37 protein-coding genes (1 of these 37 running past the window's edge) are annotated in these 42,854 nt (G+C 66.5%); 11 read left to right on the plus strand and 26 right to left on the minus strand.

All coding sequences use genetic code 11. The features are described 5' to 3' along the window. Positions 1–304 carry the 5' end (the start) of a toxic anion resistance protein gene (locus tag AQZ52_RS01805; protein ID WP_067906242.1) on the minus strand. 902 nt of this gene lie to the left of the window's left edge, so 304 of the gene's 1,206 nt are visible here — the first part of the coding sequence; its start codon is at positions 302–304; the stop codon falls past the left edge of the window. A gap of 184 nt (positions 305–488) precedes the next feature. Here AQZ52_RS01805 and AQZ52_RS01810 point away from each other — a divergent pair, with 184 nt between their 5' ends. Further along, positions 489–1,220: an SDR family NAD(P)-dependent oxidoreductase gene (locus AQZ52_RS01810; protein ID WP_205626403.1), complete on the plus strand. Its 732-nt coding sequence runs from the start codon at positions 489–491 to the stop codon at positions 1,218–1,220. A 37-nt stretch (positions 1,221–1,257) separates the two neighbouring features. Here AQZ52_RS01810 and recQ read toward each other — a convergent pair whose 3' ends face one another. The 8 genes from recQ to AQZ52_RS01850 all read right to left on the minus strand — a co-directional run bounded on the left by recQ (position 1,258) and on the right by AQZ52_RS01850 (position 12,238). Next, positions 1,258–3,045 (minus strand): DNA helicase RecQ, encoded by a 1,788-nt coding sequence (gene recQ, locus AQZ52_RS01815; protein ID WP_067906243.1) that lies wholly within the window; start codon positions 3,043–3,045, stop codon positions 1,258–1,260. 74 nt (positions 3,046–3,119) lie between these two features. Then, entirely contained in the window at positions 3,120–3,875 is a 756-nt protein-coding gene (locus tag AQZ52_RS01820; RefSeq protein WP_156424745.1) for a hypothetical protein, read from the minus strand. Positions 3,876–3,943: 68 nt separating this feature from the next. After that, a complete protein-coding gene (locus AQZ52_RS01825) occupies positions 3,944–5,152 on the minus strand; it encodes a serine hydrolase domain-containing protein (RefSeq protein WP_067906245.1) in 1,209 nt (402 codons plus the stop codon). Continuing rightward, positions 5,149–6,333, minus strand: coding sequence for a cation:proton antiporter (locus AQZ52_RS01830; protein ID WP_067909201.1), 1,185 nt, complete (start codon positions 6,331–6,333; stop codon positions 5,149–5,151). Before AQZ52_RS01830 ends, AQZ52_RS01825 begins: the two co-directional genes overlap by 4 nt. A gap of 185 nt (positions 6,334–6,518) precedes the next feature. Continuing rightward, positions 6,519–9,149, minus strand: a complete 2,631-nt coding sequence (gene metH / locus AQZ52_RS01835; protein ID WP_067906246.1) for a methionine synthase — start codon at positions 9,147–9,149, stop codon at positions 6,519–6,521. A gap of 112 nt (positions 9,150–9,261) precedes the next feature. Continuing rightward, positions 9,262–10,320, minus strand: a complete 1,059-nt coding sequence (locus tag AQZ52_RS01840) for a homocysteine S-methyltransferase family protein (protein WP_067906247.1) — start codon at positions 10,318–10,320, stop codon at positions 9,262–9,264. After that, positions 10,317–11,258, minus strand: a complete 942-nt coding sequence (gene metF, locus AQZ52_RS01845) for a methylenetetrahydrofolate reductase [NAD(P)H] (RefSeq protein WP_067906248.1) — start codon at positions 11,256–11,258, stop codon at positions 10,317–10,319. The genes AQZ52_RS01840 and metF overlap by 4 nt, the downstream gene beginning before the upstream one ends. Beyond that, the gene (locus AQZ52_RS01850) at positions 11,255–12,238 is read right to left on the minus strand and encodes an ArsR/SmtB family transcription factor (protein ID WP_420806438.1); all 984 of its coding nucleotides are present in this window, start codon (positions 12,236–12,238) and stop codon (positions 11,255–11,257) included. Before AQZ52_RS01850 ends, metF begins: the two co-directional genes overlap by 4 nt. A gap of 207 nt (positions 12,239–12,445) precedes the next feature. On the opposite strand from AQZ52_RS01850, the gene AQZ52_RS01855 reads away from it, so the two are divergent. Both AQZ52_RS01855 and AQZ52_RS01860 read left to right on the plus strand, forming a co-directional pair. Continuing rightward, positions 12,446–12,757, plus strand: coding sequence for a hypothetical protein (locus AQZ52_RS01855; RefSeq protein WP_156424746.1), 312 nt, complete (start codon positions 12,446–12,448; stop codon positions 12,755–12,757). Further along, a complete protein-coding gene (locus AQZ52_RS01860) occupies positions 12,757–13,014 on the plus strand; it encodes a hypothetical protein (protein WP_067906249.1) in 258 nt (85 codons plus the stop codon). Before AQZ52_RS01855 ends, AQZ52_RS01860 begins: the two co-directional genes overlap by 1 nt. Here AQZ52_RS01860 and arfB read toward each other — a convergent pair. From arfB to pabB, 4 genes are read right to left on the minus strand one after another with little or no spacing between them, the layout of a single operon-like run. Next, positions 13,011–13,424 carry an alternative ribosome rescue aminoacyl-tRNA hydrolase ArfB gene (gene arfB / locus AQZ52_RS01865; RefSeq protein WP_067906250.1) on the minus strand — a complete coding sequence of 138 codons (414 nt, stop codon included), beginning with the start codon at positions 13,422–13,424 and terminating at the stop codon, positions 13,011–13,013. The two genes, AQZ52_RS01860 and arfB, sit on opposite strands and share 4 nt — an antisense overlap. Beyond that, positions 13,406–14,083, minus strand: a complete 678-nt coding sequence (locus tag AQZ52_RS01870; RefSeq protein ID WP_067906251.1) for an RluA family pseudouridine synthase — start codon at positions 14,081–14,083, stop codon at positions 13,406–13,408. The genes arfB and AQZ52_RS01870 overlap by 19 nt, the downstream gene beginning before the upstream one ends. Positions 14,084–14,093: 10 nt before the next feature. Beyond that, the gene (locus AQZ52_RS01875) at positions 14,094–15,269 is read right to left on the minus strand and encodes a pyridoxal phosphate-dependent aminotransferase (protein WP_067906252.1); all 1,176 of its coding nucleotides are present in this window, start codon (positions 15,267–15,269) and stop codon (positions 14,094–14,096) included. Next, positions 15,266–17,101 (minus strand): aminodeoxychorismate synthase component I, encoded by a 1,836-nt coding sequence (gene pabB / locus AQZ52_RS01880; protein ID WP_067906253.1) that lies wholly within the window; start codon positions 17,099–17,101, stop codon positions 15,266–15,268. The genes AQZ52_RS01875 and pabB overlap by 4 nt, the downstream gene beginning before the upstream one ends. Before the next feature lie 124 nt (positions 17,102–17,225). On the opposite strand from pabB, the gene AQZ52_RS01885 reads away from it, so the two are divergent. Together AQZ52_RS01885 and AQZ52_RS01890 are read left to right on the plus strand one after the other, a co-directional pair. Next, positions 17,226–18,800, plus strand: a complete 1,575-nt coding sequence (locus AQZ52_RS01885) for a helicase HerA-like domain-containing protein (RefSeq protein WP_067906254.1) — start codon at positions 17,226–17,228, stop codon at positions 18,798–18,800. 153 nt (positions 18,801–18,953) lie between these two features. Next, on the plus strand, positions 18,954–21,644 hold the full coding sequence (locus AQZ52_RS01890) for a M1 family metallopeptidase (RefSeq protein ID WP_067906255.1): 2,691 nt from the start codon (positions 18,954–18,956) through the stop codon (positions 21,642–21,644). Here AQZ52_RS01890 and AQZ52_RS01895 read toward each other — a convergent pair. The 6 genes from AQZ52_RS01895 to AQZ52_RS01920 form a co-directional block, all read right to left on the minus strand. After that, on the minus strand, positions 21,637–23,064 hold the full coding sequence (locus AQZ52_RS01895; RefSeq protein ID WP_067906256.1) for an ATP-binding protein: 1,428 nt from the start codon (positions 23,062–23,064) through the stop codon (positions 21,637–21,639). The genes AQZ52_RS01890 and AQZ52_RS01895 overlap by 8 nt on opposite strands. After that, entirely contained in the window at positions 23,057–23,824 is a 768-nt protein-coding gene (locus AQZ52_RS01900) for a response regulator (protein ID WP_067906257.1), read from the minus strand. The genes AQZ52_RS01895 and AQZ52_RS01900 overlap by 8 nt, the downstream gene beginning before the upstream one ends. 1 nt (position 23,825) lies before the next feature. Further along, entirely contained in the window at positions 23,826–24,482 is a 657-nt protein-coding gene (locus tag AQZ52_RS01905) for an EF-hand domain-containing protein (RefSeq protein WP_067906258.1), read from the minus strand. 118 nt (positions 24,483–24,600) lie between these two features. Next, positions 24,601–24,996: a cupin domain-containing protein gene (locus AQZ52_RS01910; RefSeq protein WP_067906259.1), complete on the minus strand. Its 396-nt coding sequence runs from the start codon at positions 24,994–24,996 to the stop codon at positions 24,601–24,603. 6 nt (positions 24,997–25,002) lie between these two features. Continuing rightward, positions 25,003–25,377, minus strand: a complete 375-nt coding sequence (locus AQZ52_RS01915) for a VOC family protein (RefSeq protein WP_067906260.1) — start codon at positions 25,375–25,377, stop codon at positions 25,003–25,005. Between the two features lie 56 nt (positions 25,378–25,433). Continuing rightward, positions 25,434–27,233 carry an aminopeptidase P family protein gene (locus AQZ52_RS01920; protein WP_067909209.1) on the minus strand — a complete coding sequence of 600 codons (1,800 nt, stop codon included), beginning with the start codon at positions 27,231–27,233 and terminating at the stop codon, positions 25,434–25,436. 70 nt (positions 27,234–27,303) lie between these two features. On the opposite strand from AQZ52_RS01920, the gene AQZ52_RS01925 reads away from it, so the two are divergent. Both AQZ52_RS01925 and AQZ52_RS01930 read left to right on the plus strand, forming a co-directional pair. Continuing rightward, positions 27,304–29,379 carry a S9 family peptidase gene (locus AQZ52_RS01925; protein WP_420806439.1) on the plus strand — a complete coding sequence of 692 codons (2,076 nt, stop codon included), beginning with the start codon at positions 27,304–27,306 and terminating at the stop codon, positions 29,377–29,379. Positions 29,380–29,381: 2 nt separating this feature from the next. Next, positions 29,382–29,768 (plus strand): acyl-CoA thioesterase, encoded by a 387-nt coding sequence (locus AQZ52_RS01930; protein ID WP_067906262.1) that lies wholly within the window; start codon positions 29,382–29,384, stop codon positions 29,766–29,768. Here AQZ52_RS01930 and AQZ52_RS01935 read toward each other — a convergent pair. Both AQZ52_RS01935 and ald read right to left on the minus strand, forming a co-directional pair. Then, on the minus strand, positions 29,765–31,474 hold the full coding sequence (locus tag AQZ52_RS01935; RefSeq protein ID WP_067906263.1) for a sensor domain-containing diguanylate cyclase: 1,710 nt from the start codon (positions 31,472–31,474) through the stop codon (positions 29,765–29,767). The genes AQZ52_RS01930 and AQZ52_RS01935 overlap by 4 nt on opposite strands. A gap of 40 nt (positions 31,475–31,514) precedes the next feature. Beyond that, positions 31,515–32,630 (minus strand): alanine dehydrogenase, encoded by a 1,116-nt coding sequence (gene ald, locus AQZ52_RS01940; protein ID WP_067906264.1) that lies wholly within the window; start codon positions 32,628–32,630, stop codon positions 31,515–31,517. A 134-nt stretch (positions 32,631–32,764) separates the two neighbouring features. Between ald and AQZ52_RS01945 the strand changes: the two genes are divergently transcribed. Next, on the plus strand, positions 32,765–33,235 hold the full coding sequence (locus AQZ52_RS01945; RefSeq protein WP_067906265.1) for an Lrp/AsnC family transcriptional regulator: 471 nt from the start codon (positions 32,765–32,767) through the stop codon (positions 33,233–33,235). Here the strand turns inward: AQZ52_RS01945 and AQZ52_RS01950 are convergent. From AQZ52_RS01950 to AQZ52_RS01960, 3 genes are all read right to left on the minus strand, one after another. Next, positions 33,189–33,626: a hypothetical protein gene (locus tag AQZ52_RS01950; protein ID WP_156424747.1), complete on the minus strand. Its 438-nt coding sequence runs from the start codon at positions 33,624–33,626 to the stop codon at positions 33,189–33,191. The two genes, AQZ52_RS01945 and AQZ52_RS01950, sit on opposite strands and share 47 nt — an antisense overlap. 148 nt (positions 33,627–33,774) lie before the next feature. Further along, on the minus strand, positions 33,775–36,183 hold the full coding sequence (locus AQZ52_RS01955) for an FtsK/SpoIIIE family DNA translocase (RefSeq protein ID WP_067906267.1): 2,409 nt from the start codon (positions 36,181–36,183) through the stop codon (positions 33,775–33,777). A gap of 110 nt (positions 36,184–36,293) precedes the next feature. Continuing rightward, positions 36,294–36,839: a thiamine phosphate synthase gene (locus AQZ52_RS01960; RefSeq protein WP_205626404.1), complete on the minus strand. Its 546-nt coding sequence runs from the start codon at positions 36,837–36,839 to the stop codon at positions 36,294–36,296. Here AQZ52_RS01960 and AQZ52_RS01965 point away from each other — a divergent pair. Both AQZ52_RS01965 and AQZ52_RS01970 read left to right on the plus strand, forming a co-directional pair. After that, the gene (locus AQZ52_RS01965; protein ID WP_067906268.1) at positions 36,838–37,515 is read left to right on the plus strand and encodes a YggS family pyridoxal phosphate-dependent enzyme; all 678 of its coding nucleotides are present in this window, start codon (positions 36,838–36,840) and stop codon (positions 37,513–37,515) included. The two genes, AQZ52_RS01960 and AQZ52_RS01965, sit on opposite strands and share 2 nt — an antisense overlap. 1 nt (position 37,516) lies before the next feature. Beyond that, positions 37,517–38,806: a hypothetical protein gene (locus tag AQZ52_RS01970; protein ID WP_240481407.1), complete on the plus strand. Its 1,290-nt coding sequence runs from the start codon at positions 37,517–37,519 to the stop codon at positions 38,804–38,806. A gap of 25 nt (positions 38,807–38,831) precedes the next feature. Here AQZ52_RS01970 and pyk read toward each other — a convergent pair whose 3' ends face one another. Beyond that, positions 38,832–40,292: a pyruvate kinase gene (pyk, locus tag AQZ52_RS01975; RefSeq protein WP_067906269.1), complete on the minus strand. Its 1,461-nt coding sequence runs from the start codon at positions 40,290–40,292 to the stop codon at positions 38,832–38,834. Positions 40,293–40,355: 63 nt separating this feature from the next. On the opposite strand from pyk, the gene AQZ52_RS01980 reads away from it, so the two are divergent. Then, positions 40,356–40,685 carry a DUF1244 domain-containing protein gene (locus tag AQZ52_RS01980; RefSeq protein WP_067906270.1) on the plus strand — a complete coding sequence of 110 codons (330 nt, stop codon included), beginning with the start codon at positions 40,356–40,358 and terminating at the stop codon, positions 40,683–40,685. Positions 40,686–40,763: 78 nt separating this feature from the next. On the opposite strand, the gene AQZ52_RS01985 is transcribed toward AQZ52_RS01980, so the two are convergent. Next, positions 40,764–42,689, minus strand: coding sequence for a putative Ig domain-containing protein (locus tag AQZ52_RS01985; protein WP_067906271.1), 1,926 nt, complete (start codon positions 42,687–42,689; stop codon positions 40,764–40,766). Between the last annotated feature and the right edge of the window lie 165 nt (positions 42,690–42,854).

Below are 42,854 nucleotides of genomic sequence, written 5' to 3' on the forward strand. Positions count from 1 at the left end.
CACCGCTGTCCTTGTCCATCGCGCGGACCGGTCGATCAAGGAAGCGGTTCGACATGCCGGCGGCGGCGACGATTTCCTTGCGGCCCATGTTGGCGAGCTGATCGACGCGCTTGCCGAACTCCGGGCTTGCCGCATCCTGCGCGACGAGATCGGCAACGAAGGCATCCGCGCGGGCTTCAAGCCTGGACTTGGTGTCATCCGTGACGGGCACCAGGCCGGCGGCCTGGGTTGGCGCGACCACGGGCACCGGATCGGGCGGGGTCAGGGTGATCGGAGTTGCGGTATCGGTCGGGTTACTGGCCATGGCTGTGCGTCTCATTCCCCCTGCGGGCGCCTGATATCGCAATGTGGCGTGCCGAGAGCCGGTTCGCAAGCTGTATTGGTGAGATAATACAGCATGGATCCGCCCCTTGCCTGAAGGGCCTGCCTTGATGGCCTGCCTTTAGGGTCTGCTCGACACCGGCGGCACGAAAGGCCAAGCCGTAGCCATGAGTTCGACTTTCCCCGCCCTGCGCTGCGCCGTATTCGGTGCATCCGGCGGCGTGGGCGGCGCGCTCGCCGCAGCGCTGGCGGCCCGCGACGACGTGGCCGAAGTCCACGCCGGATCGCGGCGCGGCGATGGACCGAGCGGCGGAAAGCTGCGGCCTTTCACATTCGACTTGCAGGACGAGGCCACAATGGCTTGCGCCTGTGCCGCCATTGGCGGGCCGCTCGACATCGTGCTGATCGCTACTGGCCGCCTCACCCGTGCGGACGGGACGGGGCCGGAAAAATCCTGGCGCGCGCTCAGCGCGGATGGGATGGCGGAGCTGTTTGCCATCAACACGATCGGCCCTGCCCTGATCGCCAGGCACACACTGCCGCTGCTGCGGCGCGACGGACGGGCGGTTTTTGCCGCACTTTCCGCGCGGGTCGGCTCCATTTCCGACAACCGGCTTGGCGGCTGGCACGCCTACCGTGCGAGCAAGGCCGCCCTCAACATGCTGGTCAGGAACCTTGCGCTGGAGCTGGCCCGCACGCACCCGCAGGCCATCGCGGTGACGCTCCATCCGGGAACGGTGGACACGGCGCTTTCCGCCCCGTTCCAGCGCGGAGTGGCAGCGGAGAAGCTGTTCACGCCGGCGTTTTCGGCAGCGGCACTGCTGGGGGTGCTGGACACGCTGAGCCCGGCGGACAGCGGCGGGCTGTTTGCGTGGGACGGGGCGAAGATTCCGTTCTGACGCCCTCCACCCGTCATCGCGAGCCAGGTGAAGCAGCTCAGAACGCCCGGACAACCTCGAGGAACCGATCTCCGTAGGCCTCGAGCTTGCGCGCGCCAACGCCGCCGATGGCACCGAGTTCCTGCAACGAACCTGGTCTGCTCGCGGCCATGTCTCGCAGAACGGAATCATGGAAGATGACGTAGGGCGGCACCCCGGCCTCCTGCGCGAGTTCGCGGCGCAGCGCGCGCAGGGCCTCGAACAAGGGATCGCCGATGGGGTTGGGCTCACCTTCCGCGGCGCGGCGGCGGCGGGAGGTGCGTTCGGCCTTGGGTGCGACGACGAGATCGAGGCGGCCCTCTCCCTTGAGCAGGGCGCGGGCATCACCGCCAAGCATGAAGCCGCCGTGTTCGTTGGTGACAAGCGTGCCGCGGGCCTGCAGCGCGCGCGCGACAGGGCGCAGCAGTGCGGCTTCCTCTCCCGGGACGATGCCGAAGACGGAAAGCTGATCGTGGCCGCGATCGGTGACGCGTTCGTCGGCCGCGCCGGTGAGGACCTTTTCGAGATAGCCAAGGCCGAACATCTGGCCGGTGCGGTAGACCGCGGAGAGCAGCTTGCGGGCGAGTTGGGTCGCATCCGTCACGCCCGGGGCGTGAAGGCAATTGTCGCAATTGCCGCAGGTCTCGGGCGGATGCTCCCCGAAGTGGCGGAGGAGGACAGCGCGGCGGCAAGTCGGCGTTTCGACGAGATTCGCCAAGGCATCGAGGCGGGCGCGTTCGCTGGGCTGGCGGTGCTCCTCCACTTCGCCGATACGCATCCGCGCGCGCGCGAAATCGTCCGCACCCCAGAGCATAAGCGCGACCGCGTCATCACCGTCGCGGCCGGCGCGGCCGGTTTCTTGATAGTAGCCCTCGATCGACTTGGGCAGGCCGGCGTGGGCCACGAAGCGCACGTCGGGCTTGTCGATCCCCATGCCGAAGGCAACGGTGGCGACCATGACCATGTCTTCCGAGGCGACAAAGGCAGCCTGGTTGGCAGTGCGCAGTTCGGCGGGGAGGCCGGCGTGGTAGGCCAGGACGCGGCGACCCGTTTCCGCCAGCTGAGCCGCCAGCTTCTCGACCCCGTTGCGGGTGGGCGCATAGACGATGCCGGGGCCGGGCTGCTCACCCAGCAGAGCCCTGAGCTGGCGCAGCGCATTGTCGCGCGGGGTGATGCGGTAGCGGATGTTGGGCCGATCGAACCCGGCGATGACGAGGCCGTCTTCACGAATGCCGAGCTGGGCCAGGATATCGGCGCGGGTATGCCGGTCTGCCGTGGCGGTAAGCGCGAGGCGCGGCACCTCGGGAAAGGCATCGAGCAGCGGGCGCAGTAGGCGGTAGTCCGGGCGGAAATCGTGGCCCCATTCGGAGACGCAGTGCGCTTCGTCGATGGCGAAGAGCGCGGGCGGCGAACGGGTGAGCAGCTCGCGGAAATGGGGCTGGCTGGCACGTTCGGGGGCGACGTAGAGCAGATCAAGCTGGCCGCTGCGGAAGCGCTCGATGGTAAGCTCGCGGTCCATGTCGACGCTGGTGAGCGCAGCGGCGGCGAGACCATTGGCGTTCGCCGCGCGCAGCTGATCGTGCATGAGCGCGATGAGCGGGGAAATGACCACGCAGGTGCCCGGGAGCATCGCGGCCGGGAGCTGGTAGGTGAGCGATTTGCCGGCGCCTGTCGGCATGACCGCAAGGGTCGACCGGCCCGCTAGGACGCGGCTGACGACCTGTTCCTGCACACCGCGGAAGCTCGCAAAACCGAACACCCGGGACAGGGTTGCGCGGGCGTCCTCGAGGGTTTCGGGGATTGGCATGATCACGCCCCCGCCATGGCAGATCGCGCCGCCTTAGGAAAAGCCCTATTGCCTCCGCGCCGGTTTATCCCCGGTCAATTGAACACATCCATGACCCGGTCGCCCTTGAGATCGATGAGTTCGCCGTAGATCGCGACGAGCAGCGCCTGGATGGTGAGCAGGGTCAGGATTGTCGCGGCCACAATGCCGACGAGAAGCGCGATGGCCCCGTAGAAGCCGGCATTGCTCAAGGCATCGGCCCACAGGAAGGCCAGGGCCGCAAACCCGAGGTACATCGCGACAATCGCCAACAGCAGGGCAAGGAAGATCTTGAAGCGAAAGCCCTTGGTCAGCGTGCGGCTGCGGGCGAACGCGCCGAAGACACCGGCTTCCTCGGCCACCAGCGCGGGCACCGATACGCTCCACGCGGCCAGCAGCATGCAACCGGGCACGATAAGCAGGATGAAGCCCAGATAGACCCCTATGAACCACAGTATGGTGAGGCCGAGCACCGGCAAGGTCATCTGCGCGGCAGCGGTGACGCTGTCGCCGACGGTGACATCCTCACCGCGATCGGCCTTGAGCAGGGCACCGGTGACACCGGCCATGCCGGCAGCCATCGTGAGCAGGTAAAGCGCAAGGAACCCGAAGACCACGCCAGAGATCAGCGATATGCTGCCGGCGATGTTGTGGCTGAAGGTGGCCGAAACGCCGAGCGTGGCAATGAGCGCAAAGCTGGCAGCATAATTCACCATCTGGACAAGCAGCAGGAAGATCCCGGCGCTGCGCCAGGTCCGCGCCACAAGACCAGCCGTCCGCGCAAACGTACTTCCGATTTCAAATGATCTCACCGGCTGACCCCATGTCCCGCTTATGCCGCGAGACTAGGGGCATGGCCGGGCCCTGCCAAGGCCTGCTCCTAAGGACGGTGCGCCCGCGCGATGACCGCCTCTTCCGCCGCGGTGAAGGCGCTTCTGCCCTTGGCCGCGTCATCGGGGACGGCGGTGGTGAAGAAGGCGATGCCACGCCCCGTTCCGGGATCGAACCACAGACCCGAGCGCAGACCATAGGCCTCGCCGGGGTGGCCGAGGCGGGAAATGCCATCGCCGAAGGGATCATCGTGGCAGCCCTCGCCTTGGGTGGCGGTGTGCTGGAGGGCAAGCGCGTATGTGCAGAAAAAGCCGTCGGGCTCACCATTCTCGCCGACGCCGTTGCGCCCGCCAAAGCGCCATTCGGGGGTAACCAGCGCGGCGAAGCTGGCGGGCGACAGGAAGCCCTCGCCCCCGCGCGCCAGCATCTGGCCGATGCGGGCAAGGTCCATCATGGAAATGCGCAGGCCGCCTTGCGGGGAGAACAGCGCGCCATTCCAGCCAGGGATATAGGCGGCGAGATCGCATGGGCGGCCGGGCAGGACGACGACCGGGCATTCCGGCAGTCTGCCGTCCAGATCGTCACGGGCGATGCTGCCGTCGGCGCGGTAGAGCACGACGACATGGTCAGCCGCATCCGCATCGCAGCCGGACCAGTTGTAGCAGGCCTTGAGCCCAAGCGGCTGCAGCACGAGGCGCTGCATCAGGCGGTCGAAGCGCTCGCCCGTGGCGGCTTCCATCACCGAGGCGACGACGGGGAAATTGAGATTGGTGTAGTGGAACCAGTCCTCAGTCCTTTGGCCACCGGGTCCATGCGCCGGATCCCACGCGCGGGGGTCGGCAAGGCGCTGGCGCAAGGTTTCGCCAAGCGGGATGATGTAGTCCGCCCCGTCGGTCAGGCCGGTGCGGTGGGAGAGGAGCAGGCGCAGCGTGATCGGCCGCTCCGGAAACTGCGGGTGGCGCAGCGGCCAGCCGAGATAATCCGACACGTCGCGATCAAGATCGAGCGTGCCGGCATCGACCAGCCGCATCACGCCGAGCGCGGTGACGAGCTTGGAGATCGAGGCGATGCGCACCGGATCGCTTGCTGCAACGGGGCGGCCGGACCTCAGATCTGCCGTCCCTTCTACAAGGACGGGGTGGATATCCTTCCGGTCGAAGGTGACCGCGACGGTGACGGGAAATATGACCGGCGTCTGCGCGTGAGCCTCTGCAGCCGGCAGCAGCAGTGCGGCGAGAAGGCGGAGTACCGGCCTCACCCCAGGCCCAGCCTTGCAAGGCGCGGGCGGACATTTGGCACGGTGAGCATCGTGCTCGCGACCGCCATCAGCAGCATCGCGGTGAAGGTTTCGGCGGTGATGATCTGCTTGTCGAGCAGGACGTTGACGAAGATGATCATGATCAGCGCCTTGGTCTGGAGCATCCAGCCGATCACGGCGGCCTCTCCCTTCGGCCAGCCGAGCAAGCGGCCTGCGAGATGGACACCGGCCATCTTGCCGGCCACCGCCGCGACGAGGAACAGCGCCGCCGCGCCGAACACCGCTGCACCGCCGACGCCCCAGTTGGTGCGCAGGCCGGTCGAAAGGAAGAACACCGGCATGACCGCAAGCAGAAGGAAGCTGCGGAAGCCGTCCAGCCGCTCGCGGCTGTACCACTTCGCATCGAGCACCGCGCCGGCAAGGAAGGCACCGACCATGAAGTGGAGGCCCGACCAATCCGCCGCGAAACCGCAGGCGGAGAGCCAGATCAGGCTGACGTACCAGCGATCATTCTCTTCGATCCGCGATACCAGTCGCCGCACCGCCCAGGCCGCGACGGCGAAGATGGCGAGGAACAGTCCCTGCCGCCCAACCCGCTCCCAATCGAGCAGGATGAGCGCGAGGACACCCCAGATCAGCACGTCGTCAAGGCTGGCGTAGCGCAGCAGACGCTGGCCAAACGGCGTGCGGAAGATTTCGAGTTTCTCCATCAACAGCACAAGGATAGGGAGCGCAGTGACGGCGCAGGCCATGCCGATGCCGAGTACCGCCTGGCCATAATTACCCTTGGCCCCGATCCAGCCCGGCTGCTGCAGCAAAAGCGCCGCCGCACCCGCGCCCAGAAGCAGCGGAAAGAGCAGCGCGCAGCCCGCCGTGATGGCCGTTTCGCTCCAGTTATCGAGCGCATCGCCGAGATCGAGTTCGAGCCCGGCGGTGAAGACGAACATCATCACCGCCCACCACGCGACGCCGTTGAGCGCACCGATCACCTGCGGGTTGAACACGAACGCATAGTAGCCCGGAAAGGCCGCGCCGAGCACGCCAGGGCCAAGGATGATGCCGCCGACGATCTGCACCACGACAAGCGGCGCATAATGGTCGGTCCGCAGCAGTCGCCAGAAGGCATAGGGCACGGCGAGAATGATCGTCAGCGCGATCAGGAAGATTTCGGAGGTGCTCATCGTGGGCATAGGAGCAGGATTAGTGCCTTCGGCGGGGAAGGGCCACTGCCCATGTTCTCGCACTCCACAGCATCGTCATTGCGAGCGCTGCGAAGCAATCCAGAGAGCGGGCCGGCATGACGCTCTGGATTGCTTCGCTACGCTCGCAATGACGAAAGGGGGTAGGGTGCGAATAGCCCCTTCGCTCAATCCAGATTGGGGCGCAGCCAGCGTTCCGTGGTCGCGAGATCGAAGCCGCGGCGGACGGCGTAGTCCTCCACCTGATCGCGGCCGATGCGGGCAACGCCGAAGTATTCGCTTTCGGGGTGCGCGAAATAGAAGCCCGAAACGGCAGCGGTGGGGAGCATGGCCTGCGATTCGGTCAGCGTGATGCCCGTGTTTTCGGTGGCATTCAGGAGATCGAACAGGATTGGCTTCAGGGTGTGGTCCGGACAGGCGGGATAGCCGGGCGCGGGGCGGATGCCGCGGTATTGCTCCCTGATCAGCGCCTCGTTGGTGAGCTGCTCGCCAGGGGCATAGGCCCAGAGCGTGGTGCGCACGTGCTGGTGCAGACGTTCGGCAAAGGCTTCGGCGAAGCGGTCGGCGAGCGCCTTCAGGAGGATGTCGTTGTAGTCGTCATGCGCGGCCTGGAAGCGCGCGAGGTGCGGCTCGATCCCATGGATGCCGACCGCGAAGCCGCCGAGCCAATCGCCTTGCGGATCGATGAAATCGGCCAGGCACATGTTCGCGCGGTCGCGGCTCTTGCGGATCTGCTGGCGCAGGAAGGGGAGGCGCACGTGGCGCTCTTCCTCGGCGAGATAGAGGACGACATCGTCTTCCTCGCGGTGGCAGGGCCAGAAGCCCGCGACGCCCTTTGCGGTGAACCACTTTTCGGCGATCACCTGATCAAGCATCTTGCGCGCGTCGGCATAAAGCGAGCGGGCACTTTCGCCGACGATCTCGTCATCGAGGATGGCGGGGTAGTTGCCCGCAAGCTCCCAGGCGCGGAAGAACGGCGTCCAGTCGATGCATTCTGCAAGGTCCGCGAGATCCCATTCGGGGAAGACGTGGAGGCCAGGCTGTTCGGGCGGCGGGGCCTTTTCCGAAAGATCGGGCGCATAGGCATTGGCGCGGGCATCGGCGAGGCTGAGGAGGACCGAGGCCTCCTTGCCGGCGCGCAGATCGCGCACGTGCTGGTATTCGCCTGCCGTCGCCTCGACAAAGCCGTCACGCTGGGTGTCTGAAAGAAGCTGGCTGGCGACACCGACCGCGCGGCTGGCATCGAGCACGTGGACGACGGGTCCATCATAGGCCGGGTCGATGCGCAGCGCAGTGTGCACCTTGCTGGTGGTCGCGCCGCCGATGAGCAGCGGAATGGTGAAACCTGCGCGCTGCATTTCCTCCGCCACGGTCACCATCTCGTCGAGCGAGGGGGTGATGAGGCCGGAAAGGCCGATCATGTCGACATCCTCGGCCTTGGCGACTTCGAGGATCTTCGACCACGGCACCATGACGCCGAGGTCGATCACTTCATAGCCGTTGCACTGGAGCACGACGCCGACGATGTTCTTGCCGATATCGTGGACGTCGCCCTTGACTGTGGCCATGATGATCCGGCCCTTGGGACGCGCGCCTTCCTCCTTCTCCGCCTCGATATAGGGGATGAGGTGGGCGACGGCCTTCTTCATGACGCGCGCGGATTTCACGACTTGCGGCAGGAACATCTTGCCCGAGCCGAACAGGTCGCCGACGGTGTTCATGCCCTGCATCAGCGGGCCCTCGATCACTTCGATCGGGCGGCCGCCGCGCGCGAAGATTGCGGCGCGGGCTTCCTCGGTATCCTCGACGACGTACATGTCGATGCCCTTGACGAGGGCATGTTCGAGGCGGCGGACAACATCCCAGCCGCGCCATTCCTCGGCGGCCTTTTCGGCGACGGCGTCCTTGCCCTTGTAGCTCGCCGCAAGGTTGATCAGCCGCTCGGTCGCATCAGGATGGCGCATGAGGAGCACATCCTCGCAGGCCTCGCGCAGCACGGGATCGATCTGGTCGTAGATATCGAGCTGGCCGGCGTTGACGATGGCCATATCCATGCCGGCGGGGATCGCGTGGTAGAGGAACACCGAGTGCATCGCGCGGCGGACAGTCTCGTTACCGCGGAAGCTGAAAGATAGGTTCGAGAGGCCACCCGAGATATGGACGTGCGGGCAGCGGGCGCGGATTTTGCGCGCGGCCTCGATGAAATCGAGCGCATAGCGATCGTGCTCCTCGATGCCGGTAGCGACAGCGAACACGTTGGGATCGAAGATGATGTCTTCGGCGGGGAAACCGATGCCCAGCAGCAGGTCATAGGCGCGGGCGCAGATTTCGACCTTGCGGGCCTTGGTATCGGCCTGGCCCTTCTCGTCGAAGGCCATGACGACGACGGCAGCGCCATAATCCATGCACTTGCGCGCGGCGGCGAGGAAGGCTTCCTCGCCCTCCTTCATCGAGATCGAATTGACGATGGGCTTGCCCGAAACACACTTGAGCCCGGCCTCGATCACCTCCCACTTCGAGCTGTCGATCATCACCGGCACGCGCGCGATATCGGGCTCGGCGGCAATCAGCTTGAGGAAGGTCGTCATGGCGTGGACCGCATCGAGCAGGCCCTCGTCCATGTTGACGTCGATGATCTGCGCGCCGTTCTCGACCTGCTGGCGCGCCACTTCGACCGCCTTGGTGTAGTCGCCCGCAAGGATCAGCTTCTTGAACGCGGCGGAGCCGGTGACGTTGGTGCGCTCGCCAACATTGACGAAGGAAGAACCGGTGGGGCGGGTTTCGGTATCGGTGGTCATGAGCTGCTCCCCCCTCCCGCATGCGGGAGGGGTCGGGGGTGGGTTTGTTTCGAAGGGGCGGTGCTTGGGTCGGCCCACCCCTAGCCCCTCCCGCGAGCGGGAGGGGGACTGGTTATGCCATCACGAAGGGTTCGAGACCGGCCAGCGCGGTGGCGGTCTGGTGCTGCGGCAGCACGCGCGGAGGCAGGCCCTGCACAGAGCGCGCGATGGCGGCAATATGCTCCGGCGTGGAGCCGCAGCAACCGCCCAGCACGTTGACCTGCCCGTGCTCGGCCCATTCGTGGACGAGGCCGGCGGTGGTGGCGGGCAGCTCGTCATACTGGCCGAGTTCGTTGGGCAGGCCTGCGTTCGGGTAGACCATGATCAGGGTATCGGCGATCTGCGAGAGCGCGCGAACATGCGGGCGCAGCTGCGCCGCGCCGAAGGAACAGTTGAGCCCGATGGTGACCGGGCGCGCATGGCGGACGGCGTACCAGAAGGCTTCGACCGTGTGGCCCGAGAGATTGCGGCCCGAAAGATCGGTGAGCGTCATCGAGAGCATGATCGGCACTTCGCGGCCGAGCTGCTGTTCGAGCACGCGGACGGCCATGATCGCGGCCTTGGCGTTGAGCGTATCGAACACGGTCTCGACGAGGATGAAGTCCGCGCCGCCTTCGACGAGGGCTTCGGCTTGCTCGCGGTAGACTTCCACGAGGAAATCCCAGTCGATCTCGCGGAAGCCGGGATCGTTGACGTCGGGGGAAAGCGAGAGGGTCTTGTTGGTCGGCCCGATCGCACCAGCCACGAAGCGCGGGCGTCCGTCATCGGACTGGAACTCATCCGCCACGCGGCGAGCCAGTTTCGCGCTTTCGAGGTTGATTGCGCGCACCAGATTTTCGGCGGCGTAGTCAGCCTGGCTGATGCGGTTGGCGGAGAAGGTGTTGGTCTCGGCGATATCCGCGCCTGCCGCGAAATAGGCGCGGTGGATCGATTCAGGCACATGCGGTGCCGTCAGCGCGAGGATATCGTTGTTGCCCTTCTGGTCGCGCGAAAGGCCGAGTGTGCCGGCATAGTCGGGCTCGGTCAGCTTCCAGTTCTGGATCTCGGTACCGAACGCGCCGTCGGTGATGAGGATGCGGTCCTTTGCCTGCGCGAGGAGCGCGGCGCGGGCTGCGGAGGGAACCAATGTCATGCGGCTTGTTCCATCAATGGGCGTTCGGGGCGCAGGCCAAGCAGGTGGCAGATCGCGTAGGACAACTCGGCCCGGTTGAGGGTGTAGAAGTGGAAATCGCGCACGCCGCCCGCGTAGAGGCGGCGGCAGAACTCGGCGCAGACCGTGGCGGCGACGAGTTGGCGCGAGGCGGGATGGTGGTCGAGCCCTTCGAACAGGCCGTCCATCCACGCCGGGATATGCGCCCCGCAGGCGGCGGCGAACTTGCGCGTCTGCGCGACATTCGAGACGGGGAGGATGCCCGGAAGGACCGGCGCGGTGATCCCGGCAGCAGCGAGCTTGTCGCGGAAGCGGAAGAAGGTTTCCGGTTCGAAGAAGAACTGGCTGATCGCCCGGGTGGCCCCGGCATCGAGCTTGCGCTTGAGGTTGTCGATATCGGCCTCGGGGCTCGCGGCATCGGGGTGGGTTTCGGGATAGGCCGAAACCGAGATCTCGAACGGCGCGATCGCCTTGAGGCCCGCGACAAGATCGGCGGCGCTGGCATAGCCATCGGGATGCGGCGTGAACGGCACGCCGGGGGCGCCCATATCGCCGCGCAGCGCGACGATGTGGCGCACGCCCGCTTCCCAGTAGCTTTCCGCCACCTCGCGGATTTCGGCCTTGCTCGCCTCGACGCACGTGAGGTGCGCGGCAGCGGGAAGGCGCGCTTCCCGGATGATCCGGGCGACCGTGCCGTGGGTGCGGTCGCGGGTCGAGCCGCCAGCACCGTAGGTCACGGAAACGAAGCTGGGGCGCAGCGGAGCCAGCGTGGTGACGACATCCCACAGCTGCTCCATCAGCGGGTCGGTACGCGGGGGGAAGAATTCGAAGCTGACCCGGATATCCCCCGGCAGTCCGGCAAACAGCGGGGTATCGAGCGCGGTGCGCGCCTCGCGCAATTGATCGAAGGTGGTGGTCATGCGGTTACCAGTCTTGGAAAGTCGGCCAGCGCGGTACGGCGGACTCCGGTCCAGATCTTGACGATGAGTTCATGCCCCGGAAGCGCGCGATCCCCGGCGGGATCGAACCCGGCGGCCGTGAGCAGGCCCGCGATCTGGGCGTCGGAGAAACCGAGGCGTGCGTGGGCATGTGCGGTGCGCAGTTCCTCGCGCTCGTGCGGGGCAAAATCGACGATCACGATGCGCCCGCCCGGCGCGGTAACGCGTGCGGCCTCGGCCAGCACGGCTTGCGGCGCGAAGGCATAGTGGAGGACCTGATGGAACAGGACGGTATCGAAACTGGCATCGGCGAGCGGCAACTGCGCGAAATCGCCCTGAACCAGCGTGACGTGGCCGGCGGGCAGGTGCTGCAGGCGGGTGCGGGCAAGACGCAGCATTTCCGGGCTCTTGTCGAGTGCAGTGATCCGGGTGGCGCGTGCGGCGAACAATTCGGCGATGCGGCCGGTGCCGGTGCCGACATCAAGCAGGCGCCCGATCTGGCCGGACAGCATCTCGCCGAGAGCGGCTTCGACCGGGCCGTCGGCAATATGAAGGCTACGCAGTTCGTCCCATTCGGCTGCGTGGCGGGAAAAATAGTCCGCAGCGCTCGCCTCGCGCGCGGAGCGGATCACGCCGAGATGCTGGCGATCCTCGGCGCACTGGGCCCCGAACGCGGTATCGGCGGCTTCGGCATTGACGAGGACGCGCGCCAGCGCGGTGCCGAGATTGTCCGGCGCACCGGCATCGCTGACAGCGGCGCGCAGGAACACCCAGCCGCCTTCGCGCCGCCGCTCGGCAAGGCCGGCATCGCAGAGGATCTTGATGTGACGGGAGACGCGTGGCTGGCTCTGGCCAAGGACTTGCGCCAGTTCGCCGACAGCAAGTTCCATGCTGGCAAGCAGGCGCATGATTCTCAGCCGGGTAGGGTCGGCCAGGGCGCGAAGGGCTTCAAGAATAGACATCGGAAACATCATATAAAGCATTCTTTATATGATGCAAGGCATATAAGGCTTTCTTTATATGCTATAACAGTCGCGGGATAACGGTTCCGCCTGCGGTTTGAGATTTGCCATGGACATTGGGCCGCTCTAGAACGCCCGGGCGCAGCGGCCCTGCCACGCGAGTGGGGCTGCCGGATTGCACCATACCGATCATCCTGAGGGACTACCATGACCAAGACCAACGAGATCAAGCGCCTCGCCACCGTGCTGGCCTGCGCCGCGGTTTTCGCGCTCAGCGCCTGCGGCAAGACCGATGATGCTTCGGCCGGCGCGACCGCGGACAACGTTGAGATGCCGGCAGACGAACTGCCTTCGGCCGAGCCTTCGGCGGCGGCTCCCGCCCCGGCTGCCGATGCGTCGCAGGCCGCGCTGAGCGCCGAGGACGCTGCCAAGAGCGCGGCCGACAGCGCCGTTTCGGCTGCCGAGGAAGCCAAGGCTGCCGCTGCGGCCGCCGCCGAAGAACAGAAGCCGCAGCAGTAATGACCGGTGCGTGGAGTCTGCGTGCGGCGCATGCCGCGCTCGCGCTGCTCCCCGCAGTCCTGTGCCTCGGCGGCTGTCAGAAGGACACCGACCCGGGCCCAGGCGGCGTGACCGTGGGTGAGGCCCGCGCGCTCGATGAAGCGGCAGAAATGCTGGAAAAACGTCCTGCCCCGCCGCTGACCGACGCAACGGTGCCGGCGGACCTCGCGACGATCCCCGCTTCGCAGGCGGCGGCGGAACCCTCCGGGAAGCCCTAATCCAGACGGACTTTGCCGCGGCCGGCCTTGATCGCGCCGCGGTTCTTCTTGGTCTGCAGCCTTTCAGCCTTGCCGACGCGGTTGAGCCGGGATTTGGCACGGCGGGCGGGCAGCGTGGCCGCCTCGCGCAGCAGATCGGCGAGGCGTGTTCGTGCATCCTCGCGGTTCTGTTCCTGCGTGCGATAGCTGCGCGCCGTCATCACGATCTCGCCGCGCGCGGTCATCTTGCTGCCGGCAAGGTCCTTCAGGCGGTGGAACACCTCGGGCGAAAGCCGCAGCGCGAAGACATCAAGGCGAATCTGGACGGCGGTCGCCACCTTGTTGACGTTCTGCCCGCCGGGACCGGCGGAGGCGATGAAGCTCTCCTCGATCAGCCCCAGCGCGCGGACGATCAAGTCGTCGGCAGACACGAGAAGCCCAGCGCGGCGAAGTCGGCGGGAAACGGCGCGGCGGCCACGATGGGCGGCTTGCCTTCGCGCGGAACGGTGAGCGCGGCGGCGTGAAGCATGGTGCGCCGTGCCGGCGCATCGGCCACCGGGCCGCCGCCATAGACCGGATCGCCGAGCAGCGCCGCACCGAGTCCGGCGAGCGCATGGACGCGAATCTGGTGAGTGCGGCCGGTTTCGGGATGGAACTCCACAAGGGTGAGTCCATCCCTTCGCTCGACCACGCGCCAGTGCGTGACCGCCGGCTTGCCGGCGCGCGCGGGGATCATCCGCCAGCCCTTCTCCGCACTGCTGATCTTGGACAGGTTGAGCGCGATCGTGCCTTCATCCTCGGCGACCGGCCCGGCGACCACACCGAGGTAGACCTTCTCGACCTGCCGCGCCTCGAACGCGGCTGCGAAGCGCTTGTGGGCCTTGGCGTTGCGCGCGAGGAGCAGGCAGCCCGAGGTATCCTGATCGAGCCGGTGGACCGCGAGCGGCAGGCGCTGGAAGCCGAGGCGCAGGGCATCGAGATAGTTCTCGAGGCTGGTGCCGCCGGACCGCGGACGATCAATCGGGAGGCCGGCGGGCTTGTCGATGACCAGGGCCTCGCCGTCCTCGAACAGGATGGGGAGGGTGATCATGCCGGAATGCTCATGTCAGTGCCTTGGCGATGCGGGAGAGGGCTTCGGCAAGGCGGGCATCGTCTGCCGCAAAGCTGATCCGGAAACCGTCCCTGCCGCCGAACGCGGACGCGGCGACGACCGCAACGCCGTGATCGAGGAGGTGGAGCGCAAGCGCCTCGTCATCGCCGAAGCGCGCCATCAGCGGGGCGGCATCGGCGAGGCAATAGAATGCGCCATCCGGCACAGGCGTGGAGAGGCCCGGCACCCTGTTGAGTGCGTCAACCGCGATGTCGCGGCGGACGCGAAAGCGCTCGCGCCAATCGACGAGGAAGTCCTGCGGGCCGCAAAAGGCGGCGACGGCGGCGGCCTGGCTGATCGAGCAAGGGTTGCCTGAAGCGTGCGACTGCAGCTTGGCCATCGCACCGATCAGCCAGGGTGGCCCGGCCGAGACGCCGATGCGAAAACCGGTCATGGCATGGCTTTTCGAGACGCCCGAGACGGTGAGAACGCGGTTCGCCAGATCGGGGCAGACGACGGCCAACGTGGCGTGCGCACCTGCCGCGTAGCGCAGCGGTGCGTAGATATCGTCACTGAGGACAAGCACCTGAGGGTGACGGCGAAGCACCTCGCCGAGTGCGGCGAGATCATCGGCGGAATAGACCGCGCCGGTCGGGTTGCCGGGGCTGTTGAGCAGGAGCCAGCGCGTGCGCGGGGTGATCGCGGCAGCGAGCTGGTCGGCGCTGATGCGGTAGCCGTCTTGCGGTGTAGTTGGCATGGCAACCGGTTCGGCGCCTGCAAAGCGGACGATTTCGGGGTAGCTGACCCACCACGGCGCAGGGATCAGGACTTCATCGCCGGCGCCCGCTGTCGCGGCGATCGCGAGGAAGATCGCCTGCTTGCCGCCCGCGCTGACAATCACCTGGGTCGGCGGCACTTCGATGCCGAGATCGCGGACGAAGTGGAGCGCGGCGGCTTCGCGCAGGGCCGCCGTGCCGGGGACAGCGGTGTAGCGCGTATCGCCCGCATCGAGCGCGGCCTTGGCGGCTTCGATCACATGCGGCGGGGTGGCAAAATCGGGCTCGCCCACCGAAAGCGAGATGATGTCGCGGCCTTCGGCGCGCAGGGCGATGGCGCGGTCGGTCATCACGGTAGTGCGCGAGGCGGTGATGCGCTGGAGCGCGGCGCTGGTGTGCGGCTCGCTCATGCGCCGAGCAGCCTCGCCGGCATCAGCCCGCGCAAGGCGTTGCCGATGAAGAAGCTGGCTTCGAGATCGGCCATGGTCACATCACCTTCGATCGCCCGGCCGCTTTCGAGGAGGCTGCGGCGCAGGATGCCGGGGAGCAGGCCCAGCACGGCGGGCGGCGTGACGAGCACATCGCCGCGCGGCACGAACAGATTGGTGAAGCTGCCTTCGGTGAGGCGGCCATCATCCCGCAGGAGCAGCGCTTCGTGCGCGCCGGCGGCCTTGGCAGCCCGCAGCGCCCCTTCATAGAAATTGCGGTCGGTGGTCTTGTGGCGCAGACGCCAGTCACCCTCTGCGACCGGAAGCGGCAGCACGGCACAGATGGCGGGATCGGGCAGCGCGGGCGGCAGCGGCGCGGCATCGAGCGCATGGGCGCCGGCTTTCGAGACGAGCAGGCGCACGCGCGAAGGCACATCGAGATCGAAGCACAGCACATGGATCGCATTGCGCAGGGCGTGGCGATCGAACTCGAAGCCGAGCTCGGCGGCGCTCGCCTTCATCCGTTCGAGGTGCAGTTCCAGCAGCGCAATGCCCATCGCGGGATCGAACGCCATCGTCTCGATCAGATCGGCGCTGCTGGCCTCCAGACGCAAGACATCCCCTTTCACCAGACATTCGCGCCATTCAGGCAGTGCCGCCGAATCCGCAACGACCGCCGAGCCCACCCCCATGGTGGCGCGCCCCCGGCCCGCCCCCGGAAAGTCCGGGAGCAACCGCACCGTGCGGATTGCCACATTGAAGGCGGCCTCACCAGCCTGTTGATCCGCCCCATCGTCATCCAGAGGCGCATCTATCCGCCCTATCGCACCGCAGTAGAGCCCGCGCGCATCGCGCTCGATCTCGTCGATCAGTTCCATCGCGCGGATCTTGGGCGCGCCGGTGATCGAGCCGCAAGGGAAGATAGCGCGCACGAGATCGCGCGCATCGGCGCCCGGTTGCAGCCGGGCGTGGACCGTCGTCACCATCTGGTGGACGGTGGGATAGGTCTCGACCGCAAAGGGTGCCTCGACGCGCACGCTGCCCGGCTCGGCGACACGGGCGAGATCGTTGCGCATCAGATCGACGATCATCAGGTTCTCGGCGAGGTCCTTGACGCTCCCGGCAAGCGCAGCCTTGTAGGCGGCATCTTCCTCTGCCGTCCGGCCGCGCGGAGCCGTGCCCTTCATCGGGCGGACTTCGGCGCGGCCTTCTTCCAGCGTGAAAAACAGCTCGGGCGAGACCGAGAGGTGCCAGTGCGCGCCGTCCCAGATGATGGCACCGTAGCCGGAGCGGGCATCGCCGCGCAGCGCGCGGTAGATGGCGAGCGGATCGCCCTCCCACGTGCCGCCGAGTTCGAACGTGTAGTTGGCCTGATAGATGTCGCCGGCGCAGATGGCCGACTTGAGCCGGTCGAAGCCCTGCGCATACCCGCCGGGGGAAACCAGCGGATCGAGCGGACCGAGCCGCCCCTTGCCCGCCACCGCCGCATCGAGCCAGGCTTCCGCTTCGGCTCCGGTCATTTCGCGCATTTCGGCAAACCGCGCGAACCAGACGAGCGGGCCGGCCGCACCGGTGCGCGCGGGCAGTCGTGCTGCGAGGCGCGGCTCCAGCGCAAGACCCGCTTCATAAGCAATCATGCCAGCCCAGTGGCCGGGTGCGGCGCCGATCCGGGCCAGCGCGGAATCGACCTCGTCCAGCCGGCGCGCAACGACGATCTCGTCGGGCACCGTGTAAAGGCGCGCCGGTGCAGTCCGGGCGTTACGGGCGCCTTCGACACGGGCATCGTCCAGCAGGATGAAAGGCGTAGCAGTCATGATGAAGAGCGCGCTTTAGCGGCGGTCCGTCCCGGATGCAAAAAGCGCTTTCCTACTTTTTCATTCCGGAGGACAAGAACAGCGGGATCAGGTTTTGACGAAAACACAGGTGGAATTGCGGCTTATGGACGATATCTACATTGGCCTTGGAGCGACTGGCGAACGGCAGGTACTGCGCCTTGACCGCGCCAACCGCCATGGACTTGTGGCGGGAGCGACCGGCACCGGCAAGACGGTGACCCTTCAGGGCATGGCCGAGCAGTTTTCGGCGCGTGGTGTGCCGGTGTTCCTGGCCGATGTGAAGGGAGACCTTGCAGGCATCGCGATGCCGGGCAGCCCGACGTTCAAGCATGCTGATGCGATCGAGGCGCGCGCCAAGCAGCTGGGGATCGACCCCTTCACCTATGCCGACAATCCGGTGGTGTTCTGGGACCTCTATGGCGAGGCCGGCCACCCGATCCGCACGACGATTTCGGAAATGGGCCCGCTGCTGCTGGCGCGCCTGATGGGCCTCAATGAAACGCAGGAAGGCGTGCTCAACATCGCCTTCCGCTATGCCGACGACAACGGCCTGCTGCTGCTCGATCTGCCTGACTTGCAGGCGACCCTGATGGCCTGCGCCGAGAACGCCAGCGAGCTTGCCGGCAAGTACGGCAATGTCTCCAAGGCCAGCGTCGGCACGATCCAGCGCCAGCTGCTGGCATTCGAGAGCCAGGGAGCCGACCGGTTCTTCGGCGAGCCGGCGTTCGAGATCAACGACTTCATCAAGATCGATGATCAGGGGCGCGGCTTCGTCAACGTGCTTTCGGCCGAGAAGCTGATGCAGAGCCCGAAGCTCTATGCCACGTTCCTGCTCTGGCTGCTGAGCGAGCTGTTCGAGGCGCTGCCCGAAGTGGGCGATCCCGAAAAGCCCAAGCTGGTGTTCTTCTTCGACGAGGCGCACCTCCTGTTCGACGATGCCCCGCAGGCCCTGTTCGACAAGGTGGAGCAGGTCGTGCGCCTGATCCGTTCGAAGGGTGTGGGCGTCTACTTCGTCTCGCAAAACCCGATCGACATTCCGGAAAAGATCGCCGGCCAGCTGGGCAACCGCGTGCAGCATGCGCTGCGCGCGTTCACCCCACGCGACCAGAAGGCGATACGGGCGGCGGCGGATACCTTCCGAATCAATCCCGATCTCGATGTCGAGAAGGTGATCACCGAGCTGAAGGTCGGTGAGGCGCTGGTCTCCACGCTCGATGCAGAAGGCGCCCCGGGGATCGTGCAGCGCACGCTGGTGGCACCGCCGCGCTCGCGGCTGGGGCCGCTCGAGCCCAAGGAGCGCGCGGTGATCCAATCCACCAGCCCGTTCGACGGCAAGTACGATACCGCCGTGAACCGCGAATCCGCAGCCGAAGTGCTGGCGCAGAAGGCAGCCGATGCGGCTGCCGCCGCGCAGCAGGTCGAGACCGAGGGGGCCGCTGCCCAGCAGGCTTCGGCGCGGCAAACGCCCTCGATGTGGGGCAAGGCCGGCAAGGCCGCCGTCGGCGCGATTGCCGCTTCGGCCGGTTCGATGATCGCGGCGGAGATGATGGGCAAGAAATCGCGCTCGTCGCCGGTGGCATCGGGTGCCAGTGCCATCGTCGGCACGATTGCGACCCAGATCGGCGGAGCGGCGTTCGGACGGTTTGCGCGCGGTCTGCTGGGGGGACTCCTGCGCTGAGAGCCAGGGGGCCGGTACGGACGAACTGCCCCGATCTGTCGTTCGACGACAGGAACAGGCGGTTCGTCGATTCCGGTTGCGAGTGAAACAGGATCGGGGCAGGCAAGCGGGCTTCCATGCCGGGCAAGACCCGGCTCGACCTGAAAGGCTTCCATGCGTTCGATCCTGCCCTCTGCAGCTCTTCTGGCTGCGACGCTGCTCGCCGGCACTTTCCTTTCTGCGCCCGCTCAGGCGCAGACACCCGCAGCCGAGGCCGCGATCCCCGCCGAAGCCGGCCCGATGCCGGCAGGCAAGCTCGAGGGCGCGGTCGTGCCGCAGGCCTACCGGCTTGACCTGACGGTCGATCCCGCAAAGGAGCGCTTTTCCGGCCATGTCGAGATCGACGTCGACGTAAAGAAGGCTGGGCGCTTCGTGTGGATGCACGGGCGCGACCTCAAGGTCGGCAAGGTGACCGCGATGGTCGGCGGCCAGCCGGTTTCCGGCACCTTCCGCCAGGTCGATCCGACCGGGATCGCGCTGGTGACTTTCGATGCCCCGCTGCCGGCGGGCAAGACCACCTTCGCCTTCGATTACGACGCGCCTTTCGGTGAAGGGCCGGCAGGCATGTTCAGGGTCAAGGTGGGCGAGGACTGGTATTCCTGGACCCAGCATGAATCGATCGATGCCCGCGCCAGCTTCCCCTCGTTCGACCAGCCAGGCTTCAAGGTGCCGTGGAACGTCACCCTGCGCACGCCCGAGGGCCTCAAGGCAGTGAGCAATGCGCCCGAGGTGAAGACCGAGACGGCGGGTGGCATGACCGTCCACACCTTCGCGCAAACGCTGCCGTTGCCGAGCTATCTGGTAGCGTTGATGGTGGGGCCGTTCGTGACCGTGGAAGGCGTGGTGCCGCCGACCCCGCAGCGCAGCACGCCGCTGCCGATCCGTATCGTTTCGACCAGACAGAACGCAGGCAAGCTCGATTTCGCGCTGGAAGGCACGAAGGGCGTGGTCCAGCACCTCGAGGCCTATTTCGGCCAGAGCTTCCCCTATCCCAAGCTCGACCAGATCACGACCCCGATCCTGCCCGGCGCGATGGAGAATGCGGGCGCCGATCTCTATGCCGACAGCATCCTCGTCATGGATGACAAGGCCTCGACCGCGCAGAAGCGCACCTTCGGCATGGTGGTAAGCCATGAGCTGGCGCACCAGTGGTTCGGCGATCTCGTCACCCCGGCATGGTGGGACGACATCTGGCTGAACGAGAGCTTCGCCAACTGGATGGGCTTCCGCATCGGCAACGAATGGCGGCCCGACCTCAACATCGGCGCAGGCGCACTGGCCGAGGGCTTCAGCGCGATGGGTATCGACGCGCTGGTCGCAGGGCGGCCGATCCACCAGCAGATCGAGAAGAACGCGCAGATCGACGCGGCCTTCGACACGATCACCTATGGCAAGGGCGGCCACGTGGTCGCGATGATCGCAGCCTTCATGGGCGACACCAAGTTCCGGGACGGCGTGCGCGGCTACATGGCGGCGCACAAGTATGGCAACGCGACGAGCGCCGAGTTCTTCAAGGCAATGGCTGAAGCGGCGGGCGATCCGCGCATCCTGCCCGCGATGCAGAGCTTCACCGATCAGCAGGGCGTGCCGCTCGTGACGCTGGAGCGGGCCAAGGGCAAAGACGGCGCGCAGAGCTGGAAGGTGACCCAGAGCCGCTATGTCCGCTATGGCATGAAGGGCCCGCAGACGAAGTGGGGCATTCCGCTGTGCATGCGCCAGGGCGATCTGCGCCAGTGCACGCTGCTCACCGACACATCCGCCACGGTGACGATCAAGAGCGCCGGGCCGATCATGCCCAACGCGGGCGGCACCGGATACTACCGCTTCGAGCTGCCCGCCAAGGAGTGGGACGCGCTGATCGCGGCGACGCCGAGCCTGAGTGGCAGCGAAGCACTGGCGGTGGAAGACAGCCTCAACGCCAGCTTCTATGCCGGGCGCGTGACCGCTGATCAGCTGATCGCCGGATCGCGCGCGCTAGCCGCCAATCCGGACAGCTATGCCAGCGGCGATGCCGTGGGCCTGCTGCAGGCAATGGCCGACCGGGGCGTGATCGCCGAGAGCGCCAAGCCCAAGTTCCGCGCTTTCGTCGACGGGCTCTATAGCGCTCAGCTCAAGGCGGTCGGCCTCGATCCGCGGGCCGGGGCCCATGCCGGAGACGATCCGGAAAAGCAGCAGCGCCGCGTCCAGCTGGTCGAGCTCATCGCCGGCACCGCGCGCGATGCCGCGCTGCGCACCCGGCTGGCGACAGCCGTCGATGCCTACCTCGGCGGCGACCAGTCCGCGCTCGATCCTTCGCTGTTCGGCGCAGCCTTCGATGCCTGGCTGGGCGCGCGCAAGCTGGATGGCGCAAAGGTGCTGATGGACAAGGCGCTCGCCTCGGAAGACCCGCTGTTCCGCCCCGCCGCGCTGGGGGCAATCGGATCGAGCGGTGATGCGGCGACGGCAAAGTGGCTGCTGGACGAGTTTCAGGACAAGCGCCTGCGCCAATCGGAGAAGCTCAATTTCGTGCGCTATGTGGTCTACACGCCCGAAACGCGGGATTGGGGCTACAGCTGGATGAAGGCGCACCTCGACGAGTTGCTGAACGGCGGCGCGGGCATCTTCTTCGGTGCGCGGCTGCCGCAGATCCTCGGCAACTTCTGCTCGGTGGCACAGGCCGACGAGTTTGACGGCTTGCGCGCGAAGTTCGCGGGCAAATCCGGCGCGCTGGAGCTCGAGCGGACGATCGAGCGCGTGCGCGCGTGCGGCAAGCTGAAGGACGCGCGCGGCGCCGAACTGACCGCGGCGATCACGAAGCTCAGGTGAGCGGAAGACGGAGCGTGGCGGTGAGGCCCCTAGTCTCGCCGCCCTCGCTTCGGTTCGCGAGTGTAAGCGAACCGCCGTGCTGGTCGGCAATCGCGCGGGCGAGCGTGAGGCCAAGACCCGCGCCGCCGGTCGATGAATTGCGCGACGCTTCGAGCCGGGTGAACGGTTCGAGCATCCGCGCGATCTCTTGCTCGGGAATGCCGGGGCCATCGTCCTCGACCACAAGCACGGCCTCGGCGCCATCGCGCCGCAGGGTGACCCGGGCGCGGCTGCCATAGCGCAGCGCATTCGAGACGAGGTTGCGCAGAGCGCGGCGCAGCCAGGTGGCGCGCAGCGGCATGACGATGCGCGTCGCATCGCCCAGCGTGACGTCCTCGCCCATGTCCTCGTACTCGCCCACGACATCGGCAACGAGCGCGGAGAGTTCGGTCTGCTCGAGCGGATCGGAAGGGCGCCCCACGCGGGCGAGGCTCAGGATATCGTCGAGTGAGCGGTTGATGTCCTCGATCCCCGCCGCCATCCGGCCCCGCTCGGTGTCGTCCTCGACCGCCTCGATCCGCACGCGCAGCGCCGCGAGCGGGGTCTTGAGATCATGCCCGATCGCGCCGAGCATCACGTCCTTCTCATCGAGCAGCGCGCCGACGCGGCGCTCCATCGCGTTGTGCGCGATGATGAGACCGCGGATATCGTCCGGCCCTTCCGGTTCCAGCTGGCCGGCAAGGGCGCGCGAGCGGGCAAAGACTTCGACTTGCGCGGTAAGGGCCTTGAGCGGCCGCGCGATGCGCCGCAGGATCAGCGCTACGGCACCGACAAGAACAATGTAGATGAACACCGTCTGGAGCACGAGCGTGGTCAGCATTGCGCGTTCGGTGCGCGGAGCGAGCAGGCGCGCGGTGAGCCAGGTTCCGTCGGTGCGGCCGATTGCGGCGATGATCAGGCGCGGGCGCACGGCGCCGGGCGAGCGCGGCATGCCCGGTCCGCGCCGGGCCAGCCACTGCGCGATGACAGGATCGCGCGCGGGATCGCGCTCGGCCACGAAGAGCCGCGCGGCATCGACACCTTGTGCTTCGAGCACCTGGCGCAGCGCTTCCTCGACGTCTGGACGGCGGCGGTCGCCAGCCATCTGGGGCGCGCGGGCCTCTTCCTGCACGCGCAAGGGGCGCGGCATGCGCAGGCCGATCTCCGGCCCCTCGCCATCGGGCGGGGGCGGCGGACCGAATTGCGCGCGCGGACTGCGGCCGAGCAGGCTGAACGCGGCATAGTTGACGAGGCCGGCAAAGTGCCGCTCGTGCTGCATGCGCCACATCAGTGCGGCGGAAAATGCCTGCGCCACCATCAGCGCAACTGCGATGGCAAGCAGCATCTGCCCTTGCAGGCTGCGTGGCCAGAGGCTGAAGCCGCGGCGAGCAGGCTCAGCCATCGGCAGGCACCTTGCGCACTTCGGCAGCGAGCATGTAGCCCCCACCCCAGACCGTCTGGATCAGTTCGGGATTGCGGCTGTCACGCTCGATCTTGCGACGCAGGCGGCTGATCTGGTTGTCGACTGCGCGGTCGAACAGGTGGGCCTCGCGGCCCTGCACCATATCGAGCAGCCGGTCGCGGTCGAGCACCTGGCGCGGGTGGTCGAGGAAGGCGACGAGGAGGCGGAATTCCGCCGATGAAATGGCCACGACCGCGCCTTCGCTGTCGGTGAGGCGGCGGCGCAAAGGATCGAGCCGCCAGCCTTCGAAAGTGTAGTGGTGCTGATCGGCCGTATCGGCCGCCGCTTCAGGCACGCGCCCAATGCCCTTGGCCGCGCGGCGCAGCACGGAGCGGATGCGCGCGACGAGTTCGCGCGGATCGAAAGGCTTCACGACATAGTCATCCGCGCCGATCTCGAGCCCGACGATGCGGTCGGTCGCCTCGCCGCGCGCGGTGAGGAAGATGACGGGAAGGCCGCGCGCTTCGATCAGGTGGCGGCAGAGCGAAAGGCCATCCTCGCCGGGCATCATGATATCGAGCAGGACGATATCGAACATTTCCGCGGCCAGACGCGTGCGGGCCTCGGCCGCGCTCGCGGCTTGGCCCACCGCGAACCCCTGGCGAACGAGATAGTCCGCCAGGGGTTCGCGCAGCGCTGCCTCGTCGTCCACCACCAGGACACGGGTCGTGACCGGGATCGGGGCGGGGGCTGCAGCCATATCAGGCACCCGGCGGGGGCGGGGGCGGCGGCATATCGCCCATATCCCCGTGCATGCCGTGCCGGCGGCCCCAGCCGCCGTGTTCCTTGTGCATCGCCATCCATGCGGCGCGGCGCTCGGCGGACGTCAGCTTGCCATCATGGTTGGTGTCAGCCGCATCGAAGCGGGCCTTGGCAGCGGCATCGAATTCGGCGCGGGTTATGGTGCCATCATGGTTGGTATCAGCCTTTTCGGCCATTTCGCGCATCATGTGCGCGCCGGGGCCCATCATCATGGCCATACCGGCACCGGGAGGCGGCGGCGGCATCATGCCGGGCGCGCCATCGCGGCCCCTGCCGCCCATCGCACCGCCTTCCATCATCTTCTTGTGGTGCTCCATGAATTCGGTCTTGCTGATCGCGCCATCATGGTTGGTGTCGATCATGTCGAACATTTCGTTCATCTTGGCCTCGCGGTCAGCATCATTGAGCACACCGTCCTTGTTCACGTCCAGCTGCGCCCATAGCATGTCGGCCTTGGCCTTGGCATCGGCCCAGGTCATCGTGGCATCGCCCATGGGATCGCGGCCAGGTTCGGCAAAGGCAGGGTAGACGGCATAGAGCGCCGTCGCCGCCGTAAGCGCGACAGCCGCAGAGGCGGCGAGCGTGGATTTCTTCATGGATCTCGGTCCTTGTTGCAGGCGGAACGGGGGCTATCCGCTGTCTGCCATCTAGACCCGGGTTGTCGCAGGCTTATGCCGCCGACGCGGCGTTTTGTCGCACTTTGTCGCGCGGATTTCAGCGCGGGCGATGTTCCGTGCCGAGGCCCGCCGTGATGAACAGGGCCGTGGCCTCATCGGAGATCAGGTCCATCGTGTGCCATGCGCCGGGCGGATTCACCGCATATTCGCCGGCTGCGAGGCGTACTTCGGCCTTCGTGCCGTCAACCAGCTCCTGATGCATCACGGCCTCGCCGGTGAGCAGCAGCACCACTTCATCGCCCACCGGGTGCATTTCCCAGCTGTCCCAGCTTTCAGTAAAGCTGTGCTGGCTGACAAGGCGGCCTTCCGCCCCGTCAGCCCCGTGGCGGGCGATGTAATCGCCGTACCATGCCATGCCGGTGAACGGTGGCTGCGGAACGGCCTTCGCACCGAGCCCGATATGGATGGGGTTTGTATCGAGCCGGTGCGCCATTGTTTCTCAGTTCCCCATCACGAAAGCATTGAGCTTGTTGCCATCGGGATCGCGGAAATAGGCGGCATAAAACCCGCCTTCGCCGCGCGGTCCCGGAGGGCCTTCGCAGGTGCCGCCATTGGCGAGCGCGGCAGCGTGAAGCCGGTCGACCTGCGCCGAGTCCTTCGCTTCCAGTGCGACCATCACGCCGTTGCCGACGGTGGCAGGCTCACCGTTGTAGGGCTTCATCAGGCCGATGCCGGCCGCGCCGCCCGCCTCGCCCCAGGCAATCGCACTGTCCCATTCGTACATGCGCTTGGTGCCCATTTCGGCCGCCAGCGCATCATAGAATGCAGCGCCGCGCGCGAGATCGTTGGTCCCCAAAGTCACGTAGCCGATCATTCATGCCTCCTCTTCGCCGAGTCGCGATTGAAGGAACATAACACGAACATGGGTGCTTACAACGGGGCGCAGGCAGCCTCGAGCCAAGCCAGATCCGCACCCTCGAGCTGCGGTGCCAGCAGCACGCGAACCTTGGCGTGATAGGTGTTCCACCAATCGCGTTCGTGCGGGAGCAGCAGCGCTGGCTCGACGAGCGTGCGGTCGATGGGCGCGAAAGTCAGCGTCTCGAAGCCCATGAACCGGCCCTCGGCGCCGGGGATAGCGCGCTCTTCGACGAGCACGAGGTTCTCGATCCGGATGCCGTATTCGCCTGCCTTGTAGTAGCCGGGCTCGTTCGAGAGGATCATGCCGGGGAGCAGCGGCTGGCCCGTCCCCGCCTGGCCGCCCGCCGCCTTGGCGATACGCTGCGGGCCTTCGTGGACGGCAAGGAAGCTGCCGACGCCGTGGCCGGTGCCGTGGGCATAATCGAGCCCGGCGACCCACAGGAACTGGCGCGCGAAGCTGTCGAGCTGGCTGCCGACGGTGCCTTCGGGGAACACCGCCTGATCGAGCGCGATGTGGCCCTTGAGCACGCGGGTGAAGCGGTCCTTCACTTCGGCTGGGGGCGCATCGGGGCCGATCCAGACAGTGCGGGTGATATCGGTCGTGCCATCCAGATACTGGCCGCCGGAGTCGACGAGATAGACGCTGTTCGGCTCGATCTGGCGGTTGGTGTGCTCGTCCACCTTGTAGTGCGGACTTGCGCCATTGGGGCCGGCAGCTGAGATCGTGTCAAACGAGAGGTCGCGCAGAAGGCCGGTCTTTTCGCGCTCGGCGCGCAGGGCTGCGGCGGCGGAGAGTTCGGTTTCAGTGCCGTGCAGCGCGGTGTTGGAGAGCCAGTGGAGGAAGCGGGTGATTGCAGCGCCGTCGCGCGCCTGTGCGGCACGGTGGCCGGCCTGCTCGACCGGATTCTTGCAGGCCTTGGGCAGGACGGTGGGATCGGTGAGCGAGACCGCCTCCGCGCCAGCGGCCTCAAGCTCGGCATAGACCGCCGCAACCGCGCGTTCCGGATCGACCGCAACCTTCTTGCCGGCAAGCGCAGCAAGCGCGGGGGTGAAGGCCGCGCGGTCTTGCACCCGCACGGCATTGCCGAGGTGCTGCGCGAGTTCGGGCGAGACCTTTTCCGGCGCGATGAAGAGGTCGGCGGTGCCATCGGCATGGGCGAGCACGAACGAGAGCGCGACGGGCGTGCAGTCCACGTCAGAGCCGCGCATGTTGAGCAGCCATGCGACCGAATCGAGCGCGGAAATGACCGCGGCATCAAGCCCGCGTGCGGTGAGCCAGGCCGCGACTTCGGCGCGCTTTTCGTGGGCGGAAGCGCCGGCGTACTCATCCGGGTGAACGAGTGCGGGCGCGGCGGAGGGAGCGGGACGGTCCTGCCAGATCGCGTCGACGGGGTTCTGCGCCACGGCCACGAGCTTGGCATTGCGGGCCTTCAAGGCGGCGGTAACGCTATCGGCCCAACCCTTGCCATGGAGCCATGCGTCATAGCCGATGCGCGCGCCTTCGGGGGCGTGTTCGCCGAGCCATGCCGCGACCGAAGTCTGCGGGACCGACTGATAGCTGTAGAGCCGCCCATCGACCTGTTCGCGCACTTGCAGCGTGTAGCGCCCGTCGACGAAGATCGCGGCTTCATCCCTGAGCACAACGGCGGTGCCAGCCGAGCCGCCGAAGCCGGTCAGCCAGCCGAGGCGCTGGGCATAGGCGCCGACATATTCGCTCATGTGTTCATCGGAAATCGGGATGACGAAGCCATCGAGCTGCTGGCATGCGAGTTCCTTGCGCAGCGCATCGAGGCGGGCTTCATGGGTGTTCATCAGCATGGGTCGCGTCCTGAAGTCTGTCGCCCGCCTTGCGGGACCATGCTGCGCACCATAGATGCGGGGAATGACAGAGACCACCCCCAAGGACCAAGGCGCTGCGCCTCCGGTTGCGGCCAAGAAGCCCCACACGTTCACCCATCACGGCGTGACGATCGAGGACCCGTACAACTGGCTGCGCGATCCGGGCTATCCCGAGGTGACCGATCCCGAAGTGCTGGGGCATCTGGAAGCGGAAAACGTCTGGTTCGAGGCACGAATGAAGCCGCATCAGGACACGGTGGAAACGCTGCTGGCCGAGATGCGCGGGCGGATCAAGGAGGCTGACAAGTCGGTTCCGCAGAAGGACGGCGACTGGCTTTACTGGATCGAATACGAGGAAGGTGCCGAGTACAAGAAGTGGTGGCGGCGGCCGGTCGCGGGTGGTCCGGACGAGCTGATCCTTGACGAAGTGGCGCTGGCGGAGGGCAAGGAATACTTCCGGCTGGGCGCGCTCTCCGTGTCCAGTGATGGCCGGCTGCTCGCCTGGGCGGTGGACGACAACGGTTCGGAGCGGTTCACCGCGCGGATCAAGGTGATCGCGACCGGCGAAGTGCTGCCCGATGTGATACCCGGCACGCTGTCGGCGCTGGTCTGGGCGGCGGGTGACAGGGCGCTTGTCTACAGCCTTGCCAATGCGCAGTGGCGGACGGACAACGCGCGGCTGCACTGGCTGGGGACACCGGTGGAAAGCGATGTCGAGCTCTATCACGAGGATGACGAAGGCTTCAGGGTCTCCGCCGGGCTTTCGGCGAACGACGAATGGCTGGTGATTTCAACCGGCGACCACGAGACGAGCGAAGTGCGGCTGGTGCCTGCCGCCGATCCTTTGGCCGCGCCGCTGCTGGTGAAGGCGCGCGCGGTCGGCGTGGAATACGATGTGGATCTGCGCGGCGAGACGCTGTTCATCCACGCCAACGACACCCACGAGAACTTCCGGCTGGCCACCGCGCTGCTTTCGAGCCCGCAGGAATGGACGACGCTGATCGAGGGGACGGACGACTTCTACCTGACCGGCTTCGACCTGTTCCGCGACTTCTACGTGGTCGAGGGGCGCGTGCGCGGGCTCGACCGGATCGAGGTGCGCTATTACGACGATCCCGCGCGGATCGAGCCGATCGTGTTTCCGGAAGCGAGCTATGAAGCCTCGCTGGGCGACAACCCGGAATGGGCGATGGACAAGCTGCGCGTCAGCTATGAGTCCATGACCAGCCCGGCTTCGGTCTATGACTTCCACGTGGCCGAGGGGCGGCTGGAACTGCTGAAGACGCAAGAGATTCCCAGCGGCTATGATGCCTCGCTCTATGAGACGGCGCGGTTGGAGATTGCAGCGCGCGACGGCACCCTGGTGCCGGTCTCGGTGGTCTGGCGCAAGGGGCGCGCGCATGGCGGACCGCTCTATCTCTATGGTTACGGGGCGTATGGCATTGCCATCGGGCCGGGCTTTTCCACGACACGGCTGAGCCTGGTCGACCGCGGCTTTGCCTATGCCATCGCGCATATACGGGGCGGCGACGATCTTGGCCGACGCTGGTACAAGGACGGCAAGCTGGAGCAGCGGACAAACACGTTCCACGATTTCGTCGATGTGGCGAAGGGGCTGATTGCGCAGGGCTTCACCGCTGCGGGCCGGATCGCGATTGCTGGCGGCTCGGCGGGCGGCGAACTGATGGGCGCGGTGGTCAATTCCGACCCCGACCTGTGGGGCGCGGTGGCGGCGCATGTGCCCTTCGTCGATGTGCTCAATACGATGCTCGACGAGGACCTGCCGCTCACCCCGGGCGAGTGGCCCGAATGGGGCAATCCGATCGAGGACAAGGCCGCCTTCGACCTGATCCGGTCCTACTCCCCCTACGATCAGGTGCAGGCCCAGGCCTATCCGCCGATGTTGGTGACGGCCGGCCTCAACGATCCGCGCGTGACATACTGGGAACCCGCCAAGTGGGTCGCCAAACTGCGCGAGATGAAGACCGACGGAAATGAGCTGCTTCTCAAGACCAACATGGGCGCGGGACACGGGGGCAAATCAGGGCGGTTCGAGGGTCTGCGCGAGACGGCGGAGGAGTTTGCCTTCATGCTGGCGCAGCTCGGGGTCGCGGTCTGACCATGCACACCAGAACCTTCACTGCGGGGCCGGAGCACATCGACGTGCTGGGGCACGTGAACAACGCGGTGTGGGTGCAGTGGATGGAAGCCGTCGCCACATCGCACTGGGAAGCGCTGGCCCCGGCCGAATGGCAGGAGACCCATGTCTGGGTGGTGACGCGGCACGAGATCGACTACCGCGGGAATATCGCGCTCGGCGAAAACGTGACGGCGGAGACCTTCGTGCCCGACCCTCCGCGCGGGGCGCGGTTCGACCGGCGGGTAGATTTCCGCAATTCTGCCGGCAAGGTGATCGTCAGCGCGCTGACGCAGTGGGTGTTGATCGACAAGGCCAGCAGGCGCATCCAGCGGGTGCCCGCGGACATGGCGGCGCTCTTTGCCGGTTAAGCCGTCCGCGTCTGGAAATCGGGCGTGAAACCTGTCAGCCGTTCACGCATCGTGCGGTTGCGGCCGAGGCGCTTGGCTTCGTAGAGCAGACGGTCGCAGTGGCTGTAGAGCACAGCGAACTCGACATCGAGCGTGCCGGACAGATCGTGTTCGACAAGGCCCATGCTGGCGGTGACGACATGGCCCAGACCGGGCACGGCTGCGGCGAGGCGCGTACTGACCGCCCGGCGACATCGCTCGGCGCGATCTGCGGCGCCCGGGCCGCGCAGCAGCAGCAGGAATTCCTCGCCGCCCATGCGGATCGCACAGGCATCACCATCTTCGGCAAGCACGCTGGCGACGACCTTGAGCACTGAATCCCCGACCGAATGGCCGTGCCGGTCATTGATCCGCTTGAAGTGATCGAGATCGATCACCGCCATCGTGCGGTAGCCAAGCTGGAAGAGGTCGTTGAAGCGCCGCTCGATCGAGTGGCGGTTCCACAAACCGGTCAGCGCATCGCGCCCGGCCACGCCTTCCAGTTCGGTCGCGCGGGCATTGGCAAGGTCGCGCTCACGCCGCAGTTCAAGGAAACGGATCACGATGCCGAGCGAATTGGTCAGCACTTCTGCGGCTAGCGCGAGCTGGAACACGACCACCGACTCGGTTGGCCGTGCATGGGGCAGGAGGTAGCAGCCAATCCGATAGACCCCGACGGTCAGCGTCGGAGCCCAGCCGACCAGCAGGAACAGCACGAGCCGGCTGCCGCGCCTCCAGGCATCGGCAAGGCCGCACAGGATGAGCACGATGGCGAACAAGATCGCGGCATAGATCCCCAGCGCGCTCCATGGGCGCAGTGCTTCGATCGGCAGGGTCGTGAACACGCCGCCGGCGAGCACAAGCGGTGTGCTGCCCACGATCAACCGGCGCAAGTACGGGGACAATGCCTCGGGTTCGAGGAATGTGACCATGAACATGAGACCCGAGGCGGCCACAGCGCTGAAGCACAAGCTGTTGATCGCGATTTCGGTCGCCGCGTCGAGATTTGCCGCGATATGGATGAAGCCGGTGCCGATCACAGTCTGGACCAGCATCAGCCCGACCATGACGATATGCCACAGCACGAAGGGCCGGCGCAGCACGAGGTAGAACCCGAAATTGAGAAGCAGCGGCACGATCAGCATGCCGCAGATCATGGCCATGGCGACGACCACGCTGATGTCCCAGCCGGTCCCCTCGGTCGCGCTGTCAAGCCGTGCCTCGCTGGCAATGGTCTTGTTCCAGGGCCCGTCAATGCGCGCTGTGACCAAACGGGGACGAGCAGGGGTCTGCGGCAGCGGCAGGACCATCATCGGCCCGGTAACAAGATGGCGGACTGCCGCGGGAGCGAAGCGAGCCACCCGCACGGCGCCACGTTCGTCGACGACCCGGATCGTGATAGCCGCAAACGGCGAGGCATGGGTGACAAGGCTCTGCGCGCGCGGCTGCACGGGATCGGTGAGGCGGTAGAGCAAGAACAGGCTCGCCGACCCGATGTCATATTCGGAATCCCTGCAGATCCAGCGATCCGGGGCACGGCGCAGGGCGTCGTCCGTTTCGCCGGAATCTGCCGCAGCGTGGCAGGTCTGGCTCGCCGCGATCGGCGCGGCGGCCGCAGGCATGCCGAACAGGCCGGAAAGCAGCGCCACCAGCCCGAACAGCACAACCTCGCGCCAAACCCGGTCCATGACGCCGGTTCTAGCGAAAGGGGCTTAGAGCCAGGTTAACCTAGGCGAGGAATTCCCCGACCTGTCGGTAGGCATAGCCAAGCTCGCGCGCTACGGCTTCGTAGGTCACTTCACCAGCGTGGACATTGAGCCCGGCGGCAAGATGCGGGTTGGCGGCCAGCGCTGCCTTCCAGCCGAGATCGGCGATCTTCATCGTATGCGGCAGGGTCACATTGTTGAGCGCGTAGGTGCTGGTGCGCGCGACACCGCCGGGCATGTTGGCGACGCAGTAATGAACGATGCCATCGACGACGAAGGTGGGTTCGGCATGGGTCGTCGCCCGGCTCGTTTCGAAACAGCCGCCCTGATCGATCGCGACATCGACCAGCACCGCACCGGGCTTCATCGTGGCGAGCATCTCGCGCGTTACGAGCTTGGGCGCGGCAGCACCCGGAATCAGCACCGCGCCGATGACGAGGTCCGCCTCGGCAACGCAGTCCGCGAGGTTGGCGCGGTTCGAAAAGCGGGTCTTGGCGCGGCTTTCGAAGTGGGTGCCAAGCCGTTCCAGCACTTCGGGATCGCGGTCGAGGATCGTGACATCGGCCCCGAGGCCGGAGGCCATCTGCGCGGCATTGAAGCCGACGACACCGCCGCCGATCACGGCGACCTTGGCGGGGAGCACGCCGGGCACACCGCCGAGCAGCACGCCGCGTCCGCCATGGGCCTTCTCGAGCGCGGTAGCACCGGCCTGGATCGACATGCGGCCGGCGACCTGGCTCATCGGTTTGAGCAGCGGAAGCTGATTGCCGGGGCCGGTCACGGTTTCATAGGCGATCGCGGTGACGCCGGATTTGACGAGATCGGCGGTCTGCTCCGGATCGGGAGCGAGGTGAAGGTAGGTGAAGAGGATCTGCCCCTCGCGCAGCTGCGCGCGCTCGACGGCCTGTGGTTCCTTGACCTTCACGACCATCTCGCAGCTGGCGAAGATCGCCGCGGCATCGGGCTTGATCACCGCACCGGCCGCTTCGTAATCGCGGTCTGCCGCGCCGATGCCGAGCCCGGCGCCGGCTTCGACCCAGACTTCGTGGCCGTGAACGACCAGTTCGCGCACGCTCTCGGGCGTCAGGCCGACACGGTATTCGTGGTTCTTGATTTCCCGGACAGTACCGACACGCATGACAGGCTCCTCTGGTTCACCGCTTGGCGCAGGATACGCCCGATGATGCGCGTTGTTTCACCTGATTGCGGGTTTGCGGGCCGCCGGGATGGTGATATTTCCTGCATCAAATGCTTATAGCGGGAAATTATTGCGTGGATCGGATTGACGCCGCGTTGGTTGATGCGCTGCAACACGACTCGTCGCGGCCCGTTGCGGTGTTGGCAGACGCTGTCGCACTGTCCCCTTCGGCCTGCCACCGGCGCATCCGCGCGCTGGAGGAGGCGGGCGTGATCAGCGGCTATGCCGCCCGGATCGACCCGCGCAGGATCGGGCTTGCAGTGGAAGTCTTCGTCGAGATCACGCTGACCAGCCAGAGCCGCGAGGCGATGGACCGCTTCGAGCGCGCGGTGGGCGATTTCGACGATATTCTGGAGTGCCACCTGATGTCGGGCGGGGCGGACTACCTGCTGCGTGTGGCCGCAGCTGATCTTGACCAGTACGACCATATCCACCGCGATTGCCTGGCGCGGCTGCCCGGGGTGTCGTCGATGCGGTCGAGCTTCTCGCTGCGGCGGATCAAGCGGTTCGCGGGGTACCCGGTGCCGCGCGCGGTGCGGCCATAGGGGGCGCCTTGCGCGGACGCTCAGCCTTCTTGTCCGCGCTGTCGAGCAGGGTGAGATCGCTACCTGGCTCATCCATGCCATAGCGTTCGCGCAGTTCGGCCTTGAACGCCTCGATCGCCTCTTCATCGGGCAAGTGATCGACGGTGAAGCGGCGCACGACGAACTCGTCGGCGCTGTCGAGCACGGTGAGGAAGCGCCCGGTGACCGTTTCGGCAAGGTGCGACATGTCGAGCCCGTCGGCAATCGACCAGCGGTGCCGCCCCCAGGTCACGATGCGGCGGCCGCAATGCCGGCAGATGCTGTAGATCCCGCCATCATCCTCGTGCGCACGCCAGGCGGTCGGCTGATGCGCCCTCGTGAACCAGCACTGGGACAAGGCTACGTAGGGCACGCCATGACCTTTCTCGCTTGTTGGACGCCATCCCGGGTGGGGTCCGGGAACCGGCGGCAGCGACCATGGGCAAAGCGCCGATGCCGGTCAGAAAGGAGGACGGCGGCGCTCGGAAAGGATTAAGCGGTCTTCGGCAAGATTGCTTCCGTCACAGCGGATTGCCGTCCTTGTCGCGGTAAATCTCACGGCGGCCGACGTGGTTGGCGGGGCCGACGAAGCCATCGGCTTCCATGCGCTCGATCCACTTGGAGGCGGTATTGTAGCCCACACCCATCTGGCGCTGGACCCAGCTGGCCGAGGCCTTCTGGCTTTCGAACACGAGCTGGCAGATCTGGCGGTACTTGCGCTCCTCCGGATTGTCCGAGGCGGTCGCGTCGAGGTCGTCGAAGCCGAAGCCGCCGTCCTCGGGCTCCTCGGTGACCGAATCGACATAGTCCGGCGCGCCCTGCCCGCGCCAGTAATCGGCCACTCGCTCGACTTCCTCGTCGCTGACGAAGGGACCGTGGACGCGCGCAATCGCGCCGGTGCTGGGCTTGTAGAGCATGTCGCCCTTGCCGAGCAGCTGTTCGGCGCCCTGCTCGCCAAGGATCGTGCGGCTGTCGATGCGGCTGGTGACGGCGAAGCTGATGCGGGTCGGCAGGTTGGCCTTGATCACGCCAGTGATGACGTCGACCGAGGGGCGCTGCGTGGCCATGATGAGGTGGATGCCCGCAGCGCGGCTCTTCTGCGAGAGGCGTTGGATCAGGACTTCGATTTCCTTGCCGACGGTGACCATGAGGTCGGCGAGTTCGTCCACGATCACCACGATCTGCGGCAGGACCTGGTAATCGAGCTGCTGTTCCTCGAACAGTTCCTCCCCCGTATCGGGGTCGAAGCCGACCTGGATGCGGCGACCCAACGGCTTGCCCTTGCTGGCAGCGGCGCTGACCTTGTCGTTGAAGCCCGAGATGTTGCGCACGCCGACCGAGGACATCATGCGGTAGCGCCGCTCCATTTCCTCGACCGCCCACTTGAGCGCGCGCACCGCCTTCGAGGGCTCCGTCACGACGGGCGAAAGGAGATGCGGGATATCGTCGTAGGACTTGAGTTCGAGCACCTTGGGATCGACGAGGATCAGGCGGCACTGCTGCGGGGTCAGCCGGTAAAGCAGCGAGAGCAGAATGCAGTTGAGCCCCACCGACTTGCCCGAGCCGGTGGTGCCCGCGACGAGCAGGTGCGGCATGGTCGCAAGGTCCGCCACGATTGGCTCGCCCGCGATATCCTTGCCAAGGATGATCGGCAGCATGCCCTTCGAGTTCACGAACTTGTCGCAGGAGACCAACTCGTGGAACGAGACCATGTCGCGCACCGCGTTGGGCAGCTCGATGCCCATGACGGTACGGCCGGGGATCGAGGAGACGCGCGCTGAGATCGCGCTCATGTTGCGGGCGATATCGTCGGCGAGGCCGATGACGCGGCTGGCCTTGATGCCGGGGGCGGGCTCCAGTTCGTACATCGTAACGACGGGGCCGGTGCGCACCGCGGTGATTTCGCCCTTCACGTTGAAATCGTCGAGCACGTTCTCGAGCAGGCGTGCGTTGCGCTCGAGCGCGAGCTTGTCGATCTTGGGGCCCGAGGCAACCGGCAGCGGCTCGAGAATGTCGAGGCCGGGGAGCGCGAACTGCGACTGGTCGAAGAGATCACCCTGCCGCGCCTTGCCTGCCGTCTGCGCCTGCGCGGGTGGGCGCGAGGGATCGGTAATCTCGGTCGGCCGGCGGCGCTGCGCCGGCGCATCGGATTGCGCGGCGGCAGCGTCCTCGCTCGCGGCTTCGGCGCGCGGCCTGGGCTGGCGCTTGGGGAGCAGCGCGGCGACTCCGCTGACCGCTTCCGCCACCGGGCGCTCGCCGCGCCGCAGGAAGGCGGGCATGCGCGGCAGGCGGTGCCAGTCGAACGCGAAGACCTGCGCGGTGGCGACAAGCCCGGCAAGCGCTGTGATGACTGCGGCGCCGCGCACGATCCACAGCTCCGCATCCGGCAGGACATGGGCGATGCCGCGGATCGCCGCGGCGCCCAGCAGACCGCCGAGACCGCCGGCGCCGGCCGGCAACGTGCCACCCGGTCCGGTCAGCATGAGCGCAAAGGCCGTGCCGATCAGCGCCATGGCCAGCACGAGCATGACCGCAAGGCTCCACCACGCCGGAAGCGGCTGGACGTCATCGTCCTCCTCATCAACGTCGATCAGATCGCCGGCTGCATCCCACAACCGGCGCGCAAAGACATAGAGCAGCGGCAGCAGCAGCACGCCGGGCAGGCCAAAGAACAGGAGCACGCGCTCCGCTGCCCAGGCGCCGGGCAGGCCCATCCAGTTTTCGACCGGGCTGCCCGAGGCCGTGCTGCCTGAAGGATCGGTCTGGGTATAGGTCGCGAGCGCGAGGCCGAGCGCAACCATTGCCGCAAACAGCACCGAGGCGCCGATCAACTCAGCGCTGCGGCGGAAGCTGCGCCGCAGGATGGCGCGCCAGTCCGCAGCCTTGGCCGTGCGCCCGCCGGCAGGGGAAACGAGTGCGCGAGATGCCATCAAATCTGTCCCTTCTGGGGCGCACCATGCGCCCGAAGAGGGGATGGCGTCAAGAATGCATGGCAAGCGAAACCCTAGGAATCCCGGCGAGTCGTAGGTTTCTGCGGGGTTCAGGCGAGCCCGTCGATGGCGGCCCAGCCCCACACTGGCAGGCGCGCGGCGCGGCGTCTCGTCATGCCGCCGAGCGCGATGACCGGAAGCGGTGAGCGCCGCGCGAGGGAGAGAAACCGCAGGGAGCCCAGAACCGCCGCACCGGGATGTGAGCGGGTGGGATAGACCGGCGAGAGCAGAATCGCGGACGCACGCGCGCGGACCGCGGCGCCGATCTCGGCCAGCGAATGCGCCGTGGCAAGACGCAGGCCCGGAGCACGGCCAAGGTCGTTTGGGGCCGCATAGCGCCCATCCGCCCGCAGCCCTCGCGCCTCGCCCGCGGTGATCACAATGACGCCGCGCCGCGCGCAGAGCCGCCGCAGCCTTGCGAACCGGGCGCGCCGGGCGGCGGGCGGCAAATGATAGTGCCGGAACACCAGCGCACTGCCCGGTGGCAGGCGTGAAATGGCGGATTCCAGCCGGCCATCGTTGCGCGCATCGCTCAGCAGGACGACCCGCGGGACAGGATGACACCGGTGCATCACCGGCCTATAGCACCGCTCCATGACCGATCCAGAGGCCCTGCAGGCCAATACGCCGCTCGCCGCGATCCAGGCGCGCATCGCCCACACCGCCACCATCGCCCGGCGCAAGGCCGCGGAGGTGACCCTCGTCGCCGTCTCGAAGACCCATCCGGCCGAAGCGATCCTGCCGCTGATCGCCGAAGGGCAGCGCGTGTTTGGCGAGAACAGGGTACAGGAAGCGGATGCCAAGTGGCCTGCACTGCAGGAGGCCCATCCCGATATCCGACTGCATCTCGTCGGCCAGTTGCAATCGAACAAGGCCGAGGATGCCGTGCGGCGGTTCGACTGCATCCACTCGCTCGACCGCCTTTCGCTGCTCACCGCGCTGGCCCGCGCGATGGACAAGGTGGGCCGGCAGGTACCGCTGTTCGTGCAGGTGAACATCGGCGACGAGCCGCAGAAGGGCGGCTGCGCGATTGGCGACGTGCCCGCGCTGCTCGCGGAGGCACGGCGCGCCGAACTGCCGGTGATCGGCCTGATGTGCGTGCCCCCCGCCGGGATCGAGCCGGCACCTTTTTTTGCGCTCCTTGCCAAACTGGCGGATGAAAACGGCCTTGCCGGACGTTCCATGGGCATGAGCGACGATTTCGAAACAGCGATCATGCTGGGCGCGACACACGTGCGGGTCGGTTCCGCGCTGTTTGGCACAAGAAATTGACGTGAAACAATTTCTGATCCTGTTGGGCGCGTTCCTTGCCCCGGAAACGTGCATCGCCCAGATGGACCACAGCACGATGGACCACAGCACGATGGACCATGGTGCTATGGACCACGACTCCATGGGCAACAGCTCCATGGATATGTCGTGGATGTCGATGAACGGCACGGGCTCGGGCACGTCGCGCCAGCCGATGAACGAGCCGATGCGCGGGTTGCACCTCATGCCGAGCGCGCGCGACATGGTGATGATCCAGGCAAACGTCTGGCCGGTCTATACCGATCAGGGCGGGCCGCGCGGCGGCACCAAGTTCTACAGCCAGTCGATGGCCATGGTGATGTGGCTCCACGATCTTGGCGGGGGCGCGAAACTCACCGGGCAGGCCATGCTGAGCCTTGAACCGGCGATGCGGCATGATGGCTATCCGCTGCTCTTTGCGACCGGCGAGGAAGCCTATGGCCGCCCGCTGGCTGACCGGCAGCATCCGCACGACCTGTTCATGGAGCTTTCGGCGCGGCTTGATGTGCCCGTGGCGCCGGGGCTCAAGGCCTTCATCTATGGCGGGCCGGTCGGCGAACCGGCGCTCGGGCCATCCGCGTTCATGCACCGCGCGTCTGCCCAGTATAACCCCGAGGCACCGATCACCCATCACTGGTTGGATTCGACGCATATCACCTACGGCGTGGTGACAGCCGGCTTCTACGGCACGAAGTGGCAGATCGAGGCGAGCGCGTTTCGCGGCGAAGAGCCGGACGAGAACCGCTGGGGCATCGAACGCGCAAAGCTAGACAGCTGGAGCGTGCGAGCGACCTTCATGCCCTCCCCCGCCTGGTCGCTGCAAGTGAGCCATGGCCGTCTGAAGCAGCCCGAAGCCTCGCACCCCGGCGAGAACGAACGGCGCACCACGGCCTCCGCGCATTACAACAGCGGGCGCGGGCTATCGGCGATGGCGGCATTCAGCGCCAAGCAGCGCGTACCGGGAAAGACCCGCACGGCCTGGCTCGGCGAGGTCAACTGGGATGCGAACGACCACGACACGCTGTTCGGCCGGATCGAGAACGTGAACAACGACGAGCTGTTCCCCGATCACGCCGATCCATTGCACGACATGGCCTTCCGCGTGACCAAGTTGGAACTGGGCTATGCCTACCGCCTGCGCATCGCCGGGCCGCTGCAGGTGGCCGTCGGCGGAACCGGGGCGCTGTTCGCCAAGTCGGCCGCGCTGAGCGCCGCCTATGGCAAGAACCCCATCGGTGCGACCGTGTTCGCTAAATTCAGCCTGATGAACTAGCCTTCGAGGACTCGGCCCCGAAACCCTAACCGCTATGCTTGGCGAGTTCGTCGCCAGTCAGCGTCACCATGTGTAGCAGGTTGGTCGAGCCCGGCGTGCCGAAGGGTACGCCGGCCAGCGCGATCAGGCGCGAGCCCGCCGTGCCGAATGCATGGCGCAGCGCCATGCGCTTGCCCTTGGCGATCATCTCTTCGAAGCTGCCGATGTCCTTGGTGGCGACCGCGTGGGCACCCCAGAGCAGGCCGACCTTGCGCGCAGTGATCACCGAAGGTGTGAGCACGAGCATCGGCGCATCGGGCCGCTCGCGCGCGACGCGCCTTGCGGTCGAGCCAGAGCCGGTGAACACGATGATGCCGGCAATCGGCACGGTGCGGGCAATGCTGGCGCAGGCCTCGGCCAGCGCGTCTGCCGTGGTGGGATCCGGGCGGGTTTCGATGAAGTGGACGCGCGCCGCATAGCCGGGATCGTTTTCGACTTCGCTGGCGATGCGGTCCATGATCGTGACCGCTTCCTCCGGCCAGGCACCGGCGGCGGTTTCGGCCGACAGCATCACCGCATCGGCGCCATCATAGACCGCGTTGGCGACATCGGACACCTCGGCACGGGTCGGCGTCGGGCTTTCGATCATCGATTCGAGCATCTGGGTGGCGACGACCACCGGCTTGCCCTCGCGCCGCGCCTTCTCGACGATGCGCTTCTGCAGCGGCGGGACCTGCTCAGGGTTTAGTTCGACACCGAGATCGCCGCGCGCGACCATCAGTCCGTCGGCCAGTTCAAGGATCTCGTCCAGGCGCGAGATCGCCGCAGGCTTTTCGATCTTGGCCATCAGCGCGCCGTGCCCGCCCATAAGGCGGCGTGCTTCGGCAACGTCCTCAGGCCGCTGCACGAATGAGAGCGCAATCCAGTCGGCCCCCTGCGCAACCGCAAAGGCGAGATCGCGGCGGTCCTTTTCGGTCATCGCAGGAACAGGGATCACTGCATCGGGTACGTTGACACCCTTCCGATCGGAAATCACGCCGCCGACTTCGGCCGAACAGAGGATTTCGTTCTCATCGGCGCGGATCACGCGCAGGCGCAGCTTGCCATCGTCGATGAGGAGGCGCTGGCCGGGCCTCAGAATGCCGAACAGCTCGGGATGCGGGAGCTGGACGCGGGTTTCATCGCCCGGTTCCGGATTGCGATCGAGCGTGAAGTGGCCCGAATGACGAATGACGGCGCGGCCATCCTTGAACTTGCCGACGCGCAGCTTGGGGCCCTGCAGGTCGCACAGAATGGTGATCGGCCGGCCCGTCTTGCGCTCCAGCGCGCGGATCGCCGCGATCGTCTCCGCATGCACCGCGTGTTCGCCATGGCTCATGTTGACGCGGAAAGCATCGGCACCAGCGCGGAACAGCTTTTCGAGCATCTCCGGCGACCGGCTGGCTGGCCCAACAGTGGCGAGGATTTTCACCTTGCGGCCACGGGGATCCAGTTTTGCCACGTCCATCACCTCGAATTGAATGCGCCCGCCCTATGGCCTACCTACCTGCAAAACCCAAGGACGAACCCAATGGATACGAATGCAGAATTGACATCACCCGATGCGCTTGACGCGTTGCCCGATGCCATCGCGGCGGCGGCGTTCCGCCGTCTCGTCAGGCACTTGCGCCACCGGCATGACGCGCAGAACATCGACCTCATGGGCCTTGCCGGGTTCTGCCGCAATTGCCTTGCAGATTGGATCAACGATGCCGGCGCGGGGCTCGACAAGGCCGCGGCGCGCGAGGTGATCCACGGCCTGCCAGCGGCCGAGTGGAAGGCACGCTACCAGACCGACGCGACCGAGGAGCAACTCGCCCGCATGGCCGAAAGCGTCAAACGCAACGCTCCCGGGCACTGAGACCGCGCCAGACGCAGGACGGCCCGCTCTCCCCCCGGGGAGCGGGCCGGCGCGCGCACATTGCCGAAAGACGGGTTGTCAGGCGACGATCAGGACGTCGTGGTAGCTGAAACCGGCCGTGGCGTAGGACTGAAGCGTCGCGATCTGCACCGCGTCCACTCCGCCGGCGCCGTCCGCGTCGTAGTAGAGGTTGCCGTTGCTGGTATCGTAGATGAGCCGGTCCGTGGCGTCATGCGCGGTAGACGCACCGGCCGCAGCATAAAACTGATCCGCCGTGATCGCACCGGTCTCGTTGAAGCCCGTATAGTCGGCGAGACTCAATGCGATCTTGTCACCCTGCGAGTGGGCAAAATCGGTGATCGTATCGACGCCTGCGGTGCTGGGCGGCAGGTCAAATACGAACAGGTCGCGGCCCAGACCGCCGGTGAGGATATCGTGACCCTCGCCGCCATAGAGCCGGTCGTTGCCCAACCCGCCGCTCAGCGTGTCGCCACCAAGACCGCCATAGAGCTGGTCGTTGCCCGCGCCGCCATCGAGCGAGTCGTTGCCCGCAAACCCGTAAAGCCGGTCCGCGCCGCCGGCACCGGTGATGGTGTTGTCGGCCGTGGTCCCCTTGAGGATCTCGTTGGTGACATTGCCGAGGGTGATGTGAAGGGTCTGGGTGTCGGAGAGCTTGCCGTCACTGACCCGGACAACGATGTCGTAGACGCCATCGCGGTTCGCATCGTTGGGCGCCTCGTAATCGGGAGCGGCTCGGAACAGCACCTGACCTGAGCGCGAGCCGATCTGGAACAGCGCCGCATCAGCGCCACCAACGATGGCATAGCGCTGATAGGCGCCGGCATCGACATCGCTGGCAGTAACCGTGGCCACGGTGCGGCTGTTTTCGAAAACCGTGTAGCTGGCTTCGGCACCGCCGCCGCCCGAAGTGATCACCGGTGCGTCATTCACCGCCCTGATCGTTAGCGTGAAGCTGTCCGAAACGGTATATTCGCCATCGTCGGCAGTAACCTTGAGCGCAACCTGGCCATTGTAGTCCTGCGGCGGCGTGCCGGAAAACGTGCCGGTCGCCGCATCGAAGGTGATCCACGAAGGCAGCGGGGAACCGTCAGCGAGCGTGGCGGTCAGCGTAAGCGCGTCGCCATCGGGATCGCTGAACGTGCCGGACGGCACCTTGAAGCTGAGCGCGCTGTCCTCGTTGATCGCCGTATCGCTGATCGGGCTCGCAACGACAGGAGCCCGGTTGAGCGGAAGGGTCATCGTACCATCGGCAAACTGGATGGTGGGAACACCGATCAGGGTATCGGTGCCGTCGTCACCGTCGGCCACGTTGGTGTCGACAACCTGCCAGATGCTGCCTCCAACCTTGGTCACGGTGTAGTCCGCCTGGTTGCCGGCATAGACGACGGTGGCAAAGTGCGCGACGCTGATGAGCGTGTCATCGCCCGCGCCACCGATCAGGGTATCGGCCCCGCCCGTCGACTTCAGCGTGTCGTTCTGGGCCGAGCCGGTCAGCATGGTGGCCGCGCCGGTATTGGTTACGGAGTAGCCGTTACCGCCACCGGCAAGGGTAAGATCGACCGCAAACCCGTCGGTGGTGATATTCACCGTACCGTCGTTGATCGTGGCGGCAGTTGCGGTCCACGCCGAAACCACGGTCGCGTTGGCGGTGGCACCCGGCCCGACGCTGAGGATGTCGTTGCCGTTGCCGAGGTCGGTGATCGTATCGGTATCGTCGTTGACGGTGAAGGTGTCGCCGCCCGTGCCGCCGGTCAGCTGGTCGTTGCCGAAACCGCCATCGAGCTGGTCGTTGTCCGCGCCGCCATCGAGCTGGTCATTGCCGTCCTCGCCGAAGAGGTTGTCTTCGCCGTTGCCACCGAAGAGCTGGTCGACTCCGCCGCGCCCGTGGAGTTCGTCGACGCCGTCGAGGCCGTAGATAATGTCCTCACCATTGGCCGTGACGATGTAGTTGTTGGTGGCGTCCCCGTAGAAGATATTGGGCATCTGCGTGCAATCCCGTAGCCTGTCTTGCGCAAGCCTTAACCCATCAACCCTTGCCATCCGGTAACGACGCTAGTTAATTCTACGGCGCTGGCGGTTAACCTTTCGGCAGGGTGGCCCGCACGCGCTGCCTGTCCGCAGCGCAGATCGCGCGTACGGACAGGCTTG

Origin of the sequence: Novosphingobium fuchskuhlense, assembly GCF_001519075.1 — a bacterium.
Taxonomy (GTDB): Bacteria; Pseudomonadota; Alphaproteobacteria; order Sphingomonadales; family Sphingomonadaceae; genus Novosphingobium; species Novosphingobium fuchskuhlense.

Bases quoted from the DNA above. Each gene is read 5' to 3' on its own strand.
- AQZ52_RS01810 (WP_205626403.1), top strand. From the start codon at position 489: ATGAGTTCGACTTTCCCCGCCCTGCGCTGCGCCGTATTCGGTGCATCC.
- recQ (WP_067906243.1), bottom strand. From the start codon at position 3,045: ATGCCAATCCCCGAAACCCTCGAGGACGCCCGCGCAACCCTGTCCCGG.
- AQZ52_RS01830 (WP_067909201.1), bottom strand. From the start codon at position 6,333: ATGAGCACCTCCGAAATCTTCCTGATCGCGCTGACGATCATTCTCGCC.
- metH (WP_067906246.1), bottom strand. From the start codon at position 9,149: ATGACCACCGATACCGAAACCCGCCCCACCGGTTCTTCCTTCGTCAAT.
- AQZ52_RS01840 (WP_067906247.1), bottom strand. From the start codon at position 10,320: ATGACATTGGTTCCCTCCGCAGCCCGCGCCGCGCTCCTCGCGCAGGCA.
- metF (WP_067906248.1), bottom strand. From the start codon at position 11,258: ATGACCACCACCTTCGATCAATTGCGCGAGGCGCGCACCGCGCTCGAT.
- AQZ52_RS01850 (WP_420806438.1), bottom strand. From the start codon at position 12,238: ATGTCTATTCTTGAAGCCCTTCGCGCCCTGGCCGACCCTACCCGGCTG.
- AQZ52_RS01855 (WP_156424746.1), top strand. From the start codon at position 12,446: ATGACCAAGACCAACGAGATCAAGCGCCTCGCCACCGTGCTGGCCTGC.
- AQZ52_RS01860 (WP_067906249.1), top strand. From the start codon at position 12,757: ATGACCGGTGCGTGGAGTCTGCGTGCGGCGCATGCCGCGCTCGCGCTG.
- AQZ52_RS01870 (WP_067906251.1), bottom strand. From the start codon at position 14,083: ATGATCACCCTCCCCATCCTGTTCGAGGACGGCGAGGCCCTGGTCATC.
- AQZ52_RS01875 (WP_067906252.1), bottom strand. From the start codon at position 15,269: ATGAGCGAGCCGCACACCAGCGCCGCGCTCCAGCGCATCACCGCCTCG.
- pabB (WP_067906253.1), bottom strand. From the start codon at position 17,101: ATGACTGCTACGCCTTTCATCCTGCTGGACGATGCCCGTGTCGAAGGC.
- AQZ52_RS01885 (WP_067906254.1), top strand. From the start codon at position 17,226: ATGGACGATATCTACATTGGCCTTGGAGCGACTGGCGAACGGCAGGTA.
- AQZ52_RS01890 (WP_067906255.1), top strand. From the start codon at position 18,954: ATGCGTTCGATCCTGCCCTCTGCAGCTCTTCTGGCTGCGACGCTGCTC.
- AQZ52_RS01895 (WP_067906256.1), bottom strand. From the start codon at position 23,064: ATGGCTGAGCCTGCTCGCCGCGGCTTCAGCCTCTGGCCACGCAGCCTG.
- AQZ52_RS01900 (WP_067906257.1), bottom strand. From the start codon at position 23,824: ATGGCTGCAGCCCCCGCCCCGATCCCGGTCACGACCCGTGTCCTGGTG.
- AQZ52_RS01905 (WP_067906258.1), bottom strand. From the start codon at position 24,482: ATGAAGAAATCCACGCTCGCCGCCTCTGCGGCTGTCGCGCTTACGGCG.
- AQZ52_RS01910 (WP_067906259.1), bottom strand. From the start codon at position 24,996: ATGGCGCACCGGCTCGATACAAACCCCATCCATATCGGGCTCGGTGCG.
- AQZ52_RS01915 (WP_067906260.1), bottom strand. From the start codon at position 25,377: ATGATCGGCTACGTGACTTTGGGGACCAACGATCTCGCGCGCGGCGCT.
- AQZ52_RS01920 (WP_067909209.1), bottom strand. From the start codon at position 27,233: ATGAACACCCATGAAGCCCGCCTCGATGCGCTGCGCAAGGAACTCGCA.
- AQZ52_RS01925 (WP_420806439.1), top strand. From the start codon at position 27,304: ATGACAGAGACCACCCCCAAGGACCAAGGCGCTGCGCCTCCGGTTGCG.
- AQZ52_RS01930 (WP_067906262.1), top strand. From the start codon at position 29,382: ATGCACACCAGAACCTTCACTGCGGGGCCGGAGCACATCGACGTGCTG.
- AQZ52_RS01935 (WP_067906263.1), bottom strand. From the start codon at position 31,474: ATGGACCGGGTTTGGCGCGAGGTTGTGCTGTTCGGGCTGGTGGCGCTG.
- ald (WP_067906264.1), bottom strand. From the start codon at position 32,630: ATGCGTGTCGGTACTGTCCGGGAAATCAAGAACCACGAATACCGTGTC.
- AQZ52_RS01955 (WP_067906267.1), bottom strand. From the start codon at position 36,183: ATGGCATCTCGCGCACTCGTTTCCCCTGCCGGCGGGCGCACGGCCAAG.
- AQZ52_RS01965 (WP_067906268.1), top strand. From the start codon at position 36,838: ATGACCGATCCAGAGGCCCTGCAGGCCAATACGCCGCTCGCCGCGATC.
- AQZ52_RS01960 (WP_205626404.1), bottom strand. From the start codon at position 36,839: ATGGAGCGGTGCTATAGGCCGGTGATGCACCGGTGTCATCCTGTCCCG.
- pyk (WP_067906269.1), bottom strand. From the start codon at position 40,292: ATGGACGTGGCAAAACTGGATCCCCGTGGCCGCAAGGTGAAAATCCTC.
- AQZ52_RS01980 (WP_067906270.1), top strand. From the start codon at position 40,356: ATGGATACGAATGCAGAATTGACATCACCCGATGCGCTTGACGCGTTG.
- AQZ52_RS01985 (WP_067906271.1), bottom strand. From the start codon at position 42,689: ATGCCCAATATCTTCTACGGGGACGCCACCAACAACTACATCGTCACG.